This window comes from Granulicella sp. dw_53, from assembly GCF_018449545.1.
GTDB lineage: Bacteria > Acidobacteriota > Terriglobia > Terriglobales > Acidobacteriaceae > Edaphobacter.
On the sequence record NZ_JAAVUR010000023.1, the window covers coordinates 1 to 57,671 of the forward strand.

Consider the following 57,671-nt stretch of genomic DNA (forward strand, 5'->3'; position numbering starts at 1 on the left):
GGGGGGGCGGGGGGGGGGGGGGGGGGGGGGTGGGGGTGGGGGGGGGGGAGCGGTTGGGGGAGAAGAGGGGGTCGTCCGGCGGGCCTGGTAGGGGGCTTACGTCGATGAGGAGCGAGGAAGCAGCGTCGTGCGGGCCGCCGGAGAGCGCGGAGACGAAGCTGGCGGCGGGACGAGCCTGGATGAGGGTGGTGCGGACGGTGTCGCGCACGAAGTCGTGGACGAAGGAGGGCTGGCGGAAGCGGACCTCGGTCTTGGCGGGGTGGACGTTGACGTCGACCTCCTGAGGGGGCATCTCGAGGAAGAGCAGGACGACGGGGAAGCTGGTGGGCGGGAGGATGTTGCGGTAAGCCTCGGAGAGGGCGTGGAGGATGAGCTTGTCGCGGATGAGGCGCTGGTTGACGAAGACGTAGACGGAGTTGCGGTTGAGTTTCTGGAGCTCGGGCTTGGAGACGAAGCCGGTGATGCGGAGGTAGCCGGGGTCGGCCGGGGTGTAGTCGGCGTCGCGCTTCCAGGGGGGAGGCTCGGGGAGGCCGGCGCGGGTAAAGTCCATCTCGGCGGCGGTGGGGAGCATGAGGTGGAAGGTGTCTTTGCCGAAGATCTGGAAGAGGCGGTCGCCGTTGCTGCTGACGGCTGGCGCGACGAGGAGGGCCTGGGTAGCGGAGTGGAGCTCGAAGTGGCGGTTAGGGTGGGCGAGGGCGTAGTGGGTGACGAGGGCGGCGATGTGGGAGAGCTCGGTCTGCTCGGACTTGAGGAACTTGCGGCGGGCGGGGGTATTGAAGAAGAGATCGCGGATGGTGATGGTGGTTCCGGCGGGAAGGCCAGCGGGCTCGACGCGGAGAATGTTGCCGCCGGCGATTTCGACCAGGGTTCCGGCTTCGTCTTCGGGGGCGCGGGTCTCCAGCGTGAGGCGGGAGACGCTGGCGATGGAGGGGAGAGCTTCGCCGCGGAAGCCGAGGGTGGCGATGGAGAGGAGGTCGTCGGAGGTGCGGAGCTTGCTGGTGGCGTGGCGCTCGAAGGCGAGGAGAGCGTCGTCGCGGACCATGCCGTGGCCGTTGTCGATGATGCGGATGAGTTTGCGGCCACCGCCTTCGATCTCGATGCGGATGCGGGTGGCTCCGGCGTCGAGGGAGTTTTCGAGGAGCTCTTTGACGACCGAGGCGGGACGTTCGACGACCTCGCCAGCGGCGATCTGATTGGCCACCAGGTCGGAGAGGATGCGGATGCGGCCCATCCTCCGATTGTACCGAGGAGACGGAGATAGAAACGGCAGAGTCTCTGGTGGAGACTCTGCCGTTGGTTTCTAAGACTGATCCCCGGTCGTGGTGGACTGGGGAGTGCTGCTGTTAGCTGATGCTTTTCGCTCCAAAGCGGCGATAGAGGGTAGCAGCGCCACCGAGCAGGCCAGTGCCGAGCAGGGCGATGGAGCCGGGCTCGGGAACTGGTGAAGGAGATGCAGGAGACGCGGTAAAGGAGCCGTAGGAGGCGCTCTGCTCGTTGTTGTAGTAGAAGGCGTAGCCGGAGGTGGTGTGGAGGGCGAAGCGGAACGGGTTGAGCCCGATCTCCTGGCTGAAGGTGATGTCGGTGAGGACGCCGTTGGTGAACTGGATGAGGGTGTTGGTTGCTCCGGCGAGGCTGAAGGTCTGGCCGTCGATGTTGAAGGTCAGGGCGCTGATGGTCGCGGAGGGAGAGGTCTGGTTGTAGGTGGAGACGCCCGAGGAGACGGGGGCAGAGGCGATCGTAAACGATCCGGTTCCGCTGAAGTCCGAGCCGGTATTTCCTGTCATCACCAAGTTGTAGGTGATGGAGGAGGCGTGCAGGGAGCTGGGGATTGCAAGGGTAACGACGGCGGCTGCAAATGCGATGAAGGCAGCCTTTACCAGAGATTTCTTGCTGCTATTGATGAACTTAAACATGGTCTTTCCTCTAGGCAGAATCTGAAGTTGTTGCAGTATGAATGCCATTGCATAGAGCATGTACCGTGCCAAACGTTTGTGGGTATGTGAAGTAATTTGCAGCCCATTTTCGTTGATTCCCAGAACCCAGGTCTTCTAAATGAGCACTTCTTTTCTCAGATGGGATTGGCGGGTGGGCAAACTTTTGCCTTTTCTGGGAAAGTCCGGAGAGAAGTGAGGGTGGTTTTGCGGGAGATGTTTGGGTTTGCGGGATGTCGAGGAAGCGGTGTTCTCGTAGCGGGCTTATAAGTGGAGACCCGAGGCGTTTTAGCGCGAGAGAAGAGCAGAGCTTGGAGGGCCGTCGAGAAGACTTGAGCTTGAACGGCTCTCGGATTCGGCTGGTACCACGAGACTGGCTTCGAGAAGTCGAATCGTGTCGAGGAGCTCATCGGGGGGAAGCGGACGGGCGAAGTGGTATCCCTGATAGAGGTTGCAGCCGAGGGAGCGCATCATTCCGACCTCAGCGTTCGTTTCGGTGCCCTCCGCGAGGACCTCGATGCCCAGGCCGCTGGCGAGCTCGATGAGGGACTTACAGATGGCCATGCTGGTGACGGTCTGGTCGACGCTCTGAATGAATTCGCGATCGATCTTAAGGCGGTCGAAGGGCAGCGTCTTGAGGTAGCTGAGGCCGGAGTATCCGGTTCCGAAGTCGTCGATGGCGATGGTGATGCCCATCTTGCGCAGCGCCTGGAGGATGAAGAGGGTGCGATCGATGTCCTGAATGACGGTCGTCTCGGTGAGCTCGATGGACAGGTTGAGAGGCGAGACGTGGTTCTCTTCCAGAGCTTCACAGATCTGCAGGACTGCATCGGGGTTGAGAAACTGGCGCGCCGAGAGGTTGATGGAGATCTTGAGGACTTCGAGCGGGGTACCTGCCCAGCGGCCCAACTGACGGCAGACCTGATGGAGGACGCGCATTCCGATTGCGTCCATGAGGCCGCTGGCCTCCGCGATGGGAATGAAGACGGCTGGCGAGACCATGCCGCGCTCGGGATGAGTCCAGCGGACGAGGGCCTCGGCGCCTACGACGCGGCCGAGAGCTGTATCGACGATGGGCTGATAGTGAACGCTGAACTGCTCCTGCTCGATGGCGAGACGAAGGTCGCGCTCGAGAAGGAAGACATCGCGGGCTTGCTCGTTTTGCCGGGGAGAGAAGAAGTTGGTGTGGACGCTGCCTTCGAGACGGCTCTCCGCCATAGCGGAGATCGCCTCGTTGATGAGGCGCTCGGCGTCGAGCTTGCCGCCGGTATGGAGGGAGACGCCAGCATTCATCTCCGGGCGCAGACTGAAGCCGGGAAGGATGAGTTCCCTCTCGGTGGCGAGACGAAGGGACTCGATCTGCTGTGCGAGCGGAAGCTGGCTGCCTTGAAGCTCAAGGGCGAAGATAAAGGTGTTGGAGTCCACGCGGCAGAGCGGCACCTCGTTGCCGAGGAGCTCGGCGAACCGGGTTGCGATGGCGGCCATCACGGAGCCGACCGCAGCCTGACCGAAGGCGGCGGCGATCTTGTCGTAGTTGCTTACGTTGATGGCGCAGATTGCGAGATGGGTCTCGGCCGGCATCCTCCGGGAGAGGATGCGCATGAAGGCGTCGCGTGTGGGCAATGAGGTGATCGGATCGAAGTCGGTGAGTTGACGCAGGCTGGCGTCGAGCTTCAGGATGGCGCATTCCGTATCGGCGAGAAGGGTGCCGCTCTGCTGGTTGGATTGCGCGGACGGCTCAGGGAGGATACCTTCCTGAGCGTAGTTCCTGAGACTTTGTGCGGCGAGATAGATGGGCTGGATGAAGGAGTTTAGAACGAAGAGTGTGAGGAAGGTCGCGCCCAAGGTCGCGACGACGGCTATCCCCAGGACCTCAAGCTCAAGGCCGCAGGGCGATCCTGAGCGAAAAAAGTAACAGATCAGCGCAAGCAACGGAATCTGCATGCCAGCGACGGCCAGGAACAGAATCTTGTTGCGGTGTTTGATGAGCGGTAATCCTGAAGTGGCTCTTTCGAGCCAGAATTTATTCATTAATGGACCGTATGTCTCGACAGGCCAGAAGTTAAGACTCTTCCCGCTGTTGAAAAACTAGAAGAACTGCAAAGATGCCGCCATCACACGATTGGGTGATAACACTGTGTTAATAATGAAAGCCGGCTCTTACGGAGAGCCGGCCTAGGGACGCCACAGATGAATTGGTCTATTTCTTCTTCGTTTTCTTAGACTTCGACTTAGATTTGGACTTGGACTTTTGTGAGGCTTTGTCGCTTTCGGACTTTACGTCGCGGTCTCCGACCATATGAAGACGCATAAAGTTTGTGGCTCCGGATTTGGTCCGGGTGCCGGCGACGATGCCCACGATCTGGCGCGACTGCACGAAGCCGAACTGCTCCAACATCTCTTCCGCCATATCGACGAGCTTGTCGGTGTCGTGGAAGCGCTTGCAGAGGATAGGAAGCGTACCCCAGAGGAGCATGCAGCGGTTAATCACTGCCTCGAAGGGGGAGAGAGCGAAGATGGGTGGGTCCGGGTGGTACTTGGAGAGGAGACGCGCGGTGGACCCGGTCTCGGTGAAGATGGCGATGGCTGCGAGGTCGAGGTCGTCGGCGGCGTGGGACATGCACTCGCAGATGGTCTCGGCGACGGAGAGGCGTGTGGCGTGAGGGATGAGCCTTGAAGGCGAGGGGTCGATGCGGATCTGGTGCTCGGTCTCGACGACGATCTTGGCCATCATGGCGATGGCCTCGACGGGGTATTTGCCGGCGGCGGTCTCTCCGGAGAGCATGACGGCATCCGTGCCGTCGTAGATGGCGTTGGCGACGTCTGAGGCTTCGGCGCGGGTGGGGCGCGGATTCTCGATCATGGACTCGAGCATCTGCGTGGCGGTGATGACGGGCTTGCGGTACTCGGCGGCGCGGCGGATGATGTGCTTCTGGATGGCCGGGACTTTCTCGGGCGGGACTTCGACGCCGAGATCGCCGCGGGCCACCATGATGCCGTCGGCGACTTCGAGGATCGAGTCGAGGTGCTCGATGGCCTGGGGCTTTTCGAGCTTGGCGATGACCCAGGCGTCGGACTTGAGGGCGGCGAGGCGGCCTTTGACGTGGCGAACATCGTCGGCTGTGCGGACGAAGGAGACGGCGACGGTATCGACGCCCTGACCGATGGCGAAGATGAGATCTTCTTCGTCCTTCTCGGTGAGCGAGGGAACCTTGACGGGAATACCGGGCAAGTTAATGCCCTTGTTTTCGCCGAGGGTTCCGCCGTTGACGATCATGCAGACGACGTCCACGCCCTTGACCTGCTCGACGATGAGCTCGATGAGGCCGTCGGAGAGCAGGATGCGGGAGCCGGGCTCGAGGTTCTCGGCGAGGGTCTTGAAGGTGGTGCCGACGAGAGAGGCAGAGCCTTCGATCTCGCGGGGAGTGATGGTGAGGTGCTTGCCAGCGACGAGCTGGACGGACTTGTGGTCCTTGAGCTTGCCGGTGCGGATCTTGGGGCCCTGGAGGTCGGCGAGGATGCAGATGGGCTTGCCCTCTTCGCGAGCGATGGTACGGACCATCTGGATGAGCTCGGCCTTCTGGGCGTGGGTGCCGTGCGAGAAGTTCAGCCGGGCGACGTCCAGGCCAGCGCGGACCAGCTGACGGAAGACCTGTGGGGTACTACAGGAGGGGCCGAGGGTGGCGACGATCTTGGCACGCCGTGTGCGTTGGAACTCTGGAAAGGAGGTCTCGTTCGACATAGTTTTTTCAGTTTGGAGCGTAGGACTTTTCATGGCGCGGGCGAATTTTCCTTTTGCAGATCGCTTCGTTGGAGTTCGAGTGGCTGGACCACGCCTGAATTGACGTCCGAAGGCAATTCTAACCGCGAGGAGCGATATGTGCGGGAGAATTGGCGGTGGAGGGTACGGAAGTAGAGTCGTCCGGGTCGGAGTAAAGCTGAGCATTAAACTCCGCGCCACAGAGAATGCTGAAGGCTGTGATATAGAGCCAAAAGAGAAGTGCGATGCCCGCTCCAAGGGAGCCGTAGACCTGAGAGTAGTTGGCAAAGCGCGTGACGTACCAACCGAAGGTGAGGGTGGAGAGGAACCACATGGCCGTGGCAGCGATGGCTCCGGGGAGGGTGCGCTTCCAAGTCTGCTGGAGGGGCGTGCCGAGGTGGTAGAGCAGAGCGACCAGGCCGATGCTGCCGGTGAGCGCCACGGTCCAACGGATGAGCAGGGCGACGACGTAGACGGGACCGCGGGCGGATGGCATGACGTGCATCGCGAGCCAGTTGGTGATGAGGTGTCCGAAGACGACGAGAGAGCTGGTGATGACGAACGGCAGAAGCGAGAGCGGAACGAGCAGGTAGGCGCGGGCGCGGCGTCTCCAGACGGTCCAGCAGTCCGGGGGGAGATGGTAGGCGCGGCGCAGGCCCTCCATGAGCTTGGCGATGACGCTGGAGGCTCCGGTGATGCTGACAAAGAAGGCGAGGACCAGGACCCGGCCGGAGCGGGAGCTGGCGGGCGCCTGGACGAAGTAGCTCTGGAGGAGGGGGCTGACGTCGGAGGGCAGGACGCGATCGAAGAAGCCGGCGAGCTGGAAGCGGAGCGGAGTGGTATCGGGCAGAAGGCCGATGACGGCTGCCATGACGATAAGGGCGGGAAAGAGCGAGACCATCGCAGAGTAGGCGGTCGATTGGGCGAGGTTGAAGAGGTCGTGGCGCACGGCCCGGAGGAAGACCTGTTGAAGATGAGAGGGGGCGCGGAGGATTTTTCGTCTCATAGACGGTCTCCGCGAGACGGCGTAGAAGAGAGCAGAGCTAGGCCTTCCACCGGAGCAGGAACTCGGTGACGGAGTGGGGTTCCATGGTGCCGATGTGGCCGAACTCCTTGTTGGCCTGCGAGAAGAGGAGTTTGCCGTGGGAGTCGAGGACGGCGAGGGCGGGAACTCCCTTGGCGATGGGCACCTTGTACCGTTGGGCGATGTCGACGTTGTGGTCCATGTGGCCGATTTCGATGCGGACGAGGATGAAGTTTTGGGCGAGGATTTGAGCGTTGGGGGTCTGGTGGAGGTACATGTCGAGGACCTGGCAGTCGCCGCACCAGTCGCCGCCGAAGTCCAGGATGATGCGCTTATGCTCTCTGCCAGCCCTCTCTATGGCGGCCGCGATATCGGCCTTCGGGTTGGCCTGGGCGAAGTAGATGTGTTTGCCGGTGGCGGGGACTCTCGAGGGGGCTGGCGCGAAGACTTGCGCGATTAGCTGTCCCCAAGGCTGTAGCAGTGCGAACGCGAGAGCAAGCGGCGCAGTGCGGAGTAGGGGATGTTTTGGGTTCATGGAGGTTCGGTCCTTGATTGTACGCGGCTCCCGGTAGTAGAGATGATGCATGAAAGCTCTCACCGAACGCAAAGGGAGTGCGTTCGGTGAGGTTGTGGCAGCGGAGATGGGCGGATCATTTTCCGGAGTAGTAGCCGTCGCGGGTCTGGACGGTGAGCTTCTTCTGCTGATCGGGCTGGCGGAGGGTTAGGTCGATCTGGTGGTAGCCGTCGGCGGCGGTGGCCTGGTCGGGCGTGTATCCGAGGCGGTACTGGGCGCGTAGCTCTTCGGCGATCTGGGTGTAGATCTGGGCGGTGGTCTGCTTCTTGGAGACCTCGAAGAGGCGGCCTCCGGTCTCGTCGGCCATGCGCTGCAGGATCTTCTTGCCGTCTACGCGGGCGGTAGCGGGGCCACGTTGACCTCCGCCGTTGTTGCCTCCTCCGCCGCCGCTCCCGGGGAAGCGGCCTCCACCACCGGGGAAGCCTCCGCCGGGAAACCGGCTTCCACCTCCGCCGCGCTGGCCCTGGTCGTGCTGAGGCTCCTCGCCTTTGAAGTAGATGGCGTAGAGGATGGTATCGGCGCGCTGGGCGGCTTCGATGGCCTGGGTTAGGGTCTCCTTGCTTCCGCTATCGACGCCGTCGGTGAGGAGGATGAGGGCCTTGCGGCCCTTCTGCTTGTGCATCAGCTCGTCGGAGGCGAGGAAGGTGGCGTCGTAGAGGGCGGTGCCGCCGTGGGAGCCGCGGCCACGGCTTCGGTGATCGGAGTCGTCGGAGGAGTTCGAGGTATCGGTGTTGGAGCTGGGGGTGTCGACCTCTTTGAGGGCGGCCTGGAGCTTGGGGCGGGAGAGCGTGAGGTCCTGCAGGAGCTCGACGGTGCGGGCGAACTGGATGACGAAGGCCTTGTCCGGGTCGCGATCGCCGGGCGAGGTGAGCATCTCATCGAGGAAGGCGCTGCTGGAGGTGCGTTCGTCGTCGAGGACGCTGCGCTGGGACTGGCTGGTGTCGACGAGCAGGCCGAGGATGAGGGGGAGGTTGGCGTCGTGGTCGAAGTAGCGGATGGTCTGGGGGTTGTTATCGACGCGGAGGACGAAGTCGTCCTTGGTGAGGTTCTGGACGAGAGCGCCTTTTTTGTCGCGAACAACGACTGGCAGATTGACGAGGCGGGCGTCGACGGAGAGGGTGGTGGTTGCGGGTTGAGGCTTTGTCGAAGAGTCCTGGGCTGGGAGGAGGAGCGGAAGGCAGAAAAAGAGTCCGCTAAACAGAAGAGGGCGAACGGAGGGCCGTATAAAAGTAACGCTCATGTGGGTTTAGACGGGGATTGCAGCGATCAGTTGCGGTTCGAGGCGTGTTTACAAGGGGAAGACGCCGCCGACCGACAGGGACGGGCGGCTGGGTGTATTCTGACGGCTCAATGAAATTATCTCTATTTATGCTTGCAGGCCTCACCGTTTCGGCATGGGCAGGCGGAGATGTGCGGGTCGCTCCGCCGATGGCACTTGCAGCGGAGAGTGCTATAAAACCTGCCGCGAAGGTCAAGGCTCCCGGTGGGTTTGCGAAGACGATTGTGTTGTGGCCGGGGGGTGCTCCGGGGGCGCTGGGGAAGGAAGATGGCGATATCCCGAAGCTGTACGAATATCCGGCGTCTGGCGAAGGGGTGCGGTCGGTGGTGATCGTGATGCCGGGCGGAGGCTATCGCAACCTGATGATGGAGAAGGAGGGCGCGGCGGAGGCACGATGGCTGAGCGCCCATGGAGTGACGGCCTTTGTGCTGGAGTACCGGCTGGGTCAGCGGTACGTGTTCCCTACCCCGATGCTGGATGGCGCGCGGGCGGTACGGTATGTGCGGAGCCACGCGGACGAGTTAGGAGTCGCAAAGGACCGGATCGGGGTGTGGGGTTTTTCAGCGGGCGGGCATCTGGCGGGATATCTGGCGACGGTGCACGATAAGGGCGACCTGCGCTCCGCGGACCTGATCGAACGAGTGAGCGACCGGCCGGATTTCGCGATCCTCTCGTATGCGCGGTTGAGCATGGACGCGTCGATTCCGCGAGAGACGAATCTGGAGGGGCTTCTCGGAGATCATCCGACGCCGGAGATGTTGCGGGCGGTATCGATCGACCGGCTGGTGAACAAGGACACTTCGCCCAGCTTCGTCTATGCGACGACCGGCGACCAGACGGTGAATGCGATGAGTGCGACCTCCTACTACGACGCATTGAAACGGGCAGGGGTTCCAGCGGAGTTGCATATCTTTGAGCGGGGGCGGCACGGAACGGGGATGGGGTTAGGTTTGAAGGGCTTCGAGGAGCTGGCGGTGGCTCCTGTTCTGGTGGCGAACTGGATGCAGGTGCATGGCTGGATGGCTGCCTCCAGGAACGCGGACTAGCAAGTCTCACGGTTGGGTCTGGCGTCTTCTTGCAAGACCGTTATTTTCACCTGCGTCGAACCATACTATTTTCCGAGTAAGAAAGACCTATGCAGTTATGCCAGTAGTTGCCGTCAAAGATAGTGAAAGAGCATGAGACGGCGCTCGGCAAAGGCTGCCTGAACCGGACTGGTTCGATGAGAAGAAATGACGCTAGTTATGCCTCGGTCCATCAACAGATCCATCCCTCGCGCAGAGGATGGAAAACGGTACGACGAAAGTTGTAGAAATTGGAAATAGCCCACCATTTCGCGTGAAATTGCGAGACCATTAGTTACGAAAGTTTGACCGTTTCCGGTACCGGTAAAGATTAGGTCGACTTGTACGTCTGCAACTGTTTTGAGGTTTCTTCGTGCACGCCTCTTTCCCTTTGAAGTTACGTGGTCTCTCAATTCGGTACGCCGTCCCCGTTCTGCTGCTCGTGATCGTTCTATGGCAGCTAGGCGTTGCGACGTCGTCGAATAAATACGGGGTGAGCCTGGGCAACGTAGTGACCCTGATGCTATGCGCAGCGATGGTAAGCCTGCTGTGGCGAGAACGGGATCATGCTCTGGAACGGCAACGGGCCGAAGAGGCAGATCAGCGTTTTATTACGGCGGCCGAGAACGGGCTGGACGCATTCTTTCTATTCGACGCCGTGCGCGACCGTGAAGGAAAGATCTGCGACTTCCGTTTTCGATACGTGAATAGCAAGGCAGAGGAGTTGCTGGACAACTCCCGAATGCAGATCATCGGACGCCTGATGCGCGTTCTGCTGCCGGTGAAGCGCGACAGTGAGTTTTTTATCGGCTGCTGCCGGGCGGTCGAGACTGGGATCCCGATGGACCGGGAGAGCGCGATCGACAACGCCATGGTCAACGCAAAGTGGCTGCGCATGCGCGTGGTGAAGCTGGGCGACGGAGTCGCAGTTACGGCGATCGACTTAAGCCAGACCAAGGAGAGAGAAGAGCGCTACGAAGAGATCGAGAGTTTCTCCGATTCGATCTTCGAGAGCGCTCCCTTCAGCATTATTGCGACGGATGCGAACGGCTTGATCACAGCCATGAACCAGGCGGCGGAGCGACTCTCGCAGTACTCGCGTGGCGACCTGATCGGGAAGGCTACGCTGGCTGTTCTGCACGATGCGGCCGAGTTGCAGACACGAGGACATGAGCTGGCGTCGGAGGGATCGGCCCCGATGGAGGGATTCGCGGTACTTGCAGACAAAGCCTCGCGGGGCGATATGGAAGAGCGCGAGTGGACCTATGTCCGGAAGGATGGATCCCGCGCTCCGGTGAGCGTGGCACTGCGCGCGATCCGAACCTCTGCAGGAAAGGTCGAAGGGTATGTCGGGATCGCGTCGGATATTACCGACCGACTGCAGATGATGGAGTACGTGACGCACCTGGCGACCCACGACCACCTTACCGGGCTGGCGGGACGTACGCTGCTGCGCGAGCGTCTGCTCCAGGCTGTAGAGCGGGCGAAGGTGAGCGGAAGGAAGGTCGCGGTCTTCGTGATGGACCTTGACCACTTCAAGCGAGTGAACGACTCGCTGGGGCACCAAGCAGGAGATCAGGTGATCCGCGAGGCCGCGCAACAACTGCGCAGCGCGGTCCGGACCACGGATACGGTGGCAAGGATGGGCGGCGACGAGTTTGTGATTGTGCTGCAGGATATCCAGACCATCGATGACATCGACCAGTTTGCGCAGACTCTGGTGCAGCGCATGGCCAATACCATGGTGGTGAATCACTATGAGCTGAACGTCACAGCGAGCATAGGGGTGTGCATCTATCCCGACTTTGCGAGCGATGCAGATAAGCTGCTGGAGCGTGCGGACGCCGCGATGTATGCCTCGAAGGAGGGTGGAAGGAACCAACATCAGATCTTCAACTCCGCGATGCTGAAGGAGACCTCCGCCCGTCTGAGCATGGAGCACGAGTTGCGCCACGCTTTGAAGAACAAGGAGTTCAGCCTGGTGTATCAACCACAGGTTTCTCTGCGTACTGGCGAGGTGGTTGGACTGGAAGCTCTGCTGCGATGGGATAACGCACGCCTGGGCCGCGTCGCGCCGGGAGACTTCATTCCGCTTGCTGAAGAGACTGGACTGATTGTGTCGATCGGAGAGTGGGTCTTTCGGCAGGCATGCCTGGAGGGCAAGCGGATGGGAGACGCCATCGGCAGAGAGCTAAGTGTGGCCATCAATCTCTCGCCGCGCCAGTTCCGGCAGAAGAATCTGTTGGAAGTGATCGAGCGCGCTCTTGAAGAGAGTGGGTTGAATGCTAGAAACCTGGAGATTGAGATCACGGAGAATACCCTGATGATCAACTCCGCCGCGAACCTCGAGATGCTGCAGAAGATTCGCGAGTTGGGCGGACGCATTGCCATCGACGACTTCGGAACAGGCTTTTGCAGCTTCTCCTATCTGCTGGAGTATCACGTCGACCGGTTGAAGATCGACCAGAGCTTTGTGCGGCGCGCTGTTGTCGACGTCAACGCCGCGGCTGTGGTGCGGGCCGTGATCGCGATGTCGCATGGATTGAATATCAAGGTGGTCGCCGAGGGAGTTGAGACCGAAGAGCAGCTACGCTTTCTACGCCGTCGCAGGTGCGACGAGGCGCAGGGCTACTTATTTGCACGGCCTATGTCTGCGGAGGAGTTTCCGGCAGCGGTGGAGGCCATTGGACATGCATGGCAGCATGATGTGTCGCAGGATCTGTCGCGGTCTGCTGCTTTACCGGGAGCGGATCGATACGGTGAGGCGCAAGGCACCCTGGAAGCGCGAAGACATTCGTGATCCAAGATCTTCGTTCGGTTCTAAGCTGCTGGCAAAGATCGGGCTGTTCTACTCCTCCATCGCAGAGGAATAGAACAGCCCCGTTTATTAGCGCTCGATGGTCTCCCAGTTATTACCGAACTGCCTGACCGGTAAGCAAGGGGAGAAATTCAGAGGCACGATCGAGGGTGAGAAAATTGATGTGCGTGGGATCGAGTGCATAACCGACAAAGTGTGCCGGCTGGCCGTTTGGCGCGAAGATGACCGTAAATGCGAGGCGGCCATTCGAATCCGGAGCCGTTATAGTGGCCTGGAAAGGCGTAGCCGGTAGTACAACCGCACCTCCCATCTGAGCTTCACCGACAAAGAACGTAGTGGATCCCAGAACGTTTCCGGTTGTGGCCACAAAGTTACCACCCAGTGCGACCGGATTGGGAAGTCCGCTGGTCTCGACGGTCTGGCCGGTCAGAGAGAAGTTGTAACCGCCATCGAGCGAAGTTGCGGCAATCTGTTTATCGATTGAACCAGTGACACCAGCGAGACCGTCGCTCTCCGTCAAGGTGGCATTCTGTACCCTGCCCGGAACCTGCGGGGCAAAGAAAGAGAAGGTCTGGGTCATCTGGCTGGACTTCAACGTAAGCGTTCCAACGCCGGCCGCATTCAGGGTGTAAGTGCCAGTGATGGGAAGGGCCGGGAAGGTGCCAATCTCCGAGTTGTAGTCTTCTACGCCAGAGATAATGTGGCCTTTACCGTCGGAGACGAGGCTGCCTACGATTCCCACTTTGCGCGAGATGATGTCTTTCCCCACGAGAGCGCCCTGGACTGCGAAAGAGTACTGACCTGTGAAGTTGCTGAGGTCGCTGTCGGTGCTGACAGCGTCCTTGGATACGGCAGGCTGATTCTGAAGCCCAAATGGAAGAGATTGAGCCATGAGTACTGGCGCCGAAGTAAGAATCAATCCGACGAGACTAAGGCATTTCTGAGGAATAGCGCGCATTTGAAGAACTCCAATCGTTGTTGTTCTTTTGTTGAAGGTGGGCTTACACAGTACGAGCTAAAAGGCATGGCGAGCGAAGCATCCCAAGACGCACTGCAAGTACGAGTGCATCGTCGTGAAGTTGAAAGCTTCTGGCTTAAGAACCAGAGTCGAGTCGCCTTATTCCTTGAATTTCGGATGTATAAGTCTTGCTGCCTTCTCTTTGGCAGTTGCGCTCATACTCGCGCTATGGACGGAACTGCAATATGCCAATGACTAGTCAGAGAAGACTGAGAAGTATTTCTCTGCACTACTGCTTGAATTTGTACAAGGTGGCCGGGGTGTTACTTCTCTCGTAACGAGTTATAGCTGGTTGGGCTCATACTACTCGTGACTAGTAGCATCTTAAGAAGCAAGTTTTCTAGAGTGAGCCGCGCTGATAGTCGCTAAGAAGTAGTTCGTCACTATCCTTACTTACACGAGTTATGCGCTCGTCCTTTCGGCTGCCGGCGAGGATACCGGCAGCCTTTCGCGTTAGGCGCGGCGGACGATGAGGTCGTTCTTCCACAGGGCGAGGACCACGTCCATCTGGCTGCCATGTGGAATGTCTTCTCCGTCCGTGACCTCGGCCCAAAGTGCGTTGACGGTCTTGTGGGTTCCGGCGGCGAGCAGGGATACAGCACGAGTCGCGTAAGCCTTGTGTTTGTTCGAAGGCGCGTACTGACCTGGATTGATTCCTTTGACCAGGCCGCCTTCACAGAGACTGAGGAACGCGTTGCGCGGACCACCCTTCCGCTGCGCTGTCGGGCTGGTGGGATACAGCTTCTTCACTGCATCATTCCAGCGCTCCATGGGGCTGAGCGCCTTGCCGTAGGTCTCCATCCGTACTGCAAGAAGTGCCGCTTCGCCGTATCTATTTGCCATCGTTCATTCCTTAGCGTGTCTCCAGAATGAATATTACCGGGTCTCTCGGTCGCCACGAGCGGATAGCTGCAAATTGACTCGGTTCGGAGGGGAGACTAGTCTCGCCAGACGGAGGGATTTCGATGAAAAACAGATTAAAGATCGGGTTGGCAGTTGTGGCACTCCTCATCGTCGTGGTCCTTATTCTTCCTCTGTTCGTCGATGCGAATCTGTTTCGTCCGATGCTGGAGACACAACTGACTGCGGCGCTGGGACGACAGGTGAAGGTGGGGGATCTGAGCCTCTCGGTCTTCTCGGGGAGCCTGGTTGCGAACGAACTTAGCATCGCGGGCGATCCTGAGTTCAGCCCGGAGCCGCTTCTGGTGGCAAAGCAATTGAAGATCGGCGTCGATATGAGGCCGCTGTTGTTTTCACGGAAGCTGCAGGTGCGAAGCTTCGAGGCGCAGGGTCCGGAGATTCATCTGGTGCGAGCCGCGGATGGAAGATGGAACTTCTCCAGCCTGGGGCGTGGCGGAGCGGGTAAAACGCAGATCGCGGGACAGCCCTCGGCATTTCCAGACCTTACCGTGGGTGTGATTACGATCAAAGAGGGTCGTGCGGTGGTGGAGAGTGTTCCCGCGCACGGGAAGCCGATGATCTATGAACATCTGAACGCTTCCATACAACAATTCTCGTTTGCCAAAGCTTTTCCGTTCACACTGAGTGCGGGTCTGCCGGCAGATGGAGCGATCACGGTGGCCGGGAGTGCGGGTCCTCTGAATCAGCAGGATGCCGCCACCACAGCGCTGACGGCCCAGGTGACAGCGAAGCATCTGGATCCGGTCGCGGCGGGGTTTGTGGATCCTGCGGCGGGTCTCTCCATGCTGGCGAATGTGGATGCGCACGCGGTATCGAACGGAGTGACGCTGACCAGCCAAGGCACGATTCACGCGGAGCGACTGGTGTTGCTGAAGGGCGGCAGTCCCGCTCCCAAGCCGGTGGAGTTGAGTTACAACATCGTTCACACGCTTAAGAACAACACCGGTCAAGTTCAGGATCTGGCAGTGAAGGCTGGCAATGTGGCAGCGCATGTGAACGGAAGCTACGAACTGGCGGGTGAGGCTCCGGTTATGAATCTGCGGCTTATCGCTCAGGCGTTGCCTATCGACGACCTGCAGGCCCTGTTGCCGTCGGTGGGGGTGAAGCTTCCTAACGGATCCGTGCTGCGGGGTGGAACGCTAACCACTACGCTCACCATTACCGGTTCGACAAAAGACAGTGTGATCGCGGGTCCTGTAGAGGTCGACAATACGCACCTCGCGGGGTTCGATCTGGGCTCGAAGATGTCCGGGATGGCGGCGCTGGGCGGCGTGAAGACAGGGGATACCACCAGTATCCAGACGCTGCGCACCAATGTTCGTGTGACTGATGCCGCGGTGCGAGCCGATAGCATCTACGCTCTGCTGCCAGCGCTGGGAGAGGTGAGCGGAGGCGGGACAGTGGCTCCGGGTGGCGCGCTGAACTTCAGCCTGAACCTGAAGCTCTCGACCACCCAGGGGATCGGGCAGGCCGGCGTTGGTATGCTGACGGCGCTCAGTGGAGTTGCGGGAGGCGCAGCTTCAACGGCTGCTAAAAACGGGATTCCGGTGACCGTGACCGGCACGACCTCGAATCCGGTGATCATGGCCGATGTTGGAAAGCTGCTGCAGAAGAATGCGGCCTCCATTCTCGGAGGGCAACTCCTGGGCAACGGCAAGAACCAGAAGACGGTCGACGCGATCACCAGCCTGTTTGGCAGGAAGAAGTAGCGGCCAGGACTTCCCTGCTTTGGTTGGTTAGCGCGTCTTCTTTTTGGTTTTGGCTTTTGCTACTTCCGCTGGAGGTAGGGGCTGTGAGTTGAGTGGGGCCTCCCATAGCCTTAGCCCGCCCTGCACGGCGTTGGCGTTTGCGCCTAGGATGACTCCCTCGGGGAGGTCCTTCATCAGTTTGGCGTTCCCTCCACCCAAGAGGACATAGTCTGCGACGAAGGCCGCGCGGAGACGGGCGACGATATCCAGTACGGATTTGCGCCAGCGCTTTTTGCCACGGCGCTCCAGGCCAGCGACACCGATGTACTCCTCGTAGGTGAGGCCGTGCTTGTACGGCAGGTGGGCGACCTCCAGGGGGATGATGGTGCCGTCGTAGATGAGCGCGGAGCCCAGGCCGGTGCCGGTCCCCAGGAAGAGCATGTGACCGCCACGGTATCCGCCGAGAGCCTGCATGGCCGCGTCGTTGATGAAGCGGATGGGCTTGCGGAAGGTCTTCTGGTAGGGAAAGTCGATCCAACCTGGAGCGAGGTTGTGCGGCTCGGCGAGCGGACGATCGTGGGCGACGGGGCCAGGGTAGCCGATGGAGATGGCGTCGTACTGCCAGGCAGAAGTGGCGGCGAGGACCTGCTGGGACATCTCTGTGGCGCTCATCGTGGGGCCGGAGACGATCTTGATAGGCACGAGGTTGTGGGTCGAGGCGACCTTGATGTGTGTGCCGCCGACGTCGATGACCAGTACGTTCATGAAGGCAAGGATACAACCTGGCGTTTCGCCTTTCCTGGTGGAGTACTCATGCTGAGGATCGCTCTGGAGCGAGCCAAAAGCCGATTAGCGGCCTACAGCTCTAAAATCACTTCGACCGCTTCGAAAACCATGGAAAACATTGGGCTTTCTTTTTTTTACGAATAACATTGACAATCATTGCTCGATAGATTTATTTTGGTGATGGGCACCTTGCCCTCAGGATGGATTACACTATGCGTAAAGTAATTGTGGCCGCCGCCCTCTCGCTGTCCCCGATGCTCCTGCATGCTCAGGCAACCTCGCCTGCCCCCACCCAGACCTCAGCTTTGGTCCAGCCAAAGGCATTCAACTCTTCCGCCGCTGAGAATGCTGCTGCAGTTCCGACCAACCAGCCGCTCCGCATCTCGACTGGCGTGACCGCACCCAAGCTGATCTCCACGGTCTCCATCGTTGAGAATGAGCGGATTCCTGCCACGCTGCGTGCGGCCGATCAGCTCGCGGTTGTCTCCATGATCGTCAACGCTGACGGTAAGCCTTCGGATCTGAAGATCGTCCGTTCGGTCGGTGCAGCCATGGACGTCAACGTTCTCTCCGCGGTCAGCCAGTATCGCTTCACCCCCGGCACCTTGGACCACCAGCCCACCGCGATTCCCTTGACCCTCGAGATCACCCTGCGTCATTCCACCCTGTAAGCTTTGGAAGTCGCTATAGAAATAAAGTAATGGACGAACTCTCGGGTTCGTCCGTTTTTGTTTTTCGTTCAAGGTGCCAGGCTACCGCCCGAACTCAGCGCAGCTTGGTCCCCATCCTTCTAACTTCCTGACTGCCCACCCAAGAAAGTCAAGTAGCTCCAGCGCGGATCAGCGCTGGGAGTAGGGCCGGTTGGAGGCTTGCAAGACGCCAGGATGAAGGGGAGAAGGTTTGGGGCGTCGAATTCCTGGCACATGAAGCCGCGAAGAGGGTTGGCTGGTCTGCGTAGGCGCCGGAACCGTCTTGGAGCCGTGCGAGTGCGCGACGACGAACAGGACCACGGCAATTACCAATGCCGCAGCCGCGACCACGACGAGGAAGACCTTGACGTTGAGGCCCCGGTTTGGGTCATTCGCATTGAGAGGGTGTTCGTGAGGAATATCCATGCACGTTGTGATGCCGGTCTTATTGTCGCGGGTTATCGATAGGTCCTGTATTTCATCGCCCATTTCTCCTATACCGTGCTTCTGGGCGATAACCATCGTCTAACGACGAACGAAGCGACCGCTTTTGCTTGCGGCCTAATCCTGATTAGCAAAGGCAGAGTTGGAAACGCCTACTTCTGCGCGGGGGATGACTGGGAGGAAGTGGTGGCTTCTTTTGGAATACCGCGGGCGGGACGAAGAATTAGAAAAGCTGCAATAAAACCGACGATCAAGGTAAGGATAACCACGAACATGATCGGGCTCACCAGATCGGCCCTGCGCGGAGTGGGCTTCTGCAGCTCCATAGAAAATAGGACGCCTGGATCGATCTTTTTCGTTGTATTGCTGTATTGCTTCGCCCTGCCTGCTGAAATTCAAGCTTGCCTTGTTCTGATCATCGGCACTTAATTTCTCTGAAAGAGGCATTCACGCAAAACTTTGCGTGGAAGTGCCTGTTCTAGTTAGGTATGGACTGAGTCCATGGACAACGCAAAGTAGCCCAATAGCCTCACACTGGATAGTAGTTGTTGGAAAGGATGCTCATGAAGAACTGGCGCACGATAGTAAAAGGAGCCGCATTTGCGGTTACGCTGGCAGCAGGAACCATGCTGGCACAGGATGTCCACACGGACTTTGACGAGAATGCGAACTTTGCTCAGTATCGGACGTTTTGTTACGGCAAGGTGCATGCTTCAAACCAACTGGTCGAGAACAGAATTAGGGCAGCCGTAATGAGAGATCTGACCGCCAAGGGTTGGGAGCAGACCGATGCACATTGTGATGTGTCCGTGTCGGCGGTCGGCTTTGTACACGACAAGCAGGAGTACAACACCTTCTACGACGGACTGGGTCCGGGTTGGGGATGGCGAGGCCGGGGTTGGGGAGGCTGGGGTGGTGGTCCGGCGGTTACTACGGTCGATAACATTCCGGTGGGAATGCTGGTAGTCGATCTCTACGACACCAGATCGAAGCAACTCCTATGGCGCGGCACCTCGAAGCAGGATCTCTCGGATAAGCCGGAGAAGAACGCTCAGAAGCTGAATAAGGCGATCGATAAGATGTTCGACAAGTTTCCGCCTAAGAGTAAGGGATAAGTGGCGACAGATTTCCTAGATAAAAGGAATTATTGAGCACCGTTAGGATGTGGCGGCCTTGCGGGGACGACCACCCAGCGCTCCATTGGAGCGAGCAGCGGCGGCTTTGGCTCGAGTACGAGTTTTGCCTCCTTCAGCTCCGAGGCGTGCAGCCATCCACTTGCGGGAACCGAGAAAGCCTTCTAGCAGTGCAGGAAGATAGAGGTCGGCGTCGAGTTTTGGAAAGTGAATGCCGTAGCCGGAGGGTGAGATCTCGATGGTTGTAAGTTGAGCGGGGGTTGCATGTTCCAAACCCTGAGCATTCTTGGGGGAGAACATGATTTCCAGATTGGTATTGAGACTCAGAATGACGCGGTCGGACTTACGGTCATAGCGGGCGGCTGTGGCTAACGGTGTAGTGGCTTGAAGCTGGGCAGCACGCTGGTTGGCCTTCGCGACAGTAGATTTAGTGATGGGTCTAAGGGGTGCCATGTATCTCCCTACATGCATAGCTTCGTGATGTGTTGACCTGCAGGTAAAGGACTAATTGACGATTAGTCCCTATCCTTTCCATCCAGTTTCGAAGCTTCTTTCGTACCTGGAGTCCACAATTTCATTCGAAAGTCGCTTGGATTGGACGTGGGCTGATCCCCAAGATCGAGTCGAATTTCCCAAAATAATCTCGAAAGAAGGCTGTCATGTTTGTCCAAAGTCTTAGCCGTATTTCCGGCGCTGATTTCCCTTCGGAAGTCTTCAAGCGCGACCACCACTCTCTGCGATGCGATGAGGTGCAATGAATTTGACGCGATGTTGAACCTAGTCATAGTGTCTTTTGTTACGTTGCCTTCGGCCATCCCCGCTAAAGATGTAGCAAACTCTTCGTATTTTTGCAGTTTCAGCTTACGCCAGTCTGCTTCCCTGTCACGCCGCTTCGAAGACCAATATGTGAATGATGCGACGAGTAACGCAGAGATTGCTCCAATGATTGCGGTCCAAACCTGTCCACTCATAGGCGAAATGATAGCAATGAAAATGGGCGGACTCTTTCGAGTCCGCCCATTTAGTTGGGGACGGAGTAACTTTCGCGATCCACAGAACTACTCGGCGGCCATCTCTTCCTGCTCGCCTTCCATGCGCATCTGTTCCAGTTCGCGCTCTTCGGCTTCGATGGCTGCTGTGACTTCCTGCTGGACCTGGGCTGCCGCCTCTTCGAGCTCTGGGGAGAGCTGGACGTTGCGGTAGTACTCCATGCCGGTTCCGGCGGGGATCAAGCGGCCAACGATGACGTTTTCCTTGAGGCCGCGCAGCGTGTCGATGCTTCCGTTGATGGAAGCCTCGGTGAGTACGCGGGTGGTCTCCTGGAAGCTGGCGGCCGAGATGAAGCTGTCGGTCGAGAGCGACGCCTTGGTGATGCCGAGGAGGAGCGAGCGACCGATGGCCGGCTTGCCGCCGCTCATCAGGACACGCTGGTTCTCTGCGTTGAAGCGGAAGCGGTCTGTCTGCTGATCCACGAGGAAGGTGGTGTCGCCAACCTCTTCGATCTTGACCCAGCGAAGCATCTGGCGAACGATGGTTTCGATGTGCTTATCGGAGATGGTAACGCCCTGCAGACGGTAGACTTCCTGGATTTCGTTGACGAGGTACATCTGGAGAGCGCGCTCTCCGAGGACCTCGAGGATGTCGTGCGGGTTGCGGGGTCCGTCGATGAGTGCGTCACCGGCACGGAGGCGTTCGCCTTCCTGCACGTTGACGTAGGTTCCGCGAGGAACGCTGTACTCCTCTTCCTGACCGTTATCCGCCGTGACGTAGACCTTGCGCTGTCCCTTGGAGACTTCGCCGAAGCGAACGACACCATCGATCTTGCTGATGATTGCCGGGTCGCGGGGCTTACGGGCCTCGAAGAGTTCGACGACGCGTGGGAGACCGCCGGTGATGTCCTTGGTACGCGTTGTTTCGCGTGGGATCTTGGCAAGGATGTCGCCGGGGAAGATCTCGTCGCCATCGGCGACCATCAAGTGAGCGCGTGACGGCATGAGGTAACGCTTGTTGCCGGACGCGGACTTGATGATGATGGCGGGTTGACGCTTCTCATCGGTGGAGTCGTTGACGACCAGACGGCTGAGGCCGGTGACTTCGTCGACTTCCTCGTTGAGGGTAACGCCTTCCTGGAGGTCCTTGAACTGCACGGTTCCAGCGATCTCGGTGAGGAGCGAGAAGGTATAAGGATCCCACTCCCCGAGACGATCGCCCTGGGCTACAGTTGCGCCGTCCTCAACCTTGAGCTTCGCGCCGTAGACCACAGCGTAGCGCTCCTTCTCACGGCCCTTGTCGTCGATGATGGCGAGCGAGCCGTTACGGTTGAAGGCGACCAGATCGCCGGACTTGGCGCGAACGGTGACCAGGTTGATGAAGCGGACGGTGCCGGCGTTCTTGGCTTCGAGGTGCGAAGCGTCAGAGACTCGCGATGCGGTACCACCGATGTGGAAGGTACGCATGGTGAGCTGGGTGCCGGGCTCGCCGATGGACTGGGCCGCGATGACGCCGACGGCTTCGCCCATCTCCACCATCTTGCCCGAGCCGAGGTTACGGCCGTAGCAGAGGATGCAGACGCCACGCTTGGACTCGCAGGTAAGGACCGAGCGGATCTTGACGCGCTCGATACCCGCAGCCTGAACGGCGGAGGCGAGGTCTTCATCGATCTCCTGATTGACTTCGACGATGGTCTTGCCTTCGAAGTCCTTGAGGCGCTCGAGCGAGACGCGGCCGATGATACGGTCGCGGAGTGGCTCGATGGTCTCACCGGCTTCAATGATCGGCGTGACGTAGATGCCTTCGACCGTGCCGCAGTCGTCGTGCGAGATGATGACATCCTGCGCGACGTCGACGAGACGACGGGTGAGGTATCCAGAGTCAGCGGTCTTCAAGGCGGTATCGGCGAGACCCTTACGCGCTCCGTGCGTCGAGATGAAGTACTGGAGAACGGTGAGGCCTTCGCGGAAATTCGCCGTGATGGGGGTTTCGATGATTTCGCCGGAGGGCTTGGCCATCAAACCACGCATACCGGAGAGCTGACGGATCTGCTGTTTGGAACCACGAGCACCGGAGTCGGCCATGATGTAGATCGGGTTCATGGCGCCGTCCTTGTCAGCCTGCTTCATGTTGTTGAACATGTCGTCGGCGACGCGCTCGGTGACTCCCGACCACATCTGGATGACCTTGTTGGAACGCTCACCGTTGGTGATGGCTCCATCGAGGTACTGCTGCTGCATGGCGAGAACGGTCTTCTCGGCTTCTCCGACGACGGTGTACTTGGAGTCGGGGATAACCATGTCGTCGAGACCGACGGAGAGGCCGGACCGGGTGGCGTAGGTGAAGCCAAGGTCCTTGATCTTGTCGAGCGTCTTGACGGTCACTTCGAGACCGAGGTTCAAGTAGCAGTAGTTGACCAGTTGGCCGATGCCCTTCTTCTTGAGCAGACCGTTGACGTAAGGCATTCCCTCGGGCAGCGCATCGTTGAGGATGGCGCGGCCGACGGTGGTGGAGATGAACTGCTTGTTGAACTCCACCGGCTCCGTGTGGGTAAGGTCCTGATCGTCGTACGCGGTGGTCATGTCGAGCACCTGACCGGTATAGCGCAGACGGATCGGGGTCAGAGTCTCAACCTGCTTCGCTTCGAGAGCCATGAAGACCTCTTCGATGTTCGCGAAGACGCGGCCTTCACCCTTGGCATTGACCTTGGCCTTCGTCAGGTAGTAAAGACCGAGAACGAGATCCTGCGTCGGGACGGTAATGGGCTGTCCACTCGCGGGCGAGAGGATGTTGTGCGACGCCAGCATCAGGACGGAGGCTTCGATTTGCGCCTCTGGGCTGAGCGGGATGTGCACGGCCATCTGGTCGCCGTCGAAGTCCGCGTTGAAGGCGGTGCAGACGAGCGGATGGATCTTGATCGCCTTGCCTTCGACGAGCACCGGCTCAAACGCCTGGATACCCAGACGGTGGAGGGTCGGAGCGCGGTTGAGCAGAATCGGGTGATCCTTGATGACCTCTTCCAGGATGTCCCAGACGATGGGCTCCTGCATCTCTACCATCTCTTTGGCCTGCTTGATGGTGGTGCAGTGGCCGGTCTGTTCGAGACGGTGATAGATGAAGGGCTTGAAGAGCTCGAGCGCCATCTTCTTGGGAAGACCGCACTGGTGCAACTTCAGTTCGGGACCGACGACGATGACCGAACGGCCAGAGTAGTCGACGCGCTTGCCGAGCAGGTTCTGACGGAAGCGGCCCTGCTTGCCCTTGAGGGTATCGGAGAGCGACTTCAGCGGACGGTTGTTCGCGCCGCGAAGCACGCGGCCACGGCGGCCGTTGTCGAACAGAGCGTCGACGGCCTCCTGCAACATGCGCTTCTCGTTGCGGACGATGACCTCAGGAGCGTGCAGGTCCATCAGCTTCTTCAAGCGGTTGTTGCGGTTGATCACGCGGCGATACAGGTCGTTCAAGTCGGACGTAGCGAAACGGCCGCCGTCGAGCGGAACGAGGGGGCGAAGCTCCGGCGGAATGACCGGGATCACGTCGAGAATCATCCACTGCGGCAGGTTGTCCGACTTGCGGAAGGCCTCGACGATCTTCAGACGCTTGGAGTACTTGAGCTTCTTCTGCAGCGAGGTCTCGGTCTTCATGCGCTCGCGCAGCTCGATTGAGAGCTCCGCGATCTCAACGCGCTTGAGGAGTTCCTTGATCGCTTCCGCGCCCATCATGGCCTTGAAGCCGGAGGGGCGGTACTGAGCATCGAGCTCGCGGAACTTGGTCTCGTCCTTGATGACCTCGCGCTCCTTGACGGGCGCATCGCCTGGATCGACGACGACGTAGGACTCGAAGTAGAGGACCGCTTCAAGCTCACGGAGTGAGATGTCGAGCAGGTGGCCGATACGCGAGGGCAGGCCCTTGAAGAACCAGACGTGCGAGCAGGGGCTGGCGAGCTCGATGTGTCCGAGGCGCTCGCGGCGGACCTTCGAGAGGGTGACCTCGACGCCGCACTTGTCGCAGATGACGCCGCGGTGCTTCATGCGCTTGTACTTGCCGCAGAGGCACTCCCAGTCGGTGATGGGTCCGAAGATGCGGGCGCAGAAGAGGCCGTCGCGCTCGGGCTTGAAGGTACGGTAGTTGATGGTCTCGGGCTTGGTAACTTCACCATGCGACCAGCTACGGATCTTCTCCGGGCTGGCGAGCTGGATCTTGATGGCGTCGAAGTCGGCGATGGGACCGGTCAGTTCAAATGGGCTGGAGCGGAACATATTAGGCGTCTCCGGTGCTGCTTCAGGCTATGGGTTCTAGCACAAGCTGCGGGTTATTCTTGCTGCCTTGCTGCTGCTGGGCGATGGGTGTTAGGTCATCGCCTGCTTCTATTTTTGTGCTCGCTTCCCTGTGGCCGGCCCCTGTGAATGTTGAGCGTGAGCCTCATTCAGGGGGCCGTGCCGGGGAGGAGCGGTATCGACTAATCTGCTGCGGCGATAGCTGGCAGAGGCACTTTCTTCTGGTCGGCCTGTTTGATCAGTTCGACGTCGAGGCAGAGCGACTGCAGTTCGCGAATAAGAACGTTGAACGACTCGGGTACACCCGGCTCGATGGCGGCTTCGCCCTTGACAATGGCTTCGTAGATCTTGGTACGGCCGAAGACGTCGTCGGACTTGGCGGTGAGCAGCTCCTGCAGGATGTAGGCGGCGCCGTAAGCTTCCAGGGCCCAGACCTCCATCTCACCGAAGCGCTGTCCGCCGAACTGCGCCTTACCGCCCAGCGGCTGCTGGGTGATGAGCGAGTACGGTCCGATGGAGCGAGCGTGGATCTTGTCATCGACAAGGTGGGACAGCTTGAGCATGTAGATGTAGCCGACCGTGGCAGGCTGCTCGAACGGATCGCCGAGCATGCCATCGAAGAGCTGCGTCTTGCCCGAGCTGGGCAGGCCAGCGGACTTGAGCAACGCCTTGATCTCGGTCTCGCGTGCACCGTCGAAGACTGCCGTGCCGAACCAGATGCCGCGCTTCATGCCGGCGGCGACGCGCAAGGTCTGCTCGTCGTCGAGGTCCAGAAGCTGGTTGAGAGCGGCGGTACCGGCGAAGCGCGCCTTGAAGAGCTCGCGAACTTCGTTGGCCGAGCTCATGGTAGCGGCGAGCTCAGCGACCTGCTTGCCGAGTTCGTGCGCTGCCCAACCGAGGTGCGTCTCGAGGATCTGTCCGACGTTCATACGCGAAGGCACACCAAGCGGATTCAGAACGATCTCGACAGGCGTTCCATCGGGGAGGTACGGCATATCCTCTTCCGGCAGAATGCGAGCGATAACGCCCTTGTTGCCGTGGCGTCCGGCCATCTTGTCACCGACCGAAAGCTTGCGCTTCATGGCGATGTAGACCTTGACCATCTTGATGACGCCAGGCGAGAGCTCGTCGCCCTTCTGCATCTTGCCGATCTTCTCGTTGGTGATCTTGCGCAGAACATCGATCTGGCGCGACGTCATCTCCTCGATCTCATCGATCTGCTCGTTGACGCGGGGATCCTTGTCAGCGTAGCGAATGCGCTTGAGGTTACGAGTGCTGATCAGCTCGATGGTATCGCGGTCGAGGATGTCGCCCTTGTTGAGGAGCTTCTTGTTGGTGCGCTCATCGTGAAGGTCGGCCAGCACTTCCTTGGTGCCCAGAATGGCCTCAAGGCGCTTGAGCCGCTCGTCGGTAAGAATGCGGATTTCGTCCGCAAGGTTACGCTCGAGCTTCTCGATCTGCTCCTGCTCGATCTGCTTGGCGCGCTCGTCCTTCTCCTGTCCCTTGCGGGAGAAGATACGGACGTCGACGACCGTGCCTTCGATACCCGGAGGGCACGTCAGCGAGGCGTCGCGAACGTCGCCGGCCTTCTCGCCGAAGATGGCGCGGAGGAGTTTCTCTTCCGGCGTCAACTGCGTCTCACCCTTCGGCGTTACCTTGCCGACGAGGATGTCGTTGTGGCCGATCTTGGCGCCGATGCGGATGATGCCCGAGTCGTCGAGATCGCGCAGAGCGTGCTCGCTGACGTTGGGGATATCCCGCGTGATCTCTTCCGGCCCAAGCTTCGTGTCACGCGCTTCGATCTCGAACTCCTCGATGTGGATCGAGGTGTAGTAGTCCTCGCGGACCAGCTTCTCCGAGATCAGGATCGCGTCCTCGAAGTTGTACCCGCGCCATGGCATGAAGGCGACCAGAACGTTGCGGCCGAGGCCGAGCTCGCCCTGCTCCGTGCAAGGACCGTCGGCGATGACCTGGCCCTTGATCACGCGGTCGCCCTTGCGGACGATCGGCTTCTGGTTGATGCAGGTGTTCTGGTTGGAGCGCTTGAACTTCGTCAACTGGTAGATGTCCGAGCCAACCTCACGCGACAACTGCGTGGGGTGATGCTCTCCTTCTACGCGGACGATGATGCGCTCGGAGTCGACCGAGTCGATGATGCCGTTGCGCTTGGCCAGGATGACGGCGCCGGAGTCGCGGGCGGTGACGCCCTCCATGCCGGTACCAACGAAGGGAGCTTCAGCGACGAGCAGAGGAACCGACTGACGCTGCATGTTCGCACCCATCAGGGCGCGGTTGGCGTCGTCGTGCTCGAGGAACGGAACCAGCGAGGCGGCGACCGAGACCAGCTGCTTCGGCGAGACGTCAACGTAGTCCACTTCGGACTTGTTGACCAGCACGAAGTTGCCCTGGCGCCGGGCATCGACGATGTCCTGCACGATGTTCAGCTTCTCATCGAGCTCGATGTTGGCCTGCGCGATCGTGTGACGATCCTCTTCCCACGCCGAAAGGTAGAAGCTGAAGGGAGCAAGATCCATGGTGCGCTTCTTGTCCTTCTTCAACTGCTCGTTCTGCTTGTGAGCCTCTTCGATCTCGAGGTAGTCTCCCTGCCGCAGACCGGACTCGCCGGCGTTGGTGACAGAGACGAAGTCGAGCGCACGGCCATCCTTCACGCGACGGTAGGGCGACTCGATGAAGCCATACTCGTTGATACGCGCAAAGCAGGAGAGCGACGAGATAAGACCGATGTTCGGGCCTTCCGGCGTCTCAATCGGGCAGATGCGTCCGTAGTGGGTCGGGTGCACGTCGCGGACTTCGAAGCCGGCGCGCTCACGGGAGAGACCACCGGGCCCAAGGGCGGAGAGGCGACGCTTGTGCGTGATCTCCGAGAGAGGGTTGGTCTGGTCCATGAACTGCGAGAGCTGCGAGGAGCCGAAGAACTCACGAATCGCGGCCATCACTGGCTTGGCGTTGATGAGATCGTGCGGCATCGCGGTCGACATCTCCTGATAGACCGACATCTTCTCCTTGATGGCGCGCTCCATACGGACGAGTCCGATGCGGAACTGGTTCTCCATCAACTCGCCGACGGCGCGAACGCGACGGTTGCCAAGGTGATCGATATCGTCGACGTTGCCGATGTTCTTACGCAGCTTGAGGAGGTAACGGATGGTCCCGTAGAAGTCCTCAGGGGTAAGGGTGCGCTTGTCGAGGTGCTCCGGAGACTGATCCTCGTAGAGCTTGATGTTGAACTTTAAACGGCCTACACGCGAGAAGTCGTACTTACGCGGATCGAAGAACATGCCTTCGAAGAGCGCAGTCGCGGTGTCCAGCGTCGGTGGGTCGCCGGGACGCAGCTTGCGGTAGATCTCGATCAACGCCTCTTCAGGCTTGCGCACGGAGTCGCGGCGAAGCGTGTTGGTGATGATGTTGCCCACGTCGTCGCGCTCAGGGAAGAAGACCTCGAAGCTGGCAACGCCGGACTGAAGGATCTTGTGCAGCTTGTCGGCGGTGAGCTCCTGGTTGGCCTCGTAGAGCAGCTCGCCGGTAGACATATCGACGATGTCGGAAGCAGTCATCGCGCCGTCGAACTCGCTGGTCTCGACTTCGACGTGCGTGATCTTCGCCGCGCGCAGAGCCTTGAGGCTGTGGGCCGAGACCTTGCGGGTTGCGGGAACGATCTCTTCGCCCTTGACGGTGATGCCCGCCGCGGGACGTGTGCCCTGCAGGTTGGAGGGCTTACCCTCTTCGGCGACGGTCCAGTTGAGCTTGCCTTCCTTCACCTGGATAGTATCGACCGTGTAGAAGGTCTTGAGAATCTCCTCATCGGTACGCAGGCCGAGGGCGCGCAGGAAGATGGTGCCCAGGAACTTGCGCTTGCGGTCGATACGCACGTAGAGGGTGTTCTTCTGGTCGTACTCAAACTCCACCCAGCTACCGCGGTACGGAATGATCTTGCCGAGGAAGTAGGTACGGTTGTTGGCGGTCTCGAAGAAGACGCCTGGCGAACGGTGGAGCTGCGAGACGATGACGCGCTCAGTGCCGTTCACGATGAAGGTGCCGTTCTGCGACATCAGCGGAATGTCGCCGAAGAACACTTCCTGCTCCTTCATGTCGCGGAGGCTCTTGACGCCAGTCTCGGGATCCTTGTCGTAGATCTTCAGGCGGATCGTAACCTTGAGCGGGGCGGAGTAGGTCATGCCGCGCTCCTCGCACTCCGCCTGGTCGTACTTCAGTTGCAGGCCGACAGGGTCGCCGCACTTGGTGCAGAAGTCGGGGGTGTTCTTGTTATAGGTGCCGCAGAAGTTACAAAGGACGTCGCCCGGATGGAACGGATCGGTGATGACCATGTGTCCGCAGTGCGAGCAGGCCGTCCGAAGGTGGTTGAGACCCTTGAGGTAGCCGCACTTGCACTCCCAGTTGCCGATGGAGAAGTCCACGAACTCAAGCTCCGAGACGTTGCGGAAGTCGGTAATCGGGAAGACAGAGGTGAACACCGACTGGAGGCCGTTGTCCTCGCGCTCCTGGGGCAGCTTATCCATCTGCAGGAAGCGCTCGTAGCTGCGGCGCTGAACCTCGATGAGGTTGGGGATCTGGATAGAGGTGGGAATCTTGGAAAAATCAAGACGGCTACGGATCGCGCGCATTTCGCTGGACATGCTCTCTCCTGAGACTTACCATTCGAGGCCTCATGGATCGACTTGCCTGCATCCGATGACTGGGATACAGATGCGTCGACCGTTCAAGAGGTGGAGGGCGGTACGACCCTCCGGGTTTGTTTCGATGGCGCGGTGAAACTTGTTTGGGAACTGCCGCCCTCGATTGCGGCTGATCCCGTGCGCTAAATGTCTTGCCGGATTGAAAAGTTCCGGTGTATCAGGTTGGACGATCTACTTGGGTTAAGTCGTGCTGCTGTCTCTGCCTACCTAAAATCTCTAGTCTCTGAAATCTCTGCAATCGTGTGGTCCTGAAGCTGGTCGTGCTTGAAATCTGACTGCATTTCGTCGTGCCTGCCTGCGGCTTCCTGCTGAAAACTTTTAATATGAGCGCCGCCCTGGAGCTGTTATAAAGAACGCGTGCAATCCGCCGGTGGGACGTTTTTGGCAAAGATGCCGATAAACACGGCAAAAGCGCTCACAGGGACAGCTTGTCCCTCGAGCGCAAAGATCGACTTGTGCACTGTTTCCTTCGTAATGGTTTGAATACCTGCCGCCATTTGAGGCTCGCCCTGCCTCAAAGTTGCTGCGCTCGATTGATTCTTGTTGCACATCGCGCATCCGCCGCTTGAAACACGATGTGGCCGGCTCCTTAGCCTGCGCTTGCAGGATGAACCGGAAGTACTGCCGCTGGTTGAGTCAAGAGCGTCCGCCAAATAGCACGCCAAGGCGGAACGATTCTTCTTCAATAAGAAGAATATCGCGTTCCGGCCTGGCGTGCAACTTCTGGCGTTAACTACTTGATTTCTACGGTCGCTACGCCTTCGAACTTCTTGGCGATGGCAGCTGCGTCGTCCTTGGAGATATTCTCCTTCAAGGGCTTCGGTGCGCCGTCGACCAGATCCTTGGCTTCCTTCAAGCCGAGAGCGGTAACTTCGCGTACAGCCTTGATGGTGTTGATCTTGTTCGCGCCGGCATCCTTCAGGATGACGGTGAACTCGGTCTTCTCTTCGACCGGCGCCGCTGCTGCCGCGCCGCCGCCGGCTGCCGGGGCTGCCACTGCTGCAGCTGCCGAAACGCCGAGACGCTCTTCGAGCTTCTTGACCAGAGCCGAAGCCTCGAGGAGGCTGAGGCTAACGATTGATTCTTCCAACTGCTGAAGGTCTGCCATTTTATTTCTCCAATTTGATGTCTAAACTTGATGGTGCTTTTGTGCTGATTGCCTTCCGAAGCTAGACCGCTCTTCGGCTGCCTGAGCCCCTCCGGGTTTCCGCTGCGCCCAGACTGGCGCACCCGGGTGGGTCAAGCGAAACTTGTTATCCCTCGACCGGATCCGTGGTCGCGGCTTCGCCAGCCTGAGAGGCGGTTCCATTCTCGGGCTGCGCTGCATCCGTCGCGGCGGGAGCTTCAACTGCATGCGCCTCGGCGATCAGCTCTCCGGCAGCTGCCGGGGTAGCCTCTGCAACCGGAGCAGCCTCGGCAACGGGAGCAGCTACCGGCGGAACAGCCGCACCAGCAAACTTCTCCTTCTCGACGCCTTGGTTGATGACGACAGCAAGATCGCGTCCGGTCGCATTGATGACCGTGGCGAGCCGTTGTGCCGGCGACTGGATGAGGAAGAGGAGTTTCGAGAAGAGCTCTTCCTTGCCAGGCATGTTGGCGAGCTCGGAGATCTCCTGAACGGTGATGACCTTGCCGTCTACGATGCCGAGCTTGAAGGTGAACTCCGCGTTGTCCTTGACCCATGTGGACAGGGCCTTGGCCAATGCAACAGGATCGCCGGAGGTGTAAGCGACCGAAGAGACACCCTTGAGGCCCTTGAGAGCCGCCTCAACCTTGGTGCCTTCGCCGGCGCGTGCCGCGAGCTTGTTCTTGACGACGTGGTAGCTTCCGCCGGCGCCGCGAACGGCCTTGCGCAGCTCGAAGTCTTTGGAGGCGGTGAGTCCGGCAAAGGTGCCGATAATCGCGGAGGTGGAGTGCTCGAGCTCGGCTGCAAGCTGTCCGATCTTCTCCGTCTTTTTTGCTCTGGTCAATGGCATAACGTTTTAGCCTTTAGCTGCCAGCTCTTCTCTACTGGCTTGAAAATTTGTGCCACGCAATTCGCGGGCGGAAACATGGTCGAAGGACCGAAACAGCGGTTCACCAGCCTTAGGACTTACCAGCCGCCTCAGCAGCAGCGTAGTCCAACTGGATGCCAGGGCCCATCGTGGAGCTGAGCGTTACGCCCTTGATGTACTTGCCCTTGGCGGCGGATGGCTTTGCCTTCACGACGCTGGAGATAACGGTCATCGCATTGTCGATCAGCTTCTGTGGATCGAAGGACAGCTTGCCAACCGGAACGTGAACCAGAGCGGTCTTATCCGTGCGGAACTCAACCTTACCGGCCTTGATCTCCTTGACTGCAGACGCAACGTCGGTGGTAACGGTTCCCGTCTTCGGATTCGGCATGAGACCCTTGGGGCCGAGCACCTTACCCAGACGTCCAACCGACTTCATCATGTCAGGCGTGGCGATCAGGGCGTCGAATGCGGTCCAACCCTCTTTCTGAATGCGCTCTACTAACTCTTCGCCGCCGAAGAACTCTGCACCGGCCGCTTCCGCGTCCTTGATCTTATCGCCCGAGGCAATAACGGCGACGATCTTGGTCTTGCCGAGGCCGTGAGGCAGAACGACCGTACCGCGGACCATCTGGTCGGCATGCTTCGGGTCGACGCCCAGGCGCATGGTCAGGTCGACAGTCTCGTCGAACTTCGCATATTTAGCCTTCTGGAGGAGCGGAACTGCATCCGCGAGGACATATGGACGGGGCTCAACGAGCGCGCGCGCCTTCGTCAAATTCTTGGAGATCTTTCTCATTCTTCCCTCGTCTCCCACCCCTCTGGAGTTGATCCCTCCGGGCGTGGTTCTCGACTGGACTCAACTTGGAGTTGAGACACTCTTATGAGTATGCCAAAGTTTGCGGGTTCATGCAACCTTGATGGCCGTATTCCGGCGTCCAGTCTTGCTTCCTGCGGATGTCATCACCAGAATCTCTCCATTGGCATCGCGTTCCGCGCGCAGAAAATCATTCGCCGCGCAGAAGCGCATCAGCTCCTCGTCGCTCATCGGAGTCTCGGGCCGAAACTGCATCGGAAGCGGCATCCCTGTGACGGCAAAATTCATAACCCATTGTACGAAATAAGCTCTTGACGGACCGACTGGGCGGGGATACTCTTCTCCTCAAGAAGGCGAATAAAAGGCGAATACGAATTGGCCACACTCAACGACACCCTCTTTCCGATCCTTCCCTCTCAGCCGACCGGCCTCGCCCGGCTGGCGGCTGAAGCGGAGCACGCGGAGGATGGTCATCTGGTGGAGTTCAGGACGCTGAAAGTGCGCAGCATCCTGAATAAATCAGTGTCGAAGCGTCAGTTGTCGCTGGCTTACAGCATCAATCCGTACCGGGGATGCGAGTTCGGTTGTAAGTACTGCTACGCCCGGTATACGCATGAGTTTCTGGCTCCAAAGGTCGTGGAGCCGGGCCAGGAGGAAGACAGCGCGGTGGGGACTGTGTCTGGCGCCCCGGAGGGTCTCGCGAACCTGCGGGACCCCGAGGCGTTCGAGCGCAAGATCTTCATCAAGCAGAGCGCAGCCTGGCTGCTGGAGCAGGAGCTGCGCCGCATCGATCCATCCCAGGAGATCGCCCTGGGAACGGCGACCGACCCCTACCAGCCGATCGAGCGTCGCACCCGCGTCACCCGATCGATCCTGGAGGTCTTCAGCCGGCGTTCGGGCTACCGGCTGGGGATCGTGACCAAGTCGAGGCTGATCGAGCGCGACATCGATCTGCTCACCGAGATCGGCAGGCGCAACACGCTGGTGGTCCATGTGACCATCACCACCGCGGATACAGAGCTGGCGCGAAAGCTGGAGCCCCGCGCCCCGCGTCCCGATCTTCGCTTTGCCGCCGTCAAGCGGCTGCGTGCAGCGGGAATTACGGCAGGCATTCTATGCTCGCCGCTCCTGCCAGGAATTACAGATTCTGCCAATGCGCTCGACCAGATGGCGCGGCAGGCGGCGGTCGTGGGGGCAAGCTTCTTTGCCGCGCAGCCGCTGTTTTTGAAGTCGTGTTCCCGTCCTACATACCTGAGCTTCGTTCGGGAGCACTTCCCCACTTTGGAGGCGGACTATGCGCGGCGGTTCGCGGTGAGGGACTTCGCCGCTCCCGCATATCGTAAGCAACTGGCCGAGATGGTCGCCGAGGTCTGCGCGAGGCATGGGCTACGCGCAAGGTCGAGCGAAGCCCTCCTCACCCGCGACCCAACTGGAGCAGTCCGCCGCCCGGTCGGAAAGGTCGGAGCCGAATTGCAGCAGAGACTGTTTGCCTAAAACTTCAGAGGAGTGAACGATGCGAACATCGTGGAGGATTCGGATAATGTGGCAAGGGGAACGATGTCGCACGCGACGGCGTAACGGCCCCATAACGCGAGCACGGCGGGGTTGGTGTGTGCGCGCTCGACGCCTCCAGCCGTCCACTCGAAGACCTCCACAATCGTGCCGTCCTGCGCCTGGCAGCTCGTCACCGGATAATCCGTCGCCAGACCCTCGGAACGGAGCAGGGGGACATGCTCCCGGGTAAGCTGCACAAGTTCCGCTTCTCTTCCGGGCTTGGGTTTATAGGCAACGATCACCAGGGTCGCAGCGGGGTTCGTGTTCATGCCTTCCTCCACAGGCCGAAGACCATGCCAAGAGGATCAGCCTGCTGAACGGCGCAACCAAAGAGCTTGCTGCAGAAGCCCGTGCAGCCGTCCGGATCCTTGGAAATCACCTGAGATGCAGAATCGGGGTAAGACATGGCGGGAGTTTACGCCGAGACTCTTCAGCGCGGCCAGCAAAATCAACCGTGAATTCTTCCAAACGCCTCACAAGTCAAAGCGAGTACGTACCGGCTCATCCCCACCCGGAGACCACATTGAAGCCAGTTATCCCAGAACAGCTATCCCTGAACAGTCTGCGACCGAGCTGCCACACGCTGTGCGGAACCCGCCGCCACCTGGCGCGCATGGATCCGAAACAGACGAAACATTGCGATACATACCCCGTAAGCCAACAGTACACCTACCGCAAGTGAAGCTAACACCGCTGAAATCAATACAATCGACGAATTCACAAACATTCCTTTTTTAGCCCACTCAGCCTGCCGGTCACGTACGACATCCATGCCCGCAAAAACTGATTATCGCTTCTCTCGGATTACCTTCGCGTTAATACTCCAATAACCCAGCCGAAGGGTAACATCCCACGAAGGTGGATCATATTGTCTGTTCGGATACCGCCTCCCCCTTCAACGCATCCGCCGCATGACGTATCCTAAAGACTTGGCCGTATAGCGGCCCCAATCTCTATGGGCATCACACATATCACCGTCCGCGGAGCGCGTCAGCATAACCTCCGCAACGTCGACGTCAGCATTCCGCGCAACACCCTCACCGTCGTCACCGGCCTCTCCGGCTCCGGAAAATCCTCGCTCGCCTTCGATACCATCTACGCCGAGGGCCAGCGCCGTTACGTCGAGACTCTCTCCGCCTACGCACGCCAGTTTCTTGACCAGATGGAGCGCCCCGACGTCGACGCCATCGACGGTCTCTCCCCGGCCATCTCCATCGAGCAGAAGACCACCTCCCGTAGCCCCCGCTCCACGGTCGGCACTATCACCGAGATCTACGACTATCTGCGCCTCCTCTACGCCTCGGTAGGCCAGCCCCACTGCCCCAACTGCCAACGTCCCATCTCCCGCCAGACCGCCGACCAGATCGTCGAGCGCATCGTCTCGCTCTCCCCCGGCGAGCGCATTACCGTCTTCGCCCCCATCGTCCGCGGCCGCAAGGGTGAGTTCCGCGAAGAGCTTGAAGCCCTCGATCAGCAGGGCTTCCGCGCCCGCATCGACGGCGAGATCACCGAGCTCACCGAGGGAATGCGCCTCGAAAAGCGCAAGAACCACACCGTCGAAGCCATCGTCGACCGCATCATCCTCAAGCCGCTGCCTCCCGAGAACACCAGCGCCGCCCTCGCCTACGCGGCCCCCCGCTACGACACCCGCCGCCTCGAGACCTCCGTCCTCAAAGCCCTGCAGATGGCCAACGGTCTGGTACTCATCGGCCTCCAGGACCCCGTCACCCGCAAGCAGGAGGAGACCCTCTACTCCTCCTCCATGGCCTGCCCCGACTGCGGCATCAACGTCCCCCGCCTCGAGCCCCGCAGCTTCTCCTTCAACTCCACCTACGGCGCCTGCCCTGAGTGCCACGGCCTAGGCAGCATCTACGACTTCGACCCCGCCCGCACCATCACCGACTGGTCCAAGCCCCTGCTCGACGGCGCCATGGGCCCCGGCTCCGGCTCCGCCTACCTCCTTCGCCTCATCAAGCTGGCCGCCGACAAATACAAGATCAACATCAGGGTGCCCTTCGAGCAGCTCACCTCCGAGCAGCAGAACCTCTTTCTCTACGGTCCTCCGCGCAGCGAGGCCAGCCGCACCGGCTTCCACGGCATCTTCGCCTACCTTCGCGCCAACCTCGAAGACACCAAATCCGAGGGCTACCGCGAGTACATGATGCAGTACATGTCCGCGACCACCTGCCCTGTCTGCAAGGGTCGCCGCCTGCGCCCGGAGTCCCTCGCCGTCACCGTCAACGACGCCTCCATCGCCGACTTCACCGGCCTCTCGCTCGAACGCGCCCTCGAAGCCTCCCGCACCATGCTCTTCACCGGCCGCGACCGCATCATCGCCGACCGTCTCCAGCGCGAGATCATCGAGCGCCTCGAATTCCTCAACGCAGTCGGCCTCGGCTATCTCTCGCTCGACCGCTCCGCCGCCACCCTCTCCGGCGGCGAAGGCCAGCGCATCCGCCTCGCCACCCAGATCGGCTCGCGCCTCCGCGGTGTCCTCTACGTCCTCGACGAGCCCTCCATCGGCCTCCATCAGCGCGACAACCAGCGCCTCATTACCGCGCTCGAGAACCTGCGCGACCTCGGCAACACCGTCCTCGTCGTCGAGCACGACGAAGACACCATCCGCAAGGCCGACTACGTCCTCGATCTAGGCCCCGGAGCCGGCAAAAACGGCGGCTTCCTCATCGCCGACGGCACTCCCCAGCAGATCATGGACAACCCCGCCTCCATCACCGGCCAGTACCTCGCCGGCAAGATCGAGATCGTCGCCCGTGCAAATCCGCGAGCCCTCACCGGCAAGTGGCTCACCGTCGAAGACGCCCACTCCCACAACCTCCAGAACGTCACCGCCCACTTCCCTCTTGGCGTCATGACCGTCGTCTCCGGAGTCAGCGGCTCCGGAAAATCCACCCTCGTCAACGACATCCTCTACCGCGCCCTCGCCAAGAACCTCTACGGCTCCCGCGAAGAGCCCGGCCAGCACGGAGCAGTGCGCGGTATCGATCAGCTCGATAAGGTCATCCAGATCGACCAGTCCCCCATCGGACGCACCCCGCGCTCCAACCCCGCCACCTACACCGGCGTCTTCACCGCCATGCGCGACCTCTTCGCCATGCTCCCCGAGTCCCGCGAGCGCGGCTACAAACCCGGACGCTTCTCCTTCAACGTCCAGGGCGGACGTTGCGAGGCCTGCCAGGGCGAGGGTCAACGACGCATCGAGATGAACTTCCTACCCGACGTCTACGTCCTCTGCGAGGTATGTAACGGTCGCCGCTACAATCAGGAGACCCTCTCCGTCAAGTTCAACGGCTACAGCATCGCCGACCTCCTCGACCTTCCCATCGAAGACGCCGTCCCCATCCTCAAGGACATCCCCAGCGTCCACATCAAGCTCCAGACCCTCGTCGACGTCGGCCTCGGATACATCCACCTCGGCCAGTCCGCTACGACGCTCTCCGGCGGCGAAGCCCAGCGCATGAAGCTCGCCCGCGAGCTCTCCAAGCGCCAGACCGGCCGCACCCTCTACCTCCTCGACGAACCCACCACCGGCCTCCACTTCGACGATGTCCGCAAGCTCCTAGAGGTCCTCCACCGCCTCACCGACCTCGGCAACACCATCATCATCATCGAGCACAACCTCGACATCATCCGCAACGCCGACTACGTCCTCGACATGGGCCCCGAAGGCGGCGAAGCCGGCGGCCGCGTCATCGCGCACGGCACCCCTGAGCAGATCGCCACCGTCTCCGCCTCCCACACCGGAGCCTTCCTCGCCCGCCACTACACTGCCAGCATGCCCAACTTCGCCGAACGCAACGGCGTCAGCCACGCAGGCCCTCAGCCCTTCGACCCCAGCACCCCCGAAGACCGCAAGAAGGATGCCCGTGGTAAGTTCATCGTGCCCGACAAGAAGACCGGCGTCCCCAAGGCTAGCTCCGCTAAGCCGGAGGAGCGTAAAACCAAGGCAGCCAAAAAGTCCGTAGCAAAGAAGACAGCCGCACCGAAGACAGCCGCCAAAAAATCCGCCAAGTCTGCAACCAAGAAGGCTGCGAAATGATCCCCCGCCCCGCCGATCAGCGCGTCGAAGACCAACCCGGCGACCTGCCCGTTCCCCGGCCCATCGTGCCTATTCTCCCCTCGGGGGAGATCGAAGCCATCGTCCTGCCCCCGCTCGACAACACCCCCAACGACGCTCCCAACTCCGATCCGCCAGCCCGCATCCCTCATCTCGGTCATGCCGTTCTCTTCCTCGCCATCACCGGAGCCATCCTTCTCTTCAGCCAGTTCTTTCTGGGCTACTTCCACGAGCGCGCAGCCGCCGTCGCAACGCAGACTATCGCTAACCCGACCACCGCCACCAAGGCCGAGCACGCTCTCGCCGACATCTCCCCGCGCCTCCTCCTCGCATCCGAGGCCTTCACCTACATCGCCACCCTGACCATCTCCTGGTTTCTCTTTCCGCTGCTCTGGCATCGATCCTTCCCTGTCGGCCTGCAGACCAACGCCCCCGCCGCCGGCCGCAACGCCCTGCGGCTCGTGCCCATCGGCATCACCTTGTCCTTCGTGGTGCAGGCCGTCTCCTCCCTCATCACCATGCCCAAGTCCATTCCCATGGACGACTTCTTCCGCAACCCCACCGACGTCTGGCTCATCACCGCCTTTGGAACCATCCTCGCCCCGCTCTTCGAAGAGACCCTCTTCCGAGGATTCCTGCTCCCTGGCTTCGCCATCGCCTACGACTGGCTCTCCCTGCCGCGCATCCCCGCCGCCCGCGAGCAATGGAACTCCTCGAACGCCCTCTCGTTCCCCGCCCTCGCCTTCTCCGCCGTCCTCACCAGCATCCTCTTCGCGCTCCTCCACGGCCAGCAGACCGCCTTTACCTGGCCCGTCCTGCTCCTGCTCTTTTGCGTCTCCCTGATCCTCACCGCCATCCGCATTCGCCTCCGCTCCGTCTTCGCCTCGGCACTCGTCCACGCCAGTTATAACTTCGCCGTCTTCCTGACCGCCTTCCTCGCCACCGGCGGCTACCGGCACCTCGACCGCCTCACCCGATAACCAACCTCACTCCCCCGCTTTGGACTCATCCGCTCGTTTTCGGCTCATCCGCATATAGACTGGCAACCGAAGCTCGGAGAACCAAACGCACATGGGTCTGACCAACCAGTCAATACTTCTTCTCGTGAAAGCCGCTCTCACCGGAGCCCTCGGCGGACTCCTCTTCGGCTTCGACACCGCCGTCATCGCAGGAGTAACCCACTCACTCCAGCTCCAGTACGCGCTCAGCGAAGGCCAAAAGGGCTTCACCGTGGCCATCGCCCTCTACGGCACCGTATTCGGAGCGATCTTCAGCGGCCCGCTCGGCCAGAAGATCGGCAGCCGCAACGCCCTCCGCGTCACCGGAATCCTCTACGTCGTCTCCGCCATCGGCTGCGCCTTCGCCGCCAACTGGCCTATGTTTCTTATCTTCCGCTTCCTCGGCGGCCTCGGCATCGGAGGCTCATCCGTCCTCGGTCCCGTCTACATCGCGGAGCTCGCCCCCGCCAAGTGGCGTGGCCGCATGGTCGGTCTCTTCCAGATCAACATCGTCATCGGCATCCTCGCCGCCTACCTCTCCAACGCCATCGTCGCCCACTTCGCCCTCGGAGCCATCGAGTGGCGCGTTCAGCTTGGAGTCGGCATCCTTCCCGCAGCTCTCTTCCTCCTCATGCTGCTCACCGCTCCCCATAGCTCCCGCTGGCTCGTCAGCCAGAACCGCATCGACGAGGCGACCCTCATCCTCGCACGCATGGGCTCACCCGACTCCCGCGCCGAGGTCGACGCCATGGCCGAGGCCCTCCGCGCCGAAGGCGGAGCCACCCAGCACAGCCTCTTCCAGAGCCGCTACTCCAAACTCATCTTCCTCGCCGTCTCCATCGGCCTCTTCAACCAGCTTTCGGGCATCAACGCCATCCTCTACTACCTCAACGACATCTTCGCCAGCGCTGGCTTCAGCTCCGTCTCCTCCAACGTGCAGGCCGTCGTCATCGGCCTCGCCAACCTGCTCGCGACCTTGTTAGGCATCTCCATCATCGACAGGGTAGGACGCAAGGCCCTCCTCCTCACCGGAGCGATAGGTTGCGGCCTCGCCCTCAGCGGAGTCGCCTGGGTCTTCTACACCAACTCTCACCTCGGCCTGCTCCTTCCTCTACTCGTCGGCTTCATCATCTTCTTTGCCGTCTCGCAAGGAGCCGTCATCTGGGTCTACCTCAGCGAGGTCTTCCCCACCAACGTCCGCTCCAAGGGCCAGAGCCTAGGCTCCTCCACCCACTGGATCGCCAACGGCATCATCGCCAACGCCTTCCCCTACATCGCCGTCTACTCCCGCGCCCTGCCCTTCGCCTTCTTCGCCGTCATGATGGCGGTGCAGTTCTTCACCGTGCTCTTCCTCTACCCAGAGACCAAGGGACAGACCCTCGAAGGCATGCAGGCCCACCTCGGCCTCCACTGAGGACACCCACCGCACGACCCAGGTCACACCAGGACGTTCGATTTTGACGCTTGACCAAGCGCCCCCTAGAATCGACAAGACCATGCCAGCCGACAACCGCGCCGACCTTCTCGACCTCATCGCCACCCACTCCTTCAAGCTCGGCGACTTCACCCTCGCCAGCGGCCAGAAGTCCGACTACTACATCGACTGCCGCATCACCACCCTCCACGCCGAGGGCGGACGCCTCTCCGGGCTCGTCCTCTACGACCTCATCCGCGAGCAGGTTCCGCACCCCGAGACCATCGAAGCCGTCGGCGGCCTCACCATGGGAGCCGATCCCCTCGTCTCCAACACCGCCTCCGCCAGCGCCTGGGCCGTCCACGATCAAGCCGAGCTCGCTGCCCTCATCCCCAACGAAGACCTCGACCAGGACCTCGGCGAAGACGCCGCCACCGCTCCCACCCTCATCCACGGCTTTCTCGTCCGCAAAGCAGAAAAGACCCACGGCACCGGCCGCCGCGTCGAGGGCTTCCTGCGCCCCGCAGCCCGCGTCGTCATCGTCGACGACGTCTGCACCACCGGAGGCTCCACCATCACCGCCATCGAGGCCGCCCGCGAGGCCGGAATGACCGTCGCCGCCGTCCTCTGCCTCGTAGACCGAGAACAAGGCGGCCGCGCCCGCATCGAAGCAGCCCTCAACGACCCCAACGACCCCACCGCCCCCTTTCTCGCCGCCTTCACCGCCACCGACGTCCGCACCGCCCACTTAGCCTTGCAACGCCCTTGACCGGCAAACGGACCCGATGAAAAAGAATTTACTCAGAGGTGATCAATAAGGACCTGCGCTGCGCCTCAATGTGGCAGTTTCACTGCCAATTCCGGTTGCGCAGCACTTTATCAACTTTCTTTCCCAGAACTCATCTGTGAATTTATCCATCTGTACCTTTCTTTTGATCCCATGAAGGTCTAACGTCTCCTTATGAGCACCATCAAAGACTGTCCGGGCTGCAAATCATCCCAGGTGGGCCGCGCACACCGCACAACGTTGGATTATCTCTTATCCCCCTTCCACCTTCTCCCGTTTCGATGCCGCGAATGTGGTCGTCGCTTCTACGCCTCACGCCACATCAGCTCACCCAGGGTGGTCCGTCCGGAGCCTGACGGATCACTGTAGACCGTCATCCTTAATCGTCACTTCGTCTAAACTTAACGAATGATTCCGACACTCGAATGGCTCCCCACCGGCGTTAACTTCCTCGATCAAACAAAACTCCCCCTCGAAGAGACCTACGTACTGGCGACCGACTACAAGCAGGTCGCCACCGTCATCCGCGACATGATCGTCCGTGGAGCTCCAGCCATCGGTGTCTCTGCCGCCATGGGCGTAGCCATCGGCATCGATCGCAGCACCGCGACCGACCTCCCCACCCTCACCGCCGAGGTCGCCGTCATTGCCAAGACCCTCGCCGAGACCCGCCCCACCGCCGTCAATCTCTTCTGGGGCATCGACGAAGTCCGCAACCTCTATAACGAGCTCGCAGCAAAGAACACTCCCATTCCCGAGATCAAAGCCGCCGTCATCGCCAAGGCCCGCCGCATGTACGACGAGGACATCGCCTCCTGCAAACAATTGGGGGCCAACGGCGCATCGCTTCTGCCCCAGGAGGGCACCGTCCTAACCCACTGCAACGCCGGAGCCCTCGCCACCTGCGGCTACGGCACCGCCCTCGGCGTCATCCGCGCCGCCATCGAGGCCGGCCACAAGATCGACGTCCTCGCCGACGAGACCCGCCCCTTCCTGCAAGGCGCACGCCTCACCGCCTGGGAGCTCATGAAGGACGACATCACCACCACCGTCCTCTGCGACAACATGGCCGCCCACCTCATGTCCAAGGGTCGCATCCAGGCCGTCATCGTAGGCGCGGACCGCATCGCCGCCAACGGCGACACCGCCAACAAGATCGGCACCTACGGCGTCTCCATCCTCGCCAAGGAGTTCGGCATCCCCTTCTACGTCGCCGCGCCCTGGTCCACCATCGACATCGCGACCGCCTCCGGCGACCTCATCCCCATCGAGCAGCGCGCCGCCACTGAGGTCACCCACTCCAACGGCAAGCAGATGACCCCCACCGGCGTAGGCATCGAGAACCCCGCCTTCGACGTCACCCCCGCCAAATACATCACCGCCATCATCACCGAGCGCGGCGTCCTCCGCGGTCCCTTCACCGAATCCATCCAACAGATGAACAAGCAGACCGCTCCCGAACTCCTCCCCGCCTGATCGCTTCGATCAGTGCCCCGAGGACAAGGCACCAGACGAATAAAACCCTCCCTCTCGAGAGCATCAAGGCGCCATCTGTTCCTTACGGAAAAGGATGGCGCCTTGATGCTTAACAAAACCACGAGAAGCTAAATATGGAGTCGACCGCTGGGCCGCGTCTCTCCGTGGAATCAAGAGAACGTATCGACTCGACGAACAAACGTCAGTTCAACGGAAGCCGCCAGATCTGTTTTGCTTGCGTCTCGCGAGTGCAAGCGATGCGGAGTCCGTCGGGGGAGACACGCGGATGCATCAAGTTGCCGGAGTCGTGAGTCAACTGCTGCGGCACACCTCCTGTCCGGGAAATGGAGAAGAGCTGCATTCGATCACCAGCCAGCCCGCTATAAACAATGCTTTTTCCATCGTGGGACCAATCCAGACCACCGTAGGCGGTGTCTTCATAATCAAGCACCTTCTGTGGATGCGAACCGTCAGATTGAACGATCCACAAAGTTCGCTTTCCAGCGCCACGATCATCCTCCACGGCGATCTCTCTTCCGTCCGGCGACCACATCGCCCACAGAACACTCCGAGTCGTCGGGAGCGACAGCATCTCCGTTGTGAGCACGACCGCCTTCTGGGTATCCAGCGTAAGCACCCAAAGTTTACTGATACCCGGCGCCCCTCCGCGCTGCTCCGAGAGCATCAATAATTTCTGGCCATCCGGAGACCAGTACCCAGGTCCAGTCTCCAAACCAAAGTTTGTCAGCCGGATCTCCGGTGCGTGCACATCGTCAGCACGCCGGAGATAGAGATCATCGGTGCTCCCCGGACTCCGAGGCCCCGGCACAGGTCCCGGGGAACGATGAGAATGAAAGACGATCCATTTGCCGTCCGGCGACCAATCAGGGGGAAAATCCTCGTGATAGCCGGAGACGATCACGGAAGGTTCTGAGCTCCGGTTTCCTTCCGCACCAACCCCGACCACGCCGTCATCGAGGTCCATGGGAAAGTCTGCCATGCGTACGTCGCCGAAAAAATATGCGATCTTTGTTCCGCTCCGATTCCACATCGGAATCTGGCCACCTGGGATCAACTCCGTAACGGCTCCTCCTTCCCTTGGAAGAGTGATGATGGAATCGTTTATCAAAGAGCGAGTCCAGTACAAGTTGCCGTCCGCGATGACAGGTCCCGTATTGTCCCTTCCTGGAGTGGCCACCACGAGGCGAACGCTACCAGTGTTGAGATCCATCTTGTAGATCTTGAGCCATCGGTCGACGTGTGGCTGGTGACGCATGCTGTCGTCCGGCGCTTTGTCCGACGACAGCGCCATATAGGCGCTCTTGCCATCCGGGGACAGTGCAATCTGCCCTCCCTGGGAGCTGCCATCGAGCCGGTCGGCGACCACCTTCGTCTCGCCTGTATCGACAACCACTCTGGAGAGCGACGATACGCCCTTGCTGTCGCGCGCCAGGTAATAAAACACTTTGCCGTCGGCGGAGAAGGCCATGGCGATCACGGATCCAGCGGGATTGTAGCTGCGAGAGTGATCACGCGGCCCCAAAGAGAGCCCATGATCCGGCGCACTCGGATCGAAGGAAGCGATCGTGCTCCCGTCGAGAGAACACCCCACCATTGCACCCGCGGGGAGACTTGAGACTCGGTCCGATTCACGCCCAGGCAGAAACCAACCATGCTCGTCTCCGTGGCTCCCGTGGCGCGCCAGTCCCGGAGTGCCGAGACCGCAGAACACCGCGCTATCAACGCTATCGAGACCTGCCGTAAGCTTCGTGTCCTCTCCACTGCCTGTCGGTAATGCGAAGAGATGCACCCTTCCAGGACCGCGTCCAAAGAGGGCCCCAGTTGCATCCGGGGAAAGAACCACCGGCGCATAGTATCCCAGAAACCAATTGTTCTCGGGCTGCTGAAAGACCAGCACCTCTTGCGAACTAGAGCGCGGTGGCGCCTGAGCGACACACATCAGCGTACCCCACAGACCTGCGACAACAAAACTTCTACGAATCATCTGAAGACCTCCTTAGTCTGCGGTACGGCACACTCTTGTTATCTGTTATGGCTAAAAGACATCTCAACCTGTGACGTATTCCCCATATCCATCAAAAAGGCCGCAAAACTAGATCTGGAACCGAGACATGCGATTTTCGGCATTGGGCATGATGCCTACATAGCGCCAATCCACTCTCGCGCCTATCCTAGAGAGGTGGAGCCCCCTCGCACCCCCGCGCATTCCCAGACCGCCTATTACCTCTCCACCATCCGTCGAGACCTCTTCAATCTCCGCCGCCACTCCCTCGTCCGCGCCAGCGCCTTGGTTCTGCTCTCGCTCGCCGCCGCCCTCCTTCTCTCCGATTTCCCCAACAACCGCCGCACCCTCTTCCTCATCCTTCCCGCCATCGTCGCCAGCATCGGCACCGCCGACACCGTCCGCTGCATGCAATCCCGCTGGAGCTACTACCACGCCGGCGTGATCCTCTGCATCTACATGGACATTATGGTCGTCGGCATGATCGTCTTCTTCCTCCTCTACCCCTACATGGCATGGCTGGCCTCCAGCACCTAGCGCCTCCCAGCATCGGCCTCGTACTACAATCACCTCATCCCCCGGAGACCCTTCGTGCGCCCAGACAAAACCCTCGCTGTCTCACTTGCGCTCTTCAGCACCCTCATCCAGACATCTCTCCCTGCCCAATCTCCGCAGCACCCCACACCAGCCACCGCCGCCTGGTGGGCCCAAACCACCGCCCTCTCCGGCGATTCCATGGAGGGCCGCGACACCGGCACCGAAGCCTACGAACGCGCCGCCAAGTACGTAGCCGCTCAGTTCAGCAGCGCTCACCTCAAAGCCGCAGGCGACAACGGCACCTTCTTCCAAACAGTCCCCATGCACCAGGTCGACCTCGACACCTCGCAGTCCACCGTAACTCTCACCGCCGCCTCGCAAGCCGCAGCAAAGCCCACCCCGCTCCACCTCCTCGAAGAAGTCACCCTCGCTCCGCGCGAATCCCTCCCCGCAGACCTCACCGGCGCGCTCATCTTCCTCGGCTACGGCCTGCCCACTCCCGGCCAGGACCTCCACAACAAGATCGCCGTCTTCTTCAACAACACCCCAGCCGGACTCTCCCCCGCAGACCGCGACACCTTCGCCCCCCGCCGCACCAAAGCCCTCGCTCAAGCAGGCGCCCTCGCTACCCTTTCCATCGACAACCCCGCCGCCACCGAACCCACCCACTGGCCCGCCGCCTACGCCCGTACCGTCACCCTCACAAATAGCCCAACCGCCGCGCCCTCAACCGCCCCCATAGCCCTGCGCATCAGCGCCGAGTCTGCCCCCAAGCTCTTCGCCTCCACCACCCAAGCCTTCGCCCCCATCCTCGAAGCCGGAGAACACGGCACACCCCTCACCCCGCTCGACCTCAACGCCACCTTAAGCCTCCACCTCGTCACCCACAGCAAAGACATCTCCTCCCCCAACATCCTCGCCGTCCTCCCCGGCTCCGACCCCACCCTCGCCCCCGAGTACGTCGCCCTCTCCGCCCATCTCGACGGCTACGGCTACGGAACCCCAGTCTTCGGCGACAAGCTCTACAATGGCACCCTCGACGACGCGGCCTACGTCGCCCTCCTCATCGAAATCGCCAAGAATCAAAACACACTTTCCCAGAAAGACCACCCGCGCCGCTCGCTTCTCTTCTGCATCTTCACCGGCGAAGAGAAAGGTCTCCTCGGCTCCGCATACTTCACCACGCACCCGACTGTTCCCGTCGCAAACATCGTCGCCGACCTGAACCTTGACCAGCTCCGCCCCATCTTTCCGCTTAAGATCCTCACCATGGAAGGCATCACCGACTCCACCCTCGGCGACACCGCCCGCACCGTAGCCGCGAAGTTCAACATCGAGCTCCGCCCCGACCTCGAGCCAGAGCGCAACCTCTTTCGCCGCGCAGACAACTACAACTTCGTCCGCATAGGCGTTCCCATCGCCAGCTTCATCTTCGGCTACGACCGCGGCTCGAAGGAGGAGATCATCTACCGCGACTGGTACGCACGCCGCTACCACAAGCCCCAGGACGACCTCGCCACGCCCATCGACTGGAACGCAGCCGCCACCTTCAATCAGTTCTATGCGGACCTCGCCATCACCATCGCCAACACCTCGGACCGTCCCTCCTGGTCCCAATCCAGCTCCTACGCCCCCGCTCCCAAAACTCCCATTCCACCCGGCTGCACTACGACAGATGGAAAATTAGAAAAGTGCCATTGAGACATTCAGTCAGTTTCATCCCTCCTTCGTCCAACCCTCCGATATACTCCTTCATCGGAACAGATACGACACAGACAACACACGAGTAACATCCACCGCTAAGGAGATCCACTCATGCTCAAGGGCTTTCGCGACTTCATCCTGCGCGGCAACGTCGTCGACCTCGCTGTCGCCGTCATGATCGGCGCGGCATTCAACTCCATCGTCGCCTCCTTCACCAAGGACATCGTCGGCCAGCTCATCGCCGCTCTCGCTGGCAAGCCCGACTTCGGCAATCTCGACATCCATCTCCGCGGCACGCCCATCCACTACGGCAACTTCCTCAACGCCACCATCTCCTTCGTCATCACCGCCAGCATCGTCTACTTCCTCATCGTCCTGCCGCTGAACTATCTGCTCTCCAAGATCAAAGGCCCCGAAGCCGCCTCTACCAAGCCCTGCCCTCAGTGCCTCAGCGACGTTCCCCTCACCGCGACCCGTTGCAAGTTCTGCACCCAGCCAATCTAAGTTCCTCTCCGGGCATCGAACAGCTTGTATCGTAAGAGGCGAGTTGCAGAATCTGCGGTTTGCTTGGAGTACCCGCGTCCTCCCGTATATTTCCGCTATCCTGACTACACCTAGCCTCAGGAGCCCCCTTGCCCCTTCCCCGCCGCGTCCTATCCGCAGCCCTCGCTCTTTGCGTCTCCGCTCCTACGGCTCTGCTCTCTCAGTCTTCGGTCCCTCAGGTCTTCGGCTTCCGCGACTTCTCCCAGCAGGCCAAATGGGACGCCGCCTTTCTCGCCGTGCCCGATGCCGCCCTCGCCGGACAGCACCTCAAAGTCCTCACCGCCGCCCCTCATTGGGCCAGCTCACCCGAGGACTACGCCACCGCCCTCTACATCGCGGATAAGTTCAGGGCCGCAGGCCTCAACACCAAAATCGTCCCCTATAAGGTCCTCCTCAACAAGCCCGTCGAGATCCTGATCGAAGCCTTCGACTCCCGCGGTAGGAAGCTCATGTCCGGCCCCTCCCCCGAGCGCGTCGACCCCAACCTCTTCGGCGGCGATCCCTTCCAGAACGATCCCCGCATCCTCCCTGCCTTCCACGGCTCCTCTCCCTCCGGAGATGTCACCGGCGAGGTCGTCTACGCCAACTACGGTACCCTCGCCGACTTCAAGGAGCTCACCAAATTCGGCATCTCCATCAAGGACAAGATCGTCCTCGTCCGTTACGGCGGCAACTTCCGCGGCGTCAAGGCCTACATCGCCCAGCAGTACGGCGCCAAAGGCATCCTCATCTACTCAGACCCCTCCGACGACGGCTACTTCCGCGGCGACGTCTATCCCCTGGGTCCCTATCGCCCCGACTCCGCCGTCCAGCGCGGCTCCGTCCAGTTCCTCCCCATCTACCCCGGCGACCCCGAGACCCCCGGCATTGCCTCCACCCCTGATCTCCCCGACTCCAAACGCATCCCCGCCGACCGGCTCCAGAACAACCAGCCCTCCATCCCCTCCAATCCCATCTCCTACAAGGACGCCGCCCCCATCCTTCACGCCCTCGCCGGCAAAAACTCACCCCGCGACTGGCAGGGAGGCCTTCCCTTCGCATACCACCTCGGCTCGAGCGATCCCTCCACCCAAGTCACCGTTCACATGCGCCTCAAGCAGGACATCGCTCTCCGCACCATCTGGGACGTCATCGGCACCATCGAAGGCTCCGACCCTGCCCAGAAAGACAACTGGGTCGTAGCCGGAAACCACCGCGACGCCTGGGTCTTCGGAGCCGTCGATCCCAACTCCGGCACCGCCGCCATGCTCGAATCCGTCCACGGACTAGGCGAGCTCCTCAAGCAGGGCTGGCGTCCCAAACGCCGCATCGTCATCGGCTCCTGGGACGCCGAAGAAGAGGGCCTCATCGGCTCCACCGAATGGACCGAGGACAACGCCAAAAGCCTCTCCCACGCCGTCGCCTACATCAACACCGATGTCGCCGTCTCCGGCCCAACCTTCTCTGCGGCCGCCATTCCCTCGCTCAAACAGTTCGTCCGCGACGTAACCCGCCAGGTCCCCAGTCCCGCCGGCGGCACCGTCTACGACCAGTGGAAGACATGGCAGGAAGAGAACCGCGAACGCCGCGGCCACGGCGCCTCTCACTCCAACCACCACATCGGCAACGACGTCCGTGTCGGCGACCTCGGCTCCGGCTCCGACTACACCCCCTTCATCCAGCACTTCGGCATCCCCTCCACTGATATCGGCTCCGACGGACCCTACGGCGTCTATCACTCCGCCTTCGACAACTACAACTGGTTCATCAAATTCGCCGACCCAACCTTCGTCTACGAGCAGCAGCAGGCTCGCGTCTTCGGCCTTGAGATCATCCACATGGCCGACGCCGACGTCCTCCCCTACGACTACGATCTCTACGGCAAAGAGATCCTCGCCTACCTCGAAGATGCCCGCAAACGCGCCAACTCCCCGCAGACCCCACAGGAATCAAACACCCCAGCCCACATCGAGCCCAAGCCTGCCAGCCTCAACCTCGACTTCACCGCCGCCCTCAACGCGGCCCAACGCTTCGCCGCCGCCGGAACCGCGATCCGCGCGCTCCAGTCCACTCCTCCCGCAAACGCCGCCCGCCTCAATCAAGCCCTCCGCGAAGCCGAGACCGCCCTGCTCAACCCCGATGGCCTGCCCAAACGCCCCTGGTACAAACACCTCATCTACGCCCCCGGAGAATTCACCGGATACGCCGCCGTCGTCATCCCCGGCGTCAACGAAGCCATCGACGTCCCCGACGCCCCCCGCGCCCAAACCCAGCTAGCCATCCTAGCCCAGGCCCTGAACCGCTCCGCCACCATCCTGGAAACCGCAACAAAATAACCCAACAAGTCACGCACCATGAACCGCAAGCTAACCCCTAATCCCTCTCCCTCCCCCGCTACAACTTTAGTGCTACCCCTCCCGCCCGAAGTGCTATGTCATCCATACGCCGCTCGTCCGATCATTACTCCAACAGACGGTCATAAAGGCCGCTCCTAAGGAGTATCCCTATGGTTCATGATTTGGTTCTCGCCCTGGTATTTCTCGGTATGATCATCGCTCCCGCCCTTCTCGCCATGCGCTCTGGCAAGGAGGAAAAGGATTCTCTCTAATTTTCCTGCGGATCACTTGCGGGATACTTGCTGTCTGCCCAAACCTCACCATCTCCTGGTCCGCGTCGCCGGCATGACCTTCAACTTCAGCGCCGTTCAGCTCGACCGGCCCCCTGCATCCGATCCATTCATAGCCTCCAACGACGCGCACAGAAGCCCCGTCCGCTCCCGTCGCGCCAAGTTCGTGGCTCAGGCCCCGACTCCACAGAAATACACGCAGACCCGTTAAACAACAAAAGGCCGCTCCCAAACAGAAGCGGCCTTCGTCGTGTTTATTTTAGCCTTGGAAGCTATCCTCTCAAAGCCATCTGCTCCGTAACAATCTGCGTCAGGTCTGGCTTCTTCAGCCCATGCTCCTTGGCATTGAACTCATCGACCTTGCTCGACCAGTTCATGCTGCAGAACTTCGGCCCGCACATACTGCAGAACGCCGCTTCCTTGTAGTAGTCATCCGGCAGCGTCTCGTCGTGCATACTCCGTGCTGTCTCCGGGTCCAGCGACAGCGCAAACTGCTTGTCCCAATCGAACGTGTACCGCGCATGCGAGATCGCATCATCCCGATCCCTCGCGCCCGGCCGGTGCCGCGCCACATCCGCCGCATGAGCAGCGATCTTGTACGCGATAATCCCGTCCTTCACGTCCTTCTCGTTCGGCAGTCCCAGGTGCTCCTTCGGAGTCACATAGCAGAGCATCGCCGCGCCATGCCACCCAATCATCGCCGCGCCAATCGCCGAAGTGATGTGGTCATACCCCGGAGCGATATCCGTCACCAGCGGCCCCAGCACATAGAACGGAGCCCCATCGCAAAGCTCCACTTCCTTATCCACCTGCAGCTTGATCTGGTCCATCGGAATATGCCCCGGCCCTTCGATCATCACCTGCACATCCGACTTCCATGCCTGCCGCGTCAGATCGCCCAGCGTCTTCAGCTCGGCAAACTGAGCCTCGTCGCTCGCATCCGCCAGACAACCCGGCCGCAGCCCATCGCCCAGCGAGTAGCTCACGTCATACCGGGCCATCAACTCCGTAATCCGGTCGAAGTTGTCATACAAAAAGTTCTGCTTATGATGATGCGTCATCCACTGCGCCATGATCGCCCCACCCCGGCTCACAATGCCGGTGATGCGCTTCGCCACCATCGGCACGTACTGGATCAGCACGCCCGCATGGATCGTAAAGTAGTCGACCCCCTGCTGCGCCTGCTCCTCCAGCACCTCCATGTACACATCGATATTCAAATCCTCAAGCCGCTTCACCCGGTTCAGCGCCTCATACAGCGGCACCGTCCCGATCGGCACCGGCGAGTGCCGCAGAATCTGCTCCCGGATCATCGGAATATCTCCGCCCGTCGAAAGATCCATCACCGTATCCGCGCCATAGTGGACCGCCGTATGCAGCTTCCTCAGCTCCTCATCCACATTCGACACCAGTGCCGAGTTCCCGATATTCGCGTTTATCTTGCACAGCGACTCCACCCCAATCGCCATCGGCTCTAGTTCGACGTGGTTGATGTTCGCCGGGATGATCATCGTCCCCTTCGCCACCTCGCTCCGCACCAGCTCAGCCGAGATCTTCTCCCGCTGCGCCACGTAAGCCATCTCCTCGGTGATCATCCCCTTGCGCGCAAAGTGCATCTGCGACATGTTCGTGTCGCCCGTCCGCGCGGCCTCAGCCTTGCGCTTTACGATCCACTCCGCCCGTCCCGTCGGCACTCTGTAGTCGTTGCCGTTGGATCCATTTCCCTGGACGTGTTGGTGGTTGCCGTTAAAACCCGTGCCGTTACCATTTCCGCTCATTTAGAAGCCCCCTGCGAACGCTGTTATCTAAGCAGAAGTATACGATGCTTGTCCCGGACCCTGCAGAGGGCCTCACCTCGTCCTCACCTCGCTCTTTCATCTCGCGAACCTTTCACAACCGCCGCACAACCCTCACACAACCTCTGCATCCAACCCAGACAGAACGAGCAGGACAGTGAGCGAGGGTGGACGGCCTCCCTACCAGCTCACAAAAAAACTTATAGAGAAGCAGAAAAGAATTCGAGTCGACGCGCGGTCAACGCAGACCCGCGCCCAAACCTCTTAGAACTCGACAACCCGCCAGGAGAACTACATGAAGATCTTTTCCGCAAACATCGAAGACCTCCGCTCTCTCTACATTGACAATCTCCAGAAAGCCCTCGACATGGAGCAGAAGATCACCGGCGCGCTTCCCAAGATGATCGATAGCGCCTCCGATCCCGAGCTGGCCGAGGCCTTCTCCAACCACCTCGTCGAGACCCAGGGCCACGCCCTCAAGGTCGAAAGCCTCCTCCGCGAGGCCACCGGCGACGCCTCCACCACCACCTGTAAGGTCATCGGAGCTCTCATCACCGAGGCCGAGGACACCATCAAAGACGTCACCGATCCCTACGTCCTCGACGTCGCCCTCATCGGCGCTGCCCAGCAGGTCGAGCACCACGAGATTGCCGTCTACGGAACCCTCCGCAACTGGGCCGAGCTTATCGGTCTCGACGGCCACGCTGACATCCTCGAGTCCATCCTCGACGAAGAAAAAAACGCCGACGAGCTCCTCACCGAGCTCTCCGACACCCTCAACACCACCGCCGAGGTCAACGCTCCCGTCCAGGCATAACCTCCACCTTTTCACCACCGCAGGGCAGGACCTCCCCGTCGAGGTTCTGCCTTGTGGCATTTTAAAATGCCCATCGCACGAACTCCCCTCTCTGGCGTAGACTTAAAAGCGACACTTATGCCTACCGCCGCCAACACCAAGAGCCCCACAAAGATCATCGTCGCCACCGTCATCATCCTGGCCGCCGTCGCTTGGCTCACCTTCACCGGCGTACGCGACAACAAGAGCTACTACGTCACCATCTCCGAGCTCAACGCCATGGGCAGCAAGGCCTACGTCCGCCATCTCCGCGTCGCCGGAAACGTCGCCCCGGGCAGCATCCACCGCGTCGGAACCTCCGCCACCTTCCAGCTCCTCGAACAGGGCCGTTCCCTCCAGGTCAGCTACCAGGGCACAGAGCCCCCACCCGACACCTTCAAGGACGACGCCCAGGCCCTCGCCGTCGGAACCTACGGCAAAGACGGCGTCTTCCACGCCACCCAGCTCCAGGCCAAGTGCGCCTCCAAGTACGCCCCCGCAGCCCCCGGCGCAACGCCCAACGGAATGGCTAAGCCCACCACCACCGCCACGGCACTTCCCCGCACCCGCTAAACTCGATTGATGCCGATAACCGATGCCGATGACCGCGCAGCCCATCTCTAGCGCCCCCATCATCGCCGCCGAGCTCCACTCCGTCTCCCGCATCTACGGCGGATTCGCCGCCCTCCGCAACCTCTCCGCCACCTTCAACGCCGGCTCCTGCACCATGATCCTCGGCGAAAACGGCGCTGGAAAATCCACACTCCTCCGCGTCCTCGCCGGCCTCATCACCCCCACCCGCGGAACCGTCAGCATCTTCTCCCAATCCCCCCAGCAACAACGCCGCCGCATCGCCTACATGAGCCACGCCCCCATGCTCTACGACGAGCTCACCGCCCTCGAAAACCTCAACTACTTCGCCCGCCTTTACAGCGTCGGCAAATGCGCCTGCGTCGGCTCCCCCGAGATGGCCCTCCGCGCCGTCGGCCTCGACCCTGCCCTCACCCGCACCGTCGGCCAATACTCGCAAGGCATGCGTCAGCGCGCCTCCCTCGCCCGCGTCCTCCAGTCCGACCCCGAGATCCTCCTCCTCGACGAGCCCTTCTCCAACCTGGACGTCGCCTCCGCCCACCAGATGGTCGAGCTCCTCGCCGACTTCCGCACCTGGCCCCACCCCTCCGGCACCGCCCGCACCATCCTCCTCACCACCCATCAGGCCCACCTCGCCCAGTCCCTCGCCGACCGCACCATCACCATGCTCGCCGGTCAGATCGCCTCCAGCACCGAGGCCGCAGCGTGAAGACCAGTTCGCCCGCAAAGACCAACGCCGCCCGCTTCCTCGACTCCCTCAACATCGCCTACGAGCTCCGCGCCTACGAGGTCGACCCCGAAGACCTCACCGCCATCTCCGTAGCCCACAAAATCAACCTTCCTCCTGAACAGGTCTTCAAAACCCTCGTAGCCCACACCAATACAAGCGACCACGTATTCGCCGCCATCCCCGGCGACTCCGAGCTCGACCTAAAAAAACTAGCTCACGCCGCCGGAGCCAAAAAAACCGAACTCGTCTCCCTCAAAGAGGTCGAGCCGCTCACCGGATACATCCGTGGCGGAGTCACCGTCATGGCCGCCCGCAAGCCCTTCCCCGCCTTCGTCGACGAGGCCATCGAGCTCTTCGACCTCATCTCCGTCTCCGCCGGACAACGCGGCCTCCAGATCCTCCTCACCCCCGCCGACTACCTCCGCGCCACCGCCGCCACCCTCGCCGACCTCACCAAAGCTCCTCCCCGCCCCGGAGAGGCCCCATGAACTATCTCCACCATCTCCTCAACCACCTACGCAAAGACCTCCGCCTCGAATGGCGCTCCCGCGACTCCATTAACGGGATGCTCTTCTTCGCCCTCCTCGTCGTCGCCATCTTCGCCCTGGCCTTCGACCCCACCGCCTACCCCACCACCACCCGCCAAATCTCCGGCGGAGTCCTCTGGGTCGCCATCCTCTTCGCCTCCGTCACCGCGCTCAACCAGTCCTGGACCCGCGAGCAGCGCAACCAGCTCCTCGACGCCCAGCGCATGGCCCCCTCGCCAGCCTCCGCGCTCTTCCTCGGCAAAGCCCTAGCCAATCTCGCCTTCGTCCTCAGCGTCGAGATCGTCCTCGCCCCCATCTTCATCATCTTCTACAACCTTCACGCCCTCGGAAACGTCGCCCTGCTCGCCCTCATTCTGCCGCTCGGCACCTGGGCCCTGGTTGTCAACGGAACGTTCTTCGCAGCTCTGGGCCTGCGCGCCCGCAACCGCGAGCTCCTCCTGCCCTTGCTGCTCTTCCCCATCTCCCTGCCCGCGCTGCTCGCCATGGTCCAGTCCACCACCGGCATCCTCACCAACGACATCGACCCCATCCAGATCGGCCTTTGGATCAAGCAGCTCGCCGTCTACGACATCATCTTCACCACCCTCTGCATCCTGCTCTTCGAGACCATCCTCAACGCCGAGTAGCGTTATCTAAATCTAGCGATAGATGGGAGCTCCCAACGGCGCCCCCGTCGCCCCACCATCGATGACAATCTCGCTCGCCTGAATAAACGAAGACTCCTGCGACGCAAGAAACAACACCGCGTTGGCCACCTCCGCCGCATGGCCCACCCGGCCCAACGGAATAGATCTCGTCAAAGCCTTATAGGACCCGCCATTCGCTGCATCCAACAGAGGCGTATCCACCGATCCTGGAGTGATCACGTTCACTCGAATGCCAAGCGGAGAAAGCTCCGAAGCCAGCACCCTCGCCATCGTCCGCACCGCAGCTTTGCTCGCCGCATAGGCGGACAAGCCCGGTCGGCCATTTACGTTCTGGATCGAACTGCTGAGAATCACCGAAGCCCCGTGGCTGAGGTAAGGCAGGCAAGTCTGCACCAGGAAGAAGGTCGAGGTCACATTCACGTTCAGAATCTTCTCGAAGAGTTCGTAGGGTGTGCTTCCCAGCGGTGTCCTCTGAGTGATCCCCGCATTCGCAAACACCACGTCCAGCTTGCCGAACCGCTCCACCGTCTCCGCCACAAATCGCTCCATCCCTGGAAGATCCGTTACGTCCACCTTCACAATCAGCGCCTCTGGACCAAGTTCCTTCGCCGCCGCATCCAGAGTCGTCCGGCTCCTGCCGGTAAGAGCGACCTTCGCCCCTTCGGCAATAAATCTCTTGGCCGTCGCCAATCCGATGCCGCTATTCCCACCCGTAATCAGGGCAACCTTCCCCTTTAATCTCATACGATCTCGCCTCTCTTTTGCCCAGGAAAGTCGCTCGTGCCTTCTTCCACATAGATGTGAGGTCACCCGAAGAACTTGTTCGTTGGTGCAGTGGTTGAAGACACTCAAACCAGAAAAATATTCCCGCATTAATTCACTCGAAGCGCCGGGTCTTTCTGCCCCCGCCCCACAAGTCAAAAGGAATCTTTCTGCCCGTCCCGCAAGTCAAAAGGAAAGAGACAAGGGCAAAGGCAAGAACGGATGAAAAATATCTGGAACAATCCACCCCGCCTGCCCTAAGATCGCGCCTTTCACCCCATCGCAGAACTTCCGGTGGAGACAAACCGCTACCCCCAACGGCATCGAATAACGCACGTCCCGGCATCAAAGCATCTTCAAGCAAGCTAAAATATCGTCTGGAGCACTCTCATGGACCAGCGCACCCTCACCACACGGCGCATCCCCAGCCTCGCCACCCCCGCCTGGCTCCGAAATACGGCAGTTCTCTGGTTCATAGCCACCGTAGCCGTCCTCGTCGTAGGCTTCCGTCAAGCCCTCTTCATCGCGCCACCCGACGGCGAACTCGGCGACGTCCAGCGCATCTTCTACTACCACCTTTCCTTCGCCATCCTTGGCCTGATCTTCCCGTACATCAATCTCATCGCCTCGATCGCCTATCTTTACCTGCGCAATCGCAACCCATTCAAAGCACTTGGAGCTGACGCCCTCGCCCTCGCCTCCGCTCAGGTCACTGTCCTCTACGTCTCCCTTCTCCTGGTTACAGGAATGCTCTATGGCCGCCCCGTCTGGGGCATCTGGTGGACCTGGGACGCCCGCCTCACGAGCTCCTTCATCCTCTGGCTGATCTACGTCAGCTACCTCCTCACCCGGAAGCTCGCCCCATCCGAACAGATCGCGCCTCTCTCCGCGGTGCTCGCCATCTTCGCCGCGGTAGACGTTCCCATCGTCTTCATGTCGATCCGCTGGTGGCGCACCCAGCATCCCGCGCCGGTCTTCGCTGGCGGAGAAAAATCTGGCCTCGACCCCAGCATGTACCCCCCAGTCCTCTGGAATCTGGCCGGCTGGTTCATGTGGGGCATCTTCATCATGGCCTTCCGCTTCTTCATCGAGCGCCGCCGCCAGCGCATCGAGCAGGAACAAGCCCTCCGCACCATCGAAGCATCCCTCGAGGAGCCCCAATGACCTGGAAGTCCATCTTCGACCTCTCCACCATGCAGCACCAGCACATCGTCTACACCTACGCCGGAGTCCTCCTGGTCCAGGCCGCCTATCTGGCTCGCCTCATCTACGCCTGGACCCACCCCACCCTCCCACAACCCTAACCCCGCCCAAACCCGGGTGCCCCACCCTATTTGCAGTCTCATCGCAAATAGGGTGGGGTATCGTGCGAAGCACGACCGCCTTCCTCCCCCAGCCCAAAACTCCAAGTCGAACCGCACTCTTTCCCAACCGAAACGCCGTTGTCGCTCCCTCCACCCACCCCAAAGCCCGGCTGCCCGATTTGTGGAGAGTTAGCCTTTACGCCCCGTGTAACGGTAGATGGCGCACTCCTCGTCACCGGTTGATCCATACTCCTTTTGGGCAGCGATGGCAGCCAGATCCGCAACGTGGTCTTCAGGCGACATAGGGACAGAGCCAAGGAAGAGCCGTGTGAACGCCGGGTGGTGATCCAGGACGACGCGGCACTCCGCGTTGACGTAGAGGATGTCCAGCGCAGGAGGAACGTCGGGATGCTTAACAACCTGCGCGGCGAACTGGGTCTCGATGCGGCGGAGAAGTGTTCTTAGGACAGGTGCCTCAAACGGGTGAAAGAGGAAAGCCAGACAAGGTCCGAGGGGGAGTTTGAAGGTAAGGGCGTCCTGCTGGAGGAGGCGTGTAGGAGCAAGGCGCGGGGCAGTCGGGTCAGCGAGGTGGGCGGCGAGCCAGAGGTCGAGGTTGCGCTGAGCGATCACGGCAAGGTCGGGGTTGAGCTCGATGCCGATGACCTGGCGGAAGGGCAGCTCGGTCGCAACCAGCATGGCGCGGCCTTTGCCAGCACCGAAGTCGATGAAGCTGTAGTCGTAGATCGGTTGGGGCGGCGGAGACTCACGCCAGCGGTCGATGAGGCTGCGGAGGATGCTGGGCGCAACGCCGTAGTAGGCG

49 protein-coding genes (1 of these 49 running past the window's edge) are annotated in these 57,671 nt (G+C 60.7%); 23 read left to right on the forward strand and 26 right to left on the reverse strand.

Going from position 1 to position 57,671, the window contains the following annotated elements:
- From mutL to HB393_RS23185, 7 genes are all read right to left on the reverse strand, one after another.
- On the reverse strand, positions 1-1,231 hold a 1,231-nt coding region (mutL, locus tag HB393_RS23155; RefSeq protein WP_213807592.1), incomplete at its 3' end, for a DNA mismatch repair endonuclease MutL.
- A gap of 112 nt (positions 1,232-1,343) precedes the next feature.
- Complete coding sequence (locus HB393_RS23160) at positions 1,344-1,913, reverse strand: PEP-CTERM sorting domain-containing protein (protein WP_213807593.1); 570 nt, start codon at positions 1,911-1,913, stop codon at positions 1,344-1,346.
- A gap of 306 nt (positions 1,914-2,219) precedes the next feature.
- The gene (locus HB393_RS23165; RefSeq protein WP_213807594.1) at positions 2,220-3,962 is read right to left on the reverse strand and encodes a bifunctional diguanylate cyclase/phosphodiesterase; all 1,743 of its coding nucleotides are present in this window, start codon (positions 3,960-3,962) and stop codon (positions 2,220-2,222) included.
- A 169-nt stretch (positions 3,963-4,131) separates the two neighbouring features.
- Positions 4,132-5,673, reverse strand: a complete 1,542-nt coding sequence (gene pyk / locus HB393_RS23170) for a pyruvate kinase (RefSeq protein WP_213807651.1) — start codon at positions 5,671-5,673, stop codon at positions 4,132-4,134.
- Between the two features lie 118 nt (positions 5,674-5,791).
- The gene (locus HB393_RS23175; RefSeq protein ID WP_213807595.1) at positions 5,792-6,697 is read right to left on the reverse strand and encodes a YihY/virulence factor BrkB family protein; all 906 of its coding nucleotides are present in this window, start codon (positions 6,695-6,697) and stop codon (positions 5,792-5,794) included.
- Positions 6,698-6,734: 37 nt separating this feature from the next.
- Positions 6,735-7,301, reverse strand: coding sequence for a thioredoxin family protein (locus HB393_RS23180; protein ID WP_213807596.1), 567 nt, complete (start codon positions 7,299-7,301; stop codon positions 6,735-6,737).
- Positions 7,302-7,365: 64 nt separating this feature from the next.
- The gene (locus tag HB393_RS23185; protein WP_213807597.1) at positions 7,366-8,529 is read right to left on the reverse strand and encodes a VWA domain-containing protein; all 1,164 of its coding nucleotides are present in this window, start codon (positions 8,527-8,529) and stop codon (positions 7,366-7,368) included.
- Positions 8,530-8,639: 110 nt separating this feature from the next.
- On the opposite strand from HB393_RS23185, the gene HB393_RS23190 reads away from it, so the two are divergent.
- Both HB393_RS23190 and HB393_RS23195 read left to right on the forward strand, forming a co-directional pair.
- Positions 8,640-9,614 (forward strand): alpha/beta hydrolase, encoded by a 975-nt coding sequence (locus HB393_RS23190; protein ID WP_213807598.1) that lies wholly within the window; start codon positions 8,640-8,642, stop codon positions 9,612-9,614.
- Positions 9,615-10,005: 391 nt separating this feature from the next.
- Positions 10,006-12,432 (forward strand): GGDEF domain-containing phosphodiesterase, encoded by a 2,427-nt coding sequence (locus HB393_RS23195; protein ID WP_213807599.1) that lies wholly within the window; start codon positions 10,006-10,008, stop codon positions 12,430-12,432.
- Between the two features lie 112 nt (positions 12,433-12,544).
- Here HB393_RS23195 and HB393_RS23200 read toward each other — a convergent pair whose 3' ends face one another.
- Together HB393_RS23200 and HB393_RS23205 are read right to left on the reverse strand one after the other, a co-directional pair.
- Positions 12,545-13,408, reverse strand: a complete 864-nt coding sequence (locus HB393_RS23200) for a hypothetical protein (protein ID WP_213807600.1) — start codon at positions 13,406-13,408, stop codon at positions 12,545-12,547.
- A gap of 513 nt (positions 13,409-13,921) precedes the next feature.
- Complete coding sequence (locus HB393_RS23205; RefSeq protein ID WP_213807601.1) at positions 13,922-14,311, reverse strand: hypothetical protein; 390 nt, start codon at positions 14,309-14,311, stop codon at positions 13,922-13,924.
- Positions 14,312-14,433: 122 nt separating this feature from the next.
- Between HB393_RS23205 and HB393_RS23210 the strand changes: the two genes are divergently transcribed.
- Entirely contained in the window at positions 14,434-16,098 is a 1,665-nt protein-coding gene (locus HB393_RS23210) for an AsmA family protein (RefSeq protein WP_213807602.1), read from the forward strand.
- 27 nt (positions 16,099-16,125) lie between these two features.
- On the opposite strand, the gene HB393_RS23215 is transcribed toward HB393_RS23210, so the two are convergent.
- Positions 16,126-16,842: an ROK family protein gene (locus HB393_RS23215; RefSeq protein WP_213807603.1), complete on the reverse strand. Its 717-nt coding sequence runs from the start codon at positions 16,840-16,842 to the stop codon at positions 16,126-16,128.
- A 233-nt stretch (positions 16,843-17,075) separates the two neighbouring features.
- Here HB393_RS23215 and HB393_RS23220 point away from each other — a divergent pair, with 233 nt between their 5' ends.
- Entirely contained in the window at positions 17,076-17,534 is a 459-nt protein-coding gene (locus HB393_RS23220) for an energy transducer TonB (protein WP_213807604.1), read from the forward strand.
- A 168-nt stretch (positions 17,535-17,702) separates the two neighbouring features.
- Here the strand turns inward: HB393_RS23220 and HB393_RS23225 are convergent, their stop codons facing one another.
- Both HB393_RS23225 and HB393_RS23230 read right to left on the reverse strand, forming a co-directional pair.
- Positions 17,703-18,041 (reverse strand): hypothetical protein, encoded by a 339-nt coding sequence (locus HB393_RS23225; RefSeq protein ID WP_213807605.1) that lies wholly within the window; start codon positions 18,039-18,041, stop codon positions 17,703-17,705.
- 107 nt (positions 18,042-18,148) lie between these two features.
- Positions 18,149-18,322 (reverse strand): hypothetical protein, encoded by a 174-nt coding sequence (locus HB393_RS23230; RefSeq protein ID WP_213807606.1) that lies wholly within the window; start codon positions 18,320-18,322, stop codon positions 18,149-18,151.
- A 237-nt stretch (positions 18,323-18,559) separates the two neighbouring features.
- Here HB393_RS23230 and HB393_RS23235 point away from each other — a divergent pair, with 237 nt between their 5' ends.
- On the forward strand, positions 18,560-19,111 hold the full coding sequence (locus HB393_RS23235; RefSeq protein ID WP_213807607.1) for a DUF4136 domain-containing protein: 552 nt from the start codon (positions 18,560-18,562) through the stop codon (positions 19,109-19,111).
- Positions 19,112-19,153: 42 nt separating this feature from the next.
- Here HB393_RS23235 and HB393_RS23240 read toward each other — a convergent pair whose 3' ends face one another.
- The 9 genes from HB393_RS23240 to HB393_RS23280 all read right to left on the reverse strand — a co-directional run bounded on the left by HB393_RS23240 (position 19,154) and on the right by HB393_RS23280 (position 32,210).
- The gene (locus tag HB393_RS23240; protein ID WP_213807608.1) at positions 19,154-19,582 is read right to left on the reverse strand and encodes a DUF2442 domain-containing protein; all 429 of its coding nucleotides are present in this window, start codon (positions 19,580-19,582) and stop codon (positions 19,154-19,156) included.
- Between the two features lie 62 nt (positions 19,583-19,644).
- Entirely contained in the window at positions 19,645-20,100 is a 456-nt protein-coding gene (locus HB393_RS23245; protein ID WP_213807609.1) for a hypothetical protein, read from the reverse strand.
- An 87-nt stretch (positions 20,101-20,187) separates the two neighbouring features.
- The gene (rpoC, locus tag HB393_RS23250) at positions 20,188-24,378 is read right to left on the reverse strand and encodes a DNA-directed RNA polymerase subunit beta' (protein ID WP_213807610.1); all 4,191 of its coding nucleotides are present in this window, start codon (positions 24,376-24,378) and stop codon (positions 20,188-20,190) included.
- A 200-nt stretch (positions 24,379-24,578) separates the two neighbouring features.
- Entirely contained in the window at positions 24,579-29,051 is a 4,473-nt protein-coding gene (gene rpoB, locus HB393_RS23255; protein ID WP_213807611.1) for a DNA-directed RNA polymerase subunit beta, read from the reverse strand.
- Between the two features lie 404 nt (positions 29,052-29,455).
- A complete protein-coding gene (locus HB393_RS23260; protein WP_213807612.1) occupies positions 29,456-29,662 on the reverse strand; it encodes a hypothetical protein in 207 nt (68 codons plus the stop codon).
- Positions 29,663-29,844: 182 nt separating this feature from the next.
- Entirely contained in the window at positions 29,845-30,219 is a 375-nt protein-coding gene (rplL, locus tag HB393_RS23265) for a 50S ribosomal protein L7/L12 (protein WP_213807613.1), read from the reverse strand.
- A 145-nt stretch (positions 30,220-30,364) separates the two neighbouring features.
- A complete protein-coding gene (gene rplJ, locus HB393_RS23270) occupies positions 30,365-31,087 on the reverse strand; it encodes a 50S ribosomal protein L10 (RefSeq protein WP_213807614.1) in 723 nt (240 codons plus the stop codon).
- Positions 31,088-31,196: 109 nt separating this feature from the next.
- On the reverse strand, positions 31,197-31,904 hold the full coding sequence (gene rplA, locus HB393_RS23275; protein ID WP_213807615.1) for a 50S ribosomal protein L1: 708 nt from the start codon (positions 31,902-31,904) through the stop codon (positions 31,197-31,199).
- 108 nt (positions 31,905-32,012) lie between these two features.
- A complete protein-coding gene (locus HB393_RS23280) occupies positions 32,013-32,210 on the reverse strand; it encodes a Uma2 family endonuclease (RefSeq protein WP_213807616.1) in 198 nt (65 codons plus the stop codon).
- Between the two features lie 87 nt (positions 32,211-32,297).
- Between HB393_RS23280 and HB393_RS23285 the strand changes: the two genes are divergently transcribed.
- Entirely contained in the window at positions 32,298-33,416 is a 1,119-nt protein-coding gene (locus HB393_RS23285; RefSeq protein ID WP_213807617.1) for a radical SAM protein, read from the forward strand.
- Here HB393_RS23285 and HB393_RS23290 read toward each other — a convergent pair.
- The gene (locus HB393_RS23290; protein WP_213807618.1) at positions 33,413-33,745 is read right to left on the reverse strand and encodes a hypothetical protein; all 333 of its coding nucleotides are present in this window, start codon (positions 33,743-33,745) and stop codon (positions 33,413-33,415) included. The two genes, HB393_RS23285 and HB393_RS23290, sit on opposite strands and share 4 nt — an antisense overlap.
- A gap of 686 nt (positions 33,746-34,431) precedes the next feature.
- Between HB393_RS23290 and uvrA the strand changes: the two genes are divergently transcribed.
- The 5 genes from uvrA to mtnA all read left to right on the forward strand — a co-directional run bounded on the left by uvrA (position 34,432) and on the right by mtnA (position 42,226).
- Positions 34,432-37,533, forward strand: a complete 3,102-nt coding sequence (gene uvrA, locus HB393_RS23295; protein WP_213807619.1) for an excinuclease ABC subunit UvrA — start codon at positions 34,432-34,434, stop codon at positions 37,531-37,533.
- Positions 37,530-38,531: a CPBP family intramembrane glutamic endopeptidase gene (locus HB393_RS23300; RefSeq protein WP_213807620.1), complete on the forward strand. Its 1,002-nt coding sequence runs from the start codon at positions 37,530-37,532 to the stop codon at positions 38,529-38,531. Before uvrA ends, HB393_RS23300 begins: the two co-directional genes overlap by 4 nt.
- A gap of 91 nt (positions 38,532-38,622) precedes the next feature.
- Positions 38,623-39,963 carry a sugar porter family MFS transporter gene (locus HB393_RS23305; protein ID WP_213807621.1) on the forward strand — a complete coding sequence of 447 codons (1,341 nt, stop codon included), beginning with the start codon at positions 38,623-38,625 and terminating at the stop codon, positions 39,961-39,963.
- Positions 39,964-40,045: 82 nt separating this feature from the next.
- Positions 40,046-40,732 (forward strand): orotate phosphoribosyltransferase, encoded by a 687-nt coding sequence (locus HB393_RS23310; protein WP_213807622.1) that lies wholly within the window; start codon positions 40,046-40,048, stop codon positions 40,730-40,732.
- A 426-nt stretch (positions 40,733-41,158) separates the two neighbouring features.
- Positions 41,159-42,226 carry an S-methyl-5-thioribose-1-phosphate isomerase gene (mtnA, locus tag HB393_RS23315; protein WP_213807623.1) on the forward strand — a complete coding sequence of 356 codons (1,068 nt, stop codon included), beginning with the start codon at positions 41,159-41,161 and terminating at the stop codon, positions 42,224-42,226.
- A 202-nt stretch (positions 42,227-42,428) separates the two neighbouring features.
- Here the strand turns inward: mtnA and HB393_RS23320 are convergent, their stop codons facing one another.
- Entirely contained in the window at positions 42,429-44,231 is a 1,803-nt protein-coding gene (locus HB393_RS23320; protein WP_213807624.1) for a PD40 domain-containing protein, read from the reverse strand.
- A gap of 195 nt (positions 44,232-44,426) precedes the next feature.
- Here HB393_RS23320 and HB393_RS23325 point away from each other — a divergent pair, with 195 nt between their 5' ends.
- The 5 genes from HB393_RS23325 (at position 44,427) to HB393_RS23345 (ending at position 49,849) form a co-directional block, all read left to right on the forward strand.
- Entirely contained in the window at positions 44,427-44,786 is a 360-nt protein-coding gene (locus HB393_RS23325) for a permease (RefSeq protein WP_345945402.1), read from the forward strand.
- A gap of 54 nt (positions 44,787-44,840) precedes the next feature.
- Positions 44,841-46,487, forward strand: a complete 1,647-nt coding sequence (locus HB393_RS23330; RefSeq protein ID WP_213807625.1) for a M28 family peptidase — start codon at positions 44,841-44,843, stop codon at positions 46,485-46,487.
- A 114-nt stretch (positions 46,488-46,601) separates the two neighbouring features.
- Entirely contained in the window at positions 46,602-46,994 is a 393-nt protein-coding gene (gene mscL / locus HB393_RS23335) for a large conductance mechanosensitive channel protein MscL (protein WP_213807626.1), read from the forward strand.
- A 128-nt stretch (positions 46,995-47,122) separates the two neighbouring features.
- Positions 47,123-49,348 carry a M28 family metallopeptidase gene (locus tag HB393_RS23340; RefSeq protein ID WP_213807627.1) on the forward strand — a complete coding sequence of 742 codons (2,226 nt, stop codon included), beginning with the start codon at positions 47,123-47,125 and terminating at the stop codon, positions 49,346-49,348.
- 288 nt (positions 49,349-49,636) lie between these two features.
- On the forward strand, positions 49,637-49,849 hold the full coding sequence (locus HB393_RS23345) for a hypothetical protein (protein ID WP_213807628.1): 213 nt from the start codon (positions 49,637-49,639) through the stop codon (positions 49,847-49,849).
- A gap of 61 nt (positions 49,850-49,910) precedes the next feature.
- Here HB393_RS23345 and thiC read toward each other — a convergent pair whose 3' ends face one another.
- Entirely contained in the window at positions 49,911-51,416 is a 1,506-nt protein-coding gene (gene thiC / locus HB393_RS23350; RefSeq protein ID WP_213807629.1) for a phosphomethylpyrimidine synthase ThiC, read from the reverse strand.
- A gap of 313 nt (positions 51,417-51,729) precedes the next feature.
- Here thiC and HB393_RS23355 point away from each other — a divergent pair, with 313 nt between their 5' ends.
- The 5 genes from HB393_RS23355 (at position 51,730) to HB393_RS23375 (ending at position 54,764) form a co-directional block, all read left to right on the forward strand.
- A complete protein-coding gene (locus HB393_RS23355) occupies positions 51,730-52,251 on the forward strand; it encodes a DUF892 family protein (RefSeq protein ID WP_213807630.1) in 522 nt (173 codons plus the stop codon).
- Positions 52,252-52,368: 117 nt separating this feature from the next.
- Positions 52,369-52,842, forward strand: a complete 474-nt coding sequence (locus HB393_RS23360) for a cytochrome c maturation protein CcmE (protein ID WP_213807631.1) — start codon at positions 52,369-52,371, stop codon at positions 52,840-52,842.
- Positions 52,843-52,864: 22 nt separating this feature from the next.
- A complete protein-coding gene (gene ccmA, locus HB393_RS23365; RefSeq protein ID WP_345945403.1) occupies positions 52,865-53,569 on the forward strand; it encodes a heme ABC exporter ATP-binding protein CcmA in 705 nt (234 codons plus the stop codon).
- Complete coding sequence (gene ybaK / locus HB393_RS23370) at positions 53,566-54,078, forward strand: Cys-tRNA(Pro) deacylase (RefSeq protein WP_213807632.1); 513 nt, start codon at positions 53,566-53,568, stop codon at positions 54,076-54,078. Before ccmA ends, ybaK begins: the two co-directional genes overlap by 4 nt.
- Positions 54,075-54,764 carry a heme exporter protein CcmB gene (locus tag HB393_RS23375; RefSeq protein WP_213807633.1) on the forward strand — a complete coding sequence of 230 codons (690 nt, stop codon included), beginning with the start codon at positions 54,075-54,077 and terminating at the stop codon, positions 54,762-54,764. The genes ybaK and HB393_RS23375 overlap by 4 nt, the downstream gene beginning before the upstream one ends.
- Positions 54,765-54,776: 12 nt before the next feature.
- On the opposite strand, the gene HB393_RS23380 is transcribed toward HB393_RS23375, so the two are convergent.
- Positions 54,777-55,529 (reverse strand): glucose 1-dehydrogenase, encoded by a 753-nt coding sequence (locus HB393_RS23380; RefSeq protein ID WP_213807634.1) that lies wholly within the window; start codon positions 55,527-55,529, stop codon positions 54,777-54,779.
- A gap of 408 nt (positions 55,530-55,937) precedes the next feature.
- On the opposite strand from HB393_RS23380, the gene ccsA reads away from it, so the two are divergent.
- Both ccsA and HB393_RS23390 read left to right on the forward strand, forming a co-directional pair.
- Positions 55,938-56,711: a cytochrome c biogenesis protein CcsA gene (gene ccsA, locus HB393_RS23385; RefSeq protein ID WP_213807635.1), complete on the forward strand. Its 774-nt coding sequence runs from the start codon at positions 55,938-55,940 to the stop codon at positions 56,709-56,711.
- The gene (locus HB393_RS23390; RefSeq protein WP_213807636.1) at positions 56,708-56,851 is read left to right on the forward strand and encodes a hypothetical protein; all 144 of its coding nucleotides are present in this window, start codon (positions 56,708-56,710) and stop codon (positions 56,849-56,851) included. Before ccsA ends, HB393_RS23390 begins: the two co-directional genes overlap by 4 nt.
- Before the next feature lie 189 nt (positions 56,852-57,040).
- Here the strand turns inward: HB393_RS23390 and HB393_RS23395 are convergent, their stop codons facing one another.
- On the reverse strand, positions 57,041-57,671 hold the 3' portion of the coding sequence (locus HB393_RS23395; protein WP_213807637.1) for a class I SAM-dependent methyltransferase. 164 nt of this gene lie beyond the right edge of the window; only the last 631 of its 795 coding nucleotides appear in the window; the start codon falls outside the window, past its right edge — the gene reads right to left on this strand; the stop codon is at positions 57,041-57,043.

Bases quoted from the DNA above. Each gene is read 5' to 3' on its own strand.
- HB393_RS23160 (WP_213807593.1), bottom strand. From the start codon at position 1,913: ATGTTTAAGTTCATCAATAGCAGCAAGAAATCTCTGGTAAAGGCTGCC.
- HB393_RS23165 (WP_213807594.1), bottom strand. From the start codon at position 3,962: ATGAATAAATTCTGGCTCGAAAGAGCCACTTCAGGATTACCGCTCATC.
- pyk (WP_213807651.1), bottom strand. From the start codon at position 5,673: ATGTCGAACGAGACCTCCTTTCCAGAGTTCCAACGCACACGGCGTGCC.
- HB393_RS23175 (WP_213807595.1), bottom strand. From the start codon at position 6,697: ATGAGACGAAAAATCCTCCGCGCCCCCTCTCATCTTCAACAGGTCTTC.
- HB393_RS23180 (WP_213807596.1), bottom strand. From the start codon at position 7,301: ATGCATCATCTCTACTACCGGGAGCCGCGTACAATCAAGGACCGAACC.
- HB393_RS23185 (WP_213807597.1), bottom strand. From the start codon at position 8,529: ATGAGCGTTACTTTTATACGGCCCTCCGTTCGCCCTCTTCTGTTTAGC.
- HB393_RS23190 (WP_213807598.1), top strand. From the start codon at position 8,640: ATGAAATTATCTCTATTTATGCTTGCAGGCCTCACCGTTTCGGCATGG.
- HB393_RS23200 (WP_213807600.1), bottom strand. From the start codon at position 13,408: ATGCGCGCTATTCCTCAGAAATGCCTTAGTCTCGTCGGATTGATTCTT.
- HB393_RS23205 (WP_213807601.1), bottom strand. From the start codon at position 14,311: ATGGCAAATAGATACGGCGAAGCGGCACTTCTTGCAGTACGGATGGAG.
- HB393_RS23210 (WP_213807602.1), top strand. From the start codon at position 14,434: ATGAAAAACAGATTAAAGATCGGGTTGGCAGTTGTGGCACTCCTCATC.
- HB393_RS23215 (WP_213807603.1), bottom strand. From the start codon at position 16,842: ATGAACGTACTGGTCATCGACGTCGGCGGCACACACATCAAGGTCGCC.
- HB393_RS23220 (WP_213807604.1), top strand. From the start codon at position 17,076: ATGCGTAAAGTAATTGTGGCCGCCGCCCTCTCGCTGTCCCCGATGCTC.
- HB393_RS23225 (WP_213807605.1), bottom strand. From the start codon at position 18,041: ATGGGCGATGAAATACAGGACCTATCGATAACCCGCGACAATAAGACC.
- HB393_RS23230 (WP_213807606.1), bottom strand. From the start codon at position 18,322: ATGGAGCTGCAGAAGCCCACTCCGCGCAGGGCCGATCTGGTGAGCCCG.
- HB393_RS23235 (WP_213807607.1), top strand. From the start codon at position 18,560: ATGAAGAACTGGCGCACGATAGTAAAAGGAGCCGCATTTGCGGTTACG.
- HB393_RS23240 (WP_213807608.1), bottom strand. From the start codon at position 19,582: ATGGCACCCCTTAGACCCATCACTAAATCTACTGTCGCGAAGGCCAAC.
- HB393_RS23245 (WP_213807609.1), bottom strand. From the start codon at position 20,100: ATGAGTGGACAGGTTTGGACCGCAATCATTGGAGCAATCTCTGCGTTA.
- rpoC (WP_213807610.1), bottom strand. From the start codon at position 24,378: ATGTTCCGCTCCAGCCCATTTGAACTGACCGGTCCCATCGCCGACTTC.
- rpoB (WP_213807611.1), bottom strand. From the start codon at position 29,051: ATGTCCAGCGAAATGCGCGCGATCCGTAGCCGTCTTGATTTTTCCAAG.
- HB393_RS23260 (WP_213807612.1), bottom strand. From the start codon at position 29,662: ATGTGCAACAAGAATCAATCGAGCGCAGCAACTTTGAGGCAGGGCGAG.
- rplL (WP_213807613.1), bottom strand. From the start codon at position 30,219: ATGGCAGACCTTCAGCAGTTGGAAGAATCAATCGTTAGCCTCAGCCTC.
- rplJ (WP_213807614.1), bottom strand. From the start codon at position 31,087: ATGCCATTGACCAGAGCAAAAAAGACGGAGAAGATCGGACAGCTTGCA.
- rplA (WP_213807615.1), bottom strand. From the start codon at position 31,904: ATGAGAAAGATCTCCAAGAATTTGACGAAGGCGCGCGCGCTCGTTGAG.
- HB393_RS23280 (WP_213807616.1), bottom strand. From the start codon at position 32,210: ATGAATTTTGCCGTCACAGGGATGCCGCTTCCGATGCAGTTTCGGCCC.
- HB393_RS23290 (WP_213807618.1), bottom strand. From the start codon at position 33,745: ATGAACACGAACCCCGCTGCGACCCTGGTGATCGTTGCCTATAAACCC.
- uvrA (WP_213807619.1), top strand. From the start codon at position 34,432: ATGGGCATCACACATATCACCGTCCGCGGAGCGCGTCAGCATAACCTC.
- HB393_RS23300 (WP_213807620.1), top strand. From the start codon at position 37,530: ATGATCCCCCGCCCCGCCGATCAGCGCGTCGAAGACCAACCCGGCGAC.
- HB393_RS23305 (WP_213807621.1), top strand. From the start codon at position 38,623: ATGGGTCTGACCAACCAGTCAATACTTCTTCTCGTGAAAGCCGCTCTC.
- HB393_RS23310 (WP_213807622.1), top strand. From the start codon at position 40,046: ATGCCAGCCGACAACCGCGCCGACCTTCTCGACCTCATCGCCACCCAC.
- mtnA (WP_213807623.1), top strand. From the start codon at position 41,159: ATGATTCCGACACTCGAATGGCTCCCCACCGGCGTTAACTTCCTCGAT.
- HB393_RS23320 (WP_213807624.1), bottom strand. From the start codon at position 44,231: ATGATTCGTAGAAGTTTTGTTGTCGCAGGTCTGTGGGGTACGCTGATG.
- mscL (WP_213807626.1), top strand. From the start codon at position 46,602: ATGCTCAAGGGCTTTCGCGACTTCATCCTGCGCGGCAACGTCGTCGAC.
- thiC (WP_213807629.1), bottom strand. From the start codon at position 51,416: ATGAGCGGAAATGGTAACGGCACGGGTTTTAACGGCAACCACCAACAC.
- HB393_RS23355 (WP_213807630.1), top strand. From the start codon at position 51,730: ATGAAGATCTTTTCCGCAAACATCGAAGACCTCCGCTCTCTCTACATT.
- HB393_RS23360 (WP_213807631.1), top strand. From the start codon at position 52,369: ATGCCTACCGCCGCCAACACCAAGAGCCCCACAAAGATCATCGTCGCC.
- ccmA (WP_345945403.1), top strand. From the start codon at position 52,865: ATGCCGATGACCGCGCAGCCCATCTCTAGCGCCCCCATCATCGCCGCC.
- HB393_RS23375 (WP_213807633.1), top strand. From the start codon at position 54,075: ATGAACTATCTCCACCATCTCCTCAACCACCTACGCAAAGACCTCCGC.
- HB393_RS23380 (WP_213807634.1), bottom strand. From the start codon at position 55,529: ATGAGATTAAAGGGGAAGGTTGCCCTGATTACGGGTGGGAATAGCGGC.
- ccsA (WP_213807635.1), top strand. From the start codon at position 55,938: ATGGACCAGCGCACCCTCACCACACGGCGCATCCCCAGCCTCGCCACC.
- HB393_RS23390 (WP_213807636.1), top strand. From the start codon at position 56,708: ATGACCTGGAAGTCCATCTTCGACCTCTCCACCATGCAGCACCAGCAC.